This is a genomic window from Clostridium sp., assembly GCF_036642255.1.
Taxonomy (GTDB): domain Bacteria; phylum Bacillota; class Clostridia; order Clostridiales; family Clostridiaceae; genus Clostridium_J.
Genome location: NZ_JAVWDJ010000013.1, coordinates 57672 through 103665, shown reverse-complemented (window position 1 = coordinate 103665; position 45994 = coordinate 57672). Strand labels below are relative to the sequence as shown.

Below are 45994 nucleotides of genomic sequence, written 5' to 3'. Positions count from 1 at the left end.
TCAGCTATTTCCTTTGCGTGATTTTCAAAAACATACTTATCAATTTCATTTTGCTTTTCTAATAATACCTGATCATTAGTTGTAATTTCATTTTGTGTTGTTAATACTTTTGTTGTGTCATCGCTAGCAAAAGCCGTATTTGATGATACAAAAATTAAACAAAAACTTAATGCAAGGGCCTTGAAGAATTTAGATTTTTTTGCAAAAAAAGATTTTCTCATTAATGTTACCTCCTCATATTTTAAACTTCAAATTTTGAGATGTTTTAAGATTGCCTAGGTGTGATACAGTAATCTTAAAGTTATCTGCTTATTCTATTAGACGAGGGAGCTCATATTTACACTCCAAAAATTTTATTTAAATCAAATAAGAAATAATTTAAAAACAAAATCATACTGATTATGAAATTAAGTAAAGATTCCTATTTAAAAAGCTTATAAGGAAGGCTGATTTCGTTTACTTTATGTAGCTTTTAGGTTCATAGCTAATGGCATTTTTTTTATTCTATAGGGTATTATATATTTAAAAGTGAGGTGAATAGAATGGATAGAAATATTTTGATTTTCTTAAAAGAACCCATTAAGTTTTTTGTTGCATTTTTTATAATTTGGTTCTTGTATAAAGATAGTAATCGAATTTTCGAGGCTTTTTTTCTTCACTTAGAAAGAAAATTATTGATAGTCCATTCAGTGAAATTGGGAGTTTTTTTAGTGTTAATATATAAGTTTAATAGGTTTATCCCTTTTCATGAAACTATATTTGTATTTACATTTATATTGTTATTATTGTTTTTAGCCTTACTTACGCTGAAGCATGTAGAATTTAAAGTAAAGGGGACCTTAAATTCAAAATATAAAACCTTTAAATATGGAAGCAAGTTAGCACAATATCTATTATATCTATTTGCAGTTATAATGAATTTTTGGGAATTTAGAAAGTATAAACATGAGATTAAGGAAAAATCTAAAGAAGCCATGTATGTAGCAATATTCCCAGTTCAAAAATATGTAATGGTAAGCATCACTGGTATGGAATTTACCAAACGAAAGGGTAAGTTCATAACAGAAGTGGAGCTAAAAGAAATAAAAAGCAAATTAGAACCTGGAGATATCTTGTTAAAGAGAAATGATTGGCAGGCGACAAACTTAGGAATATCAGGATTTTGGACTCATACAGGACTTTATATTGGAAGCTTGGAGGAATTAGATAGTTATTTCAGAGATGTTAAAATGTTAAAGGGTAAAAGGTTTTCTGATAAATTAAAAGAAATGGATGAAAAGGTATATGAAGCTATGGAAAATAACAGCGATTTATCAGTTATAGAAGCAATAGAAGAAGGTGTAGTTGTAAAGCCCTTAAGTAACATTGCAAAAGTTGATTATTTCTCAGCAGTAAGGCCTAGAATATCAAAAGAAGAAAAGATGAAGGCAATATTAAAGGCATTTAGCTTTGTTGGTCGGCCATACGATTTCTATATTAATATGGAATCAAATGATGCGTTTATATGTACTGAAGTAATTTATAAATCCTTTGAAAAGAGTATTACCTTTGAGATAGAAAAAAAGCTGAATAGAAAAATAGTTTATCCCAATAGCGTTGTAAAAAAATTTGCTCATGAAAGAAATAAGGTCAACAGAGAATTGGACTTTGTGTTGTTTTATGACTTGAATCTTAAAACAAGAAAGGCCTATGAAAGTACTGAAGTTGAATTTGCAAAAAGCTACAAGAGAAGTATTGCAAATTATAGGAAGTGGGATATGCTAAGATATCTTTCAACTATAATTGATTTTAAATAAGAACTTCTAAAAACATCATTATTCATGCTTCTTATGTATTTTATAAGATGAAGGTAGCTGCCATCTTATTTAGAGGTATAATATTTACTGATAGAAATTATATTTAGTACCATGCATAGAAGTATTAAATAGTTTGATATTACAAGTTATATTCCAAAAATCTAAATTGGTAGCAAAACTTATAAATTTTTAATGTTGACTTGAACAGGTTTAGATAATAAATTATAGGTATGTAATTAATGTAAGAAGTTACAGATTTAACTGCACGAGAAGAGGAGAAAACATGAACAATGAGCAATTAAAAGTAAAATGCTATGGAATGGACGAAGAAGGAAAAGGAATAATAAAAATTGATGGGCAAGAAATCCATGTTCCTAATTTAATTCAAGGAGAAACAGCCCGTGTTGAGATAATGAAAAAGAGAAATTATATAACTGCCAAAGTGCTTCGGATTGAAGAAAAGTCGGAAAATAGGGTTACGCCTAAATGTTCATATTTTAATCAATGTGGTGGCTGTCAATTACAACATTTGTCCAATAAGGGACAGAAAGAATTAAAACAAAAAACTATAGAAAAATTGATGAAGCCTTATGGGAAAGTCAATGAAATACTAACCATGGAAGAACCATATTTCTATCGCAATAAAGTGCATTCTACTGTAGCACATGATGAAAAGCATAAAATTATTTCTGGAATATATAGAGAGAATACTCACAAGGTGATTCCTATTGAAAAGTGCATTATACAAGATAGCAAAGCCGATGAGATTATTGGGTCTATTCGTGAAATTATGAAGACATATAAAATGAAGCCCTATAATGAAGATACTGGAGAGGGATTTCTGCGCCACATTTTAGTGAAAACAGGATTTCAAAGTAAGCAAGTAATGGTGGTACTTGTAGTATCATCACAAGTATTTCCAGGAAAAAATAATTTTGTTAGTACACTAGTTAAGAAACATCCCGAAATCACAACTATTGTTATGAATGTAAATAATCGCAAAACCAGTGTAGTACTTGGCAATGAAGAAAAAGTACTCTTTGGAAAAGGATATATTGAAGATACTTTATGTGGTTGTATATTTCAAATTTCACCTAAGTCTTTTTATCAAATCAATCCTTTGCAAACTGAAATTCTATACGGCAAAGCAATGGAAATGGCAAAGTTAGATAGAAATCAAGTTGTTCTTGATGCTTATTGTGGAATTGGTACTATTTCATTAATTGTAAGCAATAAGGTGAAAAGTGTCATTGGAGTGGAATTAAATAAAGATGCAGTGAAAGATGCAATTAAGAATGCTAAAAGAAATAAAGTTACAAACACCTTCTTTTATAATGATGATGCAGGTAACTTCATGGTTGATCTTGCAGAGAAAAAACAAAGTGTTGATACAGTGTTTATGGACCCACCTCGTAGTGGTAGTGATGAAAAGTTCTTATCCTCATTGGTGAGCCTAGCACCAAAACAGGTAATATATATATCTTGTAACCCAACTACACAGGAGCGTGATCTTAGATACCTTACAAAACATGGGTACAAGGTTAAAGAAATACAACCAGTTGATATGTTTCCACAGACACACCACGTGGAGTGCGTAGTATTGATAACAAGGAAATAGAAATAAAGGGCTGAAAAGGCTCGAAGTAAGGGTTTTCGAGAGTTGAATTTAGTCAGGTGATGGTTCCAACTCTCGTTTTTTTTTATGTTTTATTGGTGACAGGAAACATATCAATGGAGTATAGTTGAGTGGATAGGATTATTATTGGGTAGGTTGAGAAGATAGAAATGTTAAAAATTTTTCAGCAAAAGCATTACAAGCGGCTGCTCCAATGGGGTGTTGTCGCTTGTAATGCTGCCCTTTTCTATATATCCCATGGCTGTAAACCTAACTGTTGAAAATTAATCGTCCACTTTCTATAATGATTAATTACAAATTATATCATAACTGAAAATGAGACTTCTTAGGTTAGCGGTCATGTTCTACCCTTGGATAAGCTTATATACTTTAGTTTTTATCTAATACTAAATCTACGCCAAGACTAAAGGCTTTTTCACAATCAATTGGAAAAACTTCATCTCTATATTTAATCATCATTTCCTTTAAATCAGAAGCCTCATATTTAGAATAATCGTCAACAAATGGATACGCACTATTTGAATATAATGTTTTAACTGGTAATCTAAAAATTTGTGATATATAATTCTCCATAGGTTTAAGTCTTTCTGTTAACATACCCTCTGGTGCGCCCATTGTGTATATAAAGGCTGTCTTTAATTTTTTAGGGAAATAGGTACCTTCAATTACATCTAGATCATATGGTAGAGATGGAAAAAGAAGTCTTTCTAAGAAAGAACGCATTTCTCCTGTAATATCATAAAAATAAACAGGTGAACCAAAAATAACAGCATCAGCATTTTTTATTTTTTCAAAAACTGATGTTAAATCATCTTTGATAGCACAATTATATAAGCTTTTACTACCCTTCCTCTTACATGAAAAACAACCAATACATCCCTTGTAATTAAGTTTATAAAGATTTATAATTTCAACTTCAGCACCTTTTGAAGTTGCACCTTCAACTGCCTTTTTTAATAATGTTGAAGTATTCCAATTAGCTCTTGGACTACCATTTATTACAATAATTTTCATATTTTATTTCCTTCCTTCTATTTAAAATTTGTATTTAATGCTACAATAGCATGACTCCGAGGACATCAAATTGTCGGTTTACTGTTTTTCTCATCTGTTATGGTGTGACCGACCGCTCTCAAACCGGACATCAATTGTGGCTACGGATATAAAGTTACAGAAGTCTCATGTTTATAATCCGCCATTCATCATGATTTTCTGATCCAGCAAACGATTCACAATCTTTCTTTCTGCTAATGTGTTTAGAACTTTCTCCTTGTCTTTCGGGAACGTTCCACGTATCATCCCCTCACCAGGCATAAAGCCGCCCGTCCATACTACAACCGGACGATCAAATTCCAATCCTTGCAGAATCGCCTTTTCTTCTCTTAAGATATCGCGGTATGTCGGAAGTTCAAACGTTCCGTTCATTGAGATTATTGGTGTTTGGTCAGCTTATAGCTTGCAAAGCTGACTAAAGATTTTTCAGCAAAAGCATTTCAAGCGGCTGCTCCAATGGAGTGTTTTCGAAGGAAAGGCTGCCCTTTTCTATATATCCCATGGCTGTAAACCTAACTGTTGAAAATTAATCGTCCACTTTCTATAATGATTAATTACAAATTATATCATAATTGAAAATAAGACTTCTTAGGTTAGCGGTCATGTTCTACCCCTGGATAAGATTATATACTTTAGCTTTTGTCTAATGCTAAATCTACTCCAAGACTAAAAGCTTTTTCACAATCAATTGGAAAAACTTCATCTCTCTGTTTAATCTTATCTTCTAAATCAAAAACAGATGCCTCATATTTAGAATAATCGTCAAATTGATACGCATTATTTGAATATAATGTTTTAACTGGTAATCTAAAAATTTGTGATATAAAATCCTCCATAGGTTTAATTTTTCCTAAGACCTCGTCTTTATATGTATCATCTGGTGCACCCATTGTATATATAAAGGCTGTCTTTAATTTTTTAGGGAAATAGGTACCTTCACTTATTGCATCTTTAGCATATGGTAGAGATGGAAAAAGAAGTCTTTCTAAGAAAGAACGCATTTCTCCTGTAATATCATAAAAATAAACAGGTGAACCAAAAATAACAGCATCAGCATTTTTTATTTTTTCAAAAACTGATGTTAAATCATCTTTGATAGCACAATTATATAAGCTTTTACTACCCTTCCTCTTACATGAAAAACAACCAATACATCCCTTGTAATTAAGTTTATAAAGATTTATAATTTCAACTTCAGCACCTTTTGAAGTTGCACCTTCAACTGCCTTTTTTAATAATGTTGAAGTATTCCAATTAGCTCTTGGACTACCATTTATTACAATAATTTTCATATTTTATTTCCTTCCTTCTATTTAAAATTTGTATTTAATGCTACAATAGCATGACTCCGAGGACATCAAATTGTCGGTTTACTGTTTTTCTCATCAGCCTTGTTGCATTGACACTGTCAGTGTTTAATGCTATAATATCACCGAAGCTTGACATAGTCAACGTTTTGGAATTAAGTTAGACATTGGGGAGGGTTTGTCAATGTATCAGGGAAATAATCCGGCTGCTCTTACTTCGCAGAAGATGTTGCTGGATTCACTAAATGAACTGTTAAAGGAAAAAGAGTTTAAAGATATATCTGTGAGCGAGATATGCTGCCATTCCGGCATCTCACGCCAGACATTTTATTCCCTCTTTGGGACAAAGGAAAACATACTCCTCTATCAGCTGGAGCACTCTCCCTACACGAAGCAGCCTCAAGATGAAGAGACATCCGGGATGACACTCATGGAGATGTGCGAGAGATACAGCAAATATGTTGCATCCAACTATAAGCAGCTGAAAATGCTTATGGATAACGAATTGATGGAGATAGTATATACGCAGTTCTATCGGGCAATGTCAACCTGCCGCCAGAGCTATGTGGACTTGGATAATGAAGAACGTGAATACGCATCACTGTATATGTCAGCGGGTTTGTGCTATCTGACACAGAAATATATAAAGAATCATAAAAAGCCTGATCAGGCAGAGCTGACCCGGATTTCATATAAAATCATGTCCGGCAGCATCTACCGGATATGATTTGTAAACTCTGATTGTCGATATGTTTCCGCGAACCGTGAAATCATTGACATGTTTCCAAATACCGCGAAAGGGCTAAAAAACGGTTGACATGTTCCCGAGAACCCTGACATCAATTCTGTCCTCTCGCCCCATGTGGAGACGATTGTCAGGATAGAGAGAAAGTAGCCTGATATCAAAGGCCTTAAAGGTTTTTAAGTAAAAATTGAAATGTATTATATGGTCTCTCTAACTGATGTTTGAGGGGCCTTTTTAGTATTTATTTCACTTTAAACTCTTCTTTTAAGGTATATTTCTAATTACTCTAATTCAAATAATAAATTTACATTCTACTTTTATTTAATTAAATATTATATAATATTCTTAAACTTTAAGCCGGATATTAATGAGTGATATTATAGGTCATCTAAGGGAGCAAGGACTTATAAGGAAAGGAAAATTACTTATGTTTAAAATATTGATAGTAGAAGACGATGAAAAAATGAGAGAAATAATATTAGAAAATATAGTGAGATGGGGATTTGATGGCACTTATGTGCAAGATTATAATAATGTATTCGATGATTTTGTTAAGTATGATCCTCATCTTGTGCTAATGGATATAAATCTAACTTCCTATGATGGCTTTTATTGGTGCGGCAAAATAAGAGAGGTATCAAAAGTTCCAATAATCTTTATATCCTCCAGAAATACTAATATGGATATAATTATGGCTGTTAATATGGGGGGAGATGATTTTATTCAGAAGCCTTTTTCTCTAGAAGTGCTTATGGCAAAGGTAAATGCACTTTTAAGGAGGACTTATGATTATACAAATACTTTTTCAAATATAATTGAACATAACGGGGTAATGATTAATCTTAAAGATAGTTCAATTGCATTTAATGATAGAAAATTGGAACTTACTAAGAATGAAATTAAAATTCTATATACTCTTATGAAGGATAAGGGGAATATAGTAAATCGGGATAAAATAATGAGAGCACTTTGGGAAGATGAGAGTTTTGTAGACGATAATACATTAACTGTAAATATTAATAGACTTAGAAAAAAGCTAGAGGAGTTAGGACTTATTGATTTTATACAAACGAAGAAAGGCCAGGGGTATATAATTCTATGAAGTTTAACAAATTTTTAGCTGATAGAAAGTTTTCAATACTTTGTTACATATTGTTTATGATATTTATATCACTGGTAATCTATCTAGACGGTTCTGTGAAAGTAAGTATAGCAAATATATTATATATTAATTTAGTTTCCACTTCCTTTTTCATAATTTATTTAATATCAAGATATATTTATTATAGGAGTTATTATAAAAGTCTATATGATATTGTTGAACATAAAAGGGATGAAATAATAAATAGACTTCCCAAAGTTAAAAGCTATGAACATGTTCTTTTTCATGAGGTACTCTCTTCTTTATATAATGAAGGAAGTTCAAAAGTACAAAAGTTTTACGAGCAAAAAAAGGACTATGAAGAGTTTATAACCTCTTGGGTTCATCAAGTGAAGACACCTATAGCTGTGAGCAGATTATTAATTGAAAATGATTCAAATTCTCTAAATAAGGATACATTGAGAAGCCTTGAAGAAGAAATAGATAAAATTGAAAACTACATAGAACAAGCTCTTTATTATTCTAAAATAGACAATTTTTCAAAAGACTATCTAATAAATCAGGTTGATTTAGATAGATTGATTAAAGAGTCAGTAAAAAAGCAGGCAAAAACTTTTATCAATAAGAAAATAAATATAGAGATTGATAACATTGATTTAGAGGTTACAACGGATAAGAAGTGGATTTCTTTTATTGTAGATCAAGTGCTGTCTAATGCTTTAAAATACACTTCTCCTGGAGGGAAAATTAGAATTTATAGATTGGTCGAAGATAAATCCAAGAAGCTTATCATAGAGGATAATGGAATCGGAGTTAAAGAAGAAGATCTGCATAGGGTGTTTGATAAAGGTTTTACAGGGGCTAACGGAAGAGAAAATTATAGATCCACAGGTTTTGGGCTTTACCTTTCTAAAAGGCTCGCAAGAAAGCTTGGACATGACATAACCATGGAATCAAAATATGGAGAATACACAAAAGTTATAATTGCCTTTCCAAAGCTGTTAGATTATCTGCAAGTTTCAAAAGAATAATAGTCATAGGGTTCCTTAGTAAAAGTCAAACTTATGAAAGGAACAGTCAGGAAAAAGTATGATGTTAATTTTTGAGATAATAGCATTAGTGAATTTGATAAGTTTATAAAAAGGTTATTTTAGAATTTGAAATCCTTAATGAAAATACTAAATCAAAAGTGGCATTGCCACTTTTTTTGTTATATAGGAATTAAAGGTTTTTGTATGGAGAGGCAGGTGGAAGCATTGGTATTACTAAACTTCAAGATACATGTAAAAAAACTATGCGTAGCTTAGGGGGAAGAGTGTATACTTTTTTTTATGAAGGTGACAAAAATGTAAGAAATAAAGATATTTTTGTAAGTTAGAGAAATGGATTCTGAAATCTTAATTTTATACAATAGTACTGTAATTAAAAATAAGAACAGGAAACAAAGCAATTTATAGTTGTTTTATACTCTAGAGCAATACAGGAGGGAATCTAATGAGAATATTTGAAATAATACTAATTTTAATGAATTTGTTTAGTATATTTCTGAGCTTTAAAAGGCATTCAAAGATAATTAGGGTAAGGCTAGTAACGGCAAATATATTTGTGTTGTTAATCCATGGTGTATTGGAGGGTTTTCGTTACCAAATGACCTTTTCATATTTGTTTAGCATTTTGTTTGCTATATATACTTTACTAAAAATAAGGAATAAGTGCTTTGATGTTAACATACCAAGGTCATTAAAGATTATATCAGTAAGTTTATGTTGTATACTTCTTGGGGTTACATGCCTTCTAGCCTATGCCCTTCCTGTATTCAAGCTTCCAAAGCCAACAGGAAACTATGATGTAGGTATTGATTATCTTTATTTAGTTGATGAAAATCGAAATGATCCTTTCTTAGATAAATCAACTAAAAAGAGAGAGCTGATGATTAAGGTTTATTATCCTGCAAAGAATGATGACTCAAAACAATTTGATAGATATTTTCATAATTCCCGTGAACTTTTAAAAGCTTTTACTGCAGGTTATCAAATGCCAGAATTTATGTTTAGCCATCTACAATTAGTAAAGACTAATTCAAAAGAAGGCTTGCAGGTGTCAGAAAAGGAGCAAAATTATCCAGTTGTTTTGTTTTCCCATGGTGCAGGAACAACAATGGAAGTTCAAACTTCGCAGTGTGAAGATTTGGCAAGCCAAGGGTATATTGTAGCAGCTATAGACCATACTTATATATCTTGGGCAACTCTTTTTCCGGATAGAGTTGTTACAGCACAAGAGGCCACAACAGACTTTAATACAATAGATCCTGCTGAGACAATTAATCAAATTATGGTTGATGATTCTAAGTTTGTTATTGATAGTCTAAGTCGAATGAACCAAGGGAAAATTAATTCTAATTTTAAAGGAAAACTAAATCTTGATAAAATAGGTGCTATTGGTCACTCTGTTGGTGGTGCAGTGGCATATAATTTGGCAATTAATGATAGTAGAATTAAGGCCGCAATTGATTTAGATGGGATTGTTTTTGTCACTCCTAAGGAGAAACCTAAAGATATGGTACCTTTTTTAATGATAGCAAATGATAAATATCATGTTCAAGGGATTAAGAATCGGGAACCCTTAATGAAAAAGCTTGAAGACATGATGGAAGAGGAACGAAAAATAATGATTTCAATGTATGGCAGTGAGGAAACTTACAAGGAGGCTTATAAAAAAGCGTCTCAAAATATCACAGGACTTGTTGAGGTTCTTAAATTCTCTGGAAATTTATTCACCATTGAAGGCAGTGACCATATGAAGTTTACAGATTTAGGCCTTTTTATAGGTAGTAAACAATTTAGAGAAGTCATGGATATTAGGGGAAACACTGAGCCTGAAAGATGTCTGGAAATCACTAAATCAGTAACAGTGACGTTTTTTAATAAGCATTTGAAAAATCAAGCAAAAGATTTGTTAGAATCTCAGGTTAATAAATATCCTGAATTGAAAAAAGTTGACCTAAAATAAGCCTACATAGCTTACTTCAATAATAAAAGTTATTATGTATAAAATTAAGGAGGGTTAATATGAAGGAAGTTTTAAGCGCAAAAAATTTAAGAAAAGTTTATGGTTCAAGAGGAAATGTGTATACCGCACTTTATGATATAGATTTAAGTATTAGGGAAGGTGAATTTGTAGGTATAATGGGGCCTTCCGGTGCTGGCAAAACAACACTTTTAAATATTATTTCCACCATAGACAAACCAAGCAGTGGCACAGTTACCATTGGTGGTGATGACATTGTAAAAATGAATGAAGAGAAATTGTCTGTGTTCAGAAGAAACAAGCTAGGATTTATTTTTCAAGATTTTAATCTTTTAGATACGTTAACTGTGAAAGAAAATATAGTTCTGCCATTAACACTTTCTAAGGCGTCACTTAAGGACATAGAAAAAAGGCTTAAGGAGGTTTCAGTAGCCTTAGGTATAGATGATATTTTAAATAAATATCCTTATGAAATCTCAGGAGGACAAAAGCAAAGAACTGCAGCAGCTAGAGCAATTATTAATAAGCCCGCTTTGGTTCTGGCAGATGAACCTACAGGTGCATTGGATTCAAAGTCATCTACAGAATTGCTTCAGGCTTTAAGTGATTTAAATGAAAAAAATAAAGCTACAATCATGATGGTGACACATGATGCCTTTGCAGCCAGCTATTGCAAAAGAATAATCTTCATCAAAGATGGTTTATTATTTACAGAACTCGCTCGAGGAAGTTCTAGAAAAGAATTCTTCCAAAGAATACTTGATGTACTTAAGACCTTGGGCGGTGGTTTAACTGATATGTAATAAACTGACATGAAAGGAGAGAAAAACATGGGTTTATTTAATATTGCCTTTAAAAATATAAAAAGAAACTTTTATAATTATTTCTTATACTCTGTATCCATGGTATTTAGCATAATGGTTTATTTTACTTTTACCTCAATACAATATAATACGCAGATTCAACAGGTTGTTGGTGCTTCTATGCAGTTTTCTATTGTATTTAAAGCAGCAGCCATAGTCATTGCAGTATTTGTTGCTATTTTTATTTGGTATTCAAATTCCTTCTTCATAAGGAAAAGAAAAAAAGAGGTTGCTCTTTATTCTCTTCTTGGCATAAGAAAAAGGCAGATAGGAACAATGCTTTTCTATGAAAATATAGTTATGGGGATAGCAGCTCTTATTGCAGGGGTTGTTATGGGGAGTTTACTTTCAAAGCTTTTTATAATGCTATTAATAAGGCTCATGGGATTTTCAGCACATATCACATTTATGGTGCCTTTAAAAGCAATTTCAAACACTGTTGCTGTATTCACCATATTATTCTTTATAACCTCAATACACGGTTATAGTGTTATATATAGATTTAAGCTTATTGAACTTTTTAAAGCGGAAAATCAAGGGGAGGTAGCTCCAAAGGCTTCTGTAATTCTTTCCATATTATCTATATTACTAATTGGTGGAGGTTACTTTATATACACTAAGAGCTTATCAAGCTTTGGAGTTTTCACCATATTAATAACTTTAATAACTACTGTAATAGGAACCTTTATGCTATTTTCTTCTTTAACACTTTTAATTATTAAATTGTCAAAGAAGAATGAAAAGAGATATTACAGAGGAGTTAATATGATAGGAACTTCTCAATTGTTATACAGACTAAAAGCAAGTGCTAGAACCCTGGCAACAATTGCACTATTAAGTGCTGCAACTCTTACTGCAGTGGAAGTATCTGCAAGCTTTTATTATGATCTTTCAGTTAATTTACAAAAAAACTATGGCTTTAGCTATGCCTATGCTAGTAATGATAGTTCTTTAGATAAAAAGGTGGAAGCTATAATTGCAAAGTATCCTAAAAATAAGATTATTAATTCAGTAGATATGGATTTTGTAAAAGTAAATGGACTGTGGCCAGATTTAAATAATAAATCCTTAGAACAAGAAAGTTATGAGGCAGGCTTTTATATAATATCTGAAAGCAAATACAATGAAATTGCAAATGTTAGAGGATTAAAGGATAAGATAAACTTAAAGGATACTAAGGATGCAGTTGTATTTAGTCAAATTATAAATTTTACATCAGCTTATGATTATACAGGAAAAACAATAACAATGGGCAACAATAATGATAAGTTTTCATTAGAGGTTATGGATTTTAAAGGATATGCCCTTGCCAATTCAGGGATGATGAGACATGCTGTTGTTGTAAAAGATGAGATTTATAATAAATTCAAGAAAGAAGAAAATATTTATAGAATTAAGGGATATAACACGGATAATAAAAAGGATAGTGAAGAGTTGACTAATGAACTTATAATCCTATTATCAGAGCAACTTCCTAAAGATGGTGATGACTTTTTTAAATTTTCATCTTATTATTTAGACTATAGATCAGGACTTACCTATTCCGGGCTAATAATTTTTATCGGTGCTTTCTTAGGTCTGTTATTCTTAGTAGCTACAGGAAGTATAATATTCTTTAAGCAGTTATCCGAAGCTAATGACGATAAAAGGAGATATGAAATTCTTAGAAACATAGGGGTAACAAAGAAGGAAATTAAAAGTTCCATAAGTAAACAGATACTTACAGTGTTCGCTCTGCCTTTGGTAGTTGGAATAATGCACAGTTTGGTGGCATCTACGCTTTTATCAAAGCTTATGAAAGTAAACTTAACGCTGCCTATAATCCTGACTGTCACCGCTTATACTGTTATATACATGATTTATTATTTCCTAACAGTAAACTCATATTGTAATATTGTTAATTCAAATAATTAAATTGGTACCTAGGGGATTCTCTAGGTATTTTCATTTTTTAGATACAACATATTAAATTATCCTTACATTCTCATCACTAATATATTACAGCTTATTGCGCAAAATAATACTTGTTGATGTTACAACAAAATGATAGTTTTATTAATGTTTTGTTATATAATTCTTATATGGATTATGTTATTTATTATGTAGAAAACTTAAGGTAGCATAATAAAGGAGTAGAAGATTGAGAACATAGAGGAGAATTTGGTAGACTCATGGAATGTAATTATATAGTAAGAATCACCATTGTGATAAAGATATTAAAGAATGATTCACAGTTTGTTAGCTTAGACAACAGTGAACACAGGTAAAAGTATAAAAAAGGAGGTGAACTTTAGTAAGGGGGTGTTACTTATTGCACGTTCCCTTACTAAAAATAATTATGTTAAATATAGGGTGTCACTTATCGGTATCAAAAGGGTTTGAAGCTATGGGAAAAGAGGCTATTAATATAGGAGCAAATACCTTTCAGTTTTTCACGCGTAACCCAAGAGGTGGTAAAGCAAAGGAAATAGATCCTAAAGATGCAGAAGCTTTATTACAACTGATGAAAGAAAATAAATTTGCTACAATTTTGGCACATGCTCCATACACCCTAAATGCTTGTTCTGGTGATGAAAGTACAAGAGAATTTGCATTGGAAGTTATGGCAGATGATTTAAGAAGAATGGAGTACTTACCAAATAATTTATACAACTTTCATCCTGGAAGTCACGTAAAACAAGGCGTAGAAGTAGGGGTAGAATATATTGTACATATGCTTAATACGGTGCTAAAACCAGATCAAACTACTACAGTGTTACTTGAGACAATGTCTGGTAAAGGCACAGAAGTAGGCCGTAATTTTGAAGAGATAAAGCAAATTCTTGATGGTGTAACACTTTCACATAAAATGGGGGTGTGTCTTGATACTTGTCATGTTTATGATGCTGGTTATGATATAGTTAATAATTTGGATGGCGTGTTAGATGAATTTGATAGAATTATTGGGTTAAACAAACTATGTGCCATTCACTTAAATGATAGTAAAAACCCATTTGAAAGTCACAAGGATCGTCACGAAAAGATTGGAGAAGGTTCTATTGGGTTAGAGGCCATGTTTAGAATTATCAATCATCCAAAATTACGTCACTTGCCATTTTTTTTAGAAACACCAAATGAATTAGATGGTTATGCTGAAGAAATAAAGATATTAAGAGAAGCGTATCAAGATTAATAATATATAGTTTAAGTATGAAAAAGTTATTATTCTTTGAAAAGATTTGTGAAGAGCTAAGGCCCTTGTAAAAGGAAAAATAGCTAGATGGAAGAACAGGACAAATGGTTATCTTTCTTAGCTATTATGTATTTAAAAGGTTTAAGGAGAACAATATGAATACAGTTAAGGTGAAAAACATAACAATTGGGCAGGGTATGCCAAAAATATGCGTACCTATTGTAGAAGTAACTAAGAAAGAAATAATTGAGGAAGCACTAAGCTTATCTAATATCCATGTAGATATTGTTGAATGGCGGTCAGATGAGTTTGAGCATGTTGAAGATATTGAAAAAGTCAAAGAGGTTTTGAATGAGTTAATACCTGCTTTAAATAATATCCCTTTATTATTTACTTTTAGAACATCCAGTGAGGGTGGAGAAAAAGTAATGGATACCAAAGCCTATGTTGAACTTAATAAAGCTGTAATAGAAACTGGGCTGATTGATTTGATTGATGTGGAAGCATTTACAGGTGACGAAATTGTAAAAGATATCATTGAAAGAGCACATGAAGCAGGTGTAAAAGTTATTGCCTCAAATCATGATTTTCATAACACTCCACCTAAGGAGGAGATAATCTATCGATTAAGAAAGATGCAGGATTTGGGAGCAGATATTCTTAAAATTGCAGTAATGCCAAAATCTAAATTAGATGTTTTGGAATTATTAGAAGCAACCGTGATTATGTCAGAAAAATACTGCGATAGACCTATCATCACAATGTCTATGTCAAAAGTGGGTGTTGTTAGCCGTTTGGCAGGAGAAGTATTTGGATCTGCATTGACCTTCGGTGCAGTAAAAAAGACTTCAGCTCCTGGTCAGATAGGTGTAGAGCAATTATATGAGGTATTGCAGTTAATGCATGATAGCATGAGATAACTTACGGTTAAAAAACTGTAGAAAGTATTAGATTGCTGAAAAATGCCCTATAGCATAGGTGTTAAAAACTATGCTATAGGGTGTTTAATTTTTAATAGAAAAACCAAGAATTGCATGATTAGAAGATATTCAAGCTGAGAAGTAATGGTAAAATTGAAGTGACACCGATTAGTAAACTATAATAATTAGAATGTGTTTGTTTAGAATAGTTTACTTTCAATTAAACGAACTATTTTATTCACTACTTCTTGAAAATCTGTATCATTTAAAATTTCTATATCCGAATACTTTTTATATAAAGGGTATCTTTCTTCGTACAACTCATAAAGCTTTGTCATATCTTCGGTTAAAAGAGGCCTTGTAGATATATCGATATCCTGAATTATGTTCTCAATAGGCCTTTTTATAAAGAAAATTATAGAGTTTTGTTTTAAGGTTTCCATATTAGAAGAATCTTTCACTGAGCCACCACCAGTGGATATTACGCAGAGGTTATTTTCACTTATTTCATCAATAGCCTGGCTTTCTAATTTTCTAAAGTAAGGTTCTCCTTTGAAGAAAATCTCTTTAATTTGCTTTCCTTCTTTTTTTTCAATGTACTCATCTACATCATAAAAAGGAAGAGTAAGCTTTTCAGCCACTTTCTTTCCAATACTTGTCTTGCCACAACCAGGCAATCCAATAAATACGATATTTTTATCAAGATTTGATTTATTGTTCATTTCATAGCCTCACTTCAAAGTACTTCATATTATTTTGAGTTTATGTCAGTAAATTATTCATAAACAATATAAATGGTTTGCAATACTTCTACAAGGAGAGTATCTATCTTGTGAAATTCATTTCAGCAATTTTCTTTTGAATATCCTCAACTTTGGATCTATTGAGATTATATTTTACTAGGCTTAAAAGTGCTGCTATAAAGCTTATCCCCGATCCTATACTTAGCAATAAGCCTAGGATAATTACGGTACTTTCAGCCTGAAGAGGAAGGTTAGCATCGAATTTAACTAAATCCAATATAAAACCTATAAGTAACAAGGTTATGGATTGAGAAAGCTTATAAAACAGTGTTAAACACCCATAATAACTTCCTTCAGCTCTTTTACCCGTATTAAGCTCGTCTAAATCAATGACATCTGCAATCATTGAAAGAGGTAGAGTAAATAATCCTCCAGTTCCAAATCCAGCAAGAGCTGCAAAAGGGAAGAAGTAGAATACATTTCCAGCTACATAATCCTTCATAAACACTAGTATAAGAAAAATCAGGCTGCTTATGATACAAAGCAGGATACCTAAAATCATAGAGGGCTTTTTATCTAGCCTTTTAGATGCTATTGACCATATTGGCTGAGATAATATAGAAAATGAAAATTGTATTCCAACGATAAGGGCAATTTGCTGACTACTAAGGGAAAATGTATAGGTAAATACATGTAATCCTGTATTTGCAACAAGTGCAGAGGCTATATTAGTAAACATATATGCAAAAGCTACATATCTAAAACTTTTGTTAAGGAATATTTCCTTAAAGGCTAATAAGAGAGTTTTTAGTTTTGCATCACTACTTCCTTTCTGAACATGCTCATTGAGGATAGGTATATATTTTTTTGTAGAATAAAAACAAAAAAGTGCAAAGATAACAATTAGAATTGAGGAAAAGACCCCCATAGAGCTATAGGAAGCAGGATTTAGTTGTCCAGAAGGAAACTCTGGAGTGGAACGGAAAAAAACAAACATTCCAAAAACTGACACAAAGGCTAGTCCAAGAAGAAAAAAGATAGTTTTAACCCCTTGAATAGTAGTTCTTTCATTATAATCATTAGATAATTCTGCACCAAGAGCAGTATACGGAGTCACATAGATTGTGCTAAAAGTTTTGATCACCAAAATAAGAAAAAATATAATAAAGAACTTTAAGTAATCTGAGATGCCAGAGTTTATATTCCATAAAAGATAATTTGATATTCCAAGGCCTATACCACCTAGAAGAATGTATTGATGTCTTCTACCAAAAGTTTTAGAATTGGACATGTCCGAAATATATCCCATTATAGGATCAGTAATTGCATCCCAAATGATACTTAGGCTTACAGCCAATCCAACGAGGCTACCAGGTATATTGAGAATTGCAGTACAGTAAAAAACCAAATAGGTTCCAATAACCTGATTGGCAATACCAGTACTGAAATTTCCAGACCCATAGCCTATTTTATCTAAAAGAGGAATTTTTCTGTAGCTGTTGTTTAATGATTTGCTCAAGATAACACTCCTTATTTTATAATATTATTTTAGACATCTGAAATAAAATATTTTGTCAAAGTTATGGAGAATATTTTGTGTTGAAAAAGTGTGCATGCTTGTAGGCATAAATGATATGATGGGTCTAGTTACTAAGTAGTACACAAAATATAATAGTATAATGACTAGTAATTTTTGAAAGTGTCTAACTCTATTTATGAATTAATTTTAACATATTTAAATGTGCTAGTAAAACAGATTTGTTTATTTTTGTAAATTACTTAAATGTTGTAATTAAAACTATATATTATGTTGTTAAAGATATTAAAATTATATAAAATAAGTGTTGATATATAGTTTCTAAAGTAACTTTGAGGAGGTGTAGAAATTGGAATATTTACCTGCAAAACAGATATTATCGGCCAGAGCAACTAGTGACAATTGGTTTGGAATAAACTATAACATGAATATTTATAGAGGTTGTTGCCATGGATGTATTTATTGCGATTCAAGAAGTGATTGTTATCAAATTAAAGATTTCGATGTTGTTGGCGTGAAAGAAAATGCAATTGATATATTAAATAATGAACTTAAGTCAAAGAGAAAAAAGGGAGTAGTAGGAACTGGGGCCATGTCTGATCCATATAATCCTTTGGAAAATGAATATAAGCTTACTAGAAGTGCTTTAGAACTTGTAAATAAATACAATTTCGGTGCAGCAATAGCAACAAAAAGTGACCTAGTTATAAGAGATATAGATATATTGAAGGAGATAAAAAGTCATTCTCCAGTAATTGTTAAAATAACAATTACAGCATCTGACGATGAAGTTTGTAAAGCTATTGAACCATATGTTGCTCCATCCTCAAGACGATTTGAAGCAATAAATCAGCTTTCAAAGAATGGGATTTTTGCTGGCATACTGCTGATGCCTATACTACCTTTTATCGAAGATAGTAATGAGAATATATTAAAGATTATAAACCTTGCAGCGCAAAATGGTGCTAAATTTATTTATCCAGCCTTTGGTGTAACACTTAGGCAAAATCAGAGGGAGTATTTCCATGGAAAACTTGATGAAAGTTTTAAAGGTATTAAACAGAAATACATAAAAGAATATGGATTTTCCTATTGGTGTCCATCACTTCGTGCAAAGGAATTATGGCAGTTGTTTAAATCAGAATGTGACAGGCTAGGAATACTATATAAAATGAAAGATATAATAAGAGCCTACACGGCAGAATATGAGAAAGAGCAACTGAGTTTGTTTTAGAATTTCTAGAAATAGGAGCGTGAATTTTATCCCTTAAATAAGATCTAAAATAAATTAAAGTGAAATATAGTGGAGGTATTAATATGAGTAAAGTATATGAATTTGAAGCTGAAATTAAAAAGGTGCCAGATATTGATGGTGCATATATAGAAATTCCATTTGATGTTAAAGCAGAGTTTGGAAAAGGAAGAGTTCCTGTTTCTGCGACTTTTGACGGTGAGCCTTATGATGGGAGTTTAGTTAAAATGAAAACCCCTTGTCATATTATTGGAATAAGAAAAGAGATTAGAGCTAAAATCGGTAAACAACCTGGAGATACTATTAAAGTGACACTAGTAGAAAGATTGGTTAGTAAATAGTTACTTGAATATGATTTTATTTTTAAGAGATTGTTTTTATTAATAATTATATAATTTATGTAAGGCAAAAAAGAATTTTACTTTTGGGGTAAAATTCTTTTTTTGTTCTTAATAAGGAAAAAGATGAAAAGTTTATTTGAATTTTAGCAAGCAACAATGCTAGTTGTGATCATAGGTATTCTTACATACATATAATAAATTTTAATATTTAAGGAAAGCGGTAAAGAATAAAAAGTTTTACTTATAAAACATACAGGATAATGACAAAATAATATTGCATGTTGTTACACAAGCAAATTATTGATCTTAAAATAAGATAAAAATTGCTTATTTAGCTTTACGTGCAAAGACGGTGAGATATAAATTAGAAAATAAACTAAAATACAATATTAAGAAAAGGATGATGATGTAAGATGTTACCAGAAAAAATGAAACAAATATTAACCCACGAAGGTGTTGTTGCAATTGTGACTCAAGGCAAGGATGAACCACATGTAGTCAATACTTGGAATACCTACATTCAAATTACTGGTGATGAAAGATTACTAGTTCCAGTGGGAGGAATGGAGGATACTGAAGCTAATCTAGAAAGAAATAATAAAGTTCAACTTACAATGGGAAGCAGAGAAGTTAAGGGACTACATGGTGAGGGTTCAGGATTCTTAGTTGTTGGAACTATGACTTTTCTAAAAGAAGGAAGAGAATTTGATTTAGTTAAAGATAAACATCCGTGGGCAAGAGCAGCAGGAGAAATAAAGATTAATAATGTAATTGAGACTTTATAGCAGTATTTTGGAACATTAATGACATTTACAATAACTACTATATGCAGTATACTAATTCAGGAGATATACTACATATGGTAGTTATTTTATTTTGCAATAAAGTATACATAGTTCTATACGAAGATAAAAGGGGAAACAGGTTAGAATCCTGTGCGGTGTCGCCGCTGTGAAAGCCTAATCACACTTGCTATTCCACTAGCAATATATTGCTAAAGGAATAAATAAAATGATAAGGTTTGAGCCAGAATACCTATCTATACTTATCACCAATTTTATAACTCTACGGTACATAGAGGGGTGTTAATTTTAAAATATATTTTTAAATATGTACCTCTACGCCTAAAGTGTAGAAGTTTTTTTAATTATAAGTTTAAAGGAGCAAAAATATGGCAGTTAAAAGCATGGAAGTTCATAAAGCCTACAAAATTACAAAAAGGGATGGTCGTATTGTAGATTTTCAAATAGAAAAAATCGCTAATGCAATAAAAAAATCCTTTGCAGCCACAAAAGGAAATGTTACATTTGATTACTGTTTATCAATGGCAGAAGAAGTTTTTGAAGTATTTACTTTAAATGGAGAAAAATGGCCAACTGTAGAAGAAATACAGGATGAAGTTGAAGATTTACTCATTAAGAAGGGGTATTCAAAAACAGCAAAAGCTTATATTTTATATAGAGCTGAACGAAATAAAGCGCGTGAAATGAATTCACGTTTGATGAAAACTTATGAAGATATAACATTTACAGCTGCAAAAGATAGTGACTTAAAGAGAGAAAATGCAAATGTCAATGGTGACACTGCAATGGGAGCTATGCTTAAATATGGTTCAGAAGGATCAAAGTACTTTTCTGAAATGTTTATATTAAAGCCTGAGCATTCTAAAGCTCATAAAAGTGGGGATATTCACATCCACGATTTAGATTTTCTAACTTTGACAACTACTTGTTGTCAAATAGATTTAATAAAGTTATTTAAAGATGGATTTAGTACAGGCCATGGTATATTAAGAGAACCAAATGATATTGCCAGCTATTCAGCACTAGCTTGTATAGCAATTCAATCAAATCAAAATGATCAACATGGAGGCCAAAGCATTCCTAACTTTGATTATGCTCTTGCTTTAGGAGTTAGGAAAACCTATGTTAAAAACTATATGAAAAATATGTGTAAGGCTCTAAACATGCTTTTAGATATAGAAAACCCTAAAGAGATAATTGATGAAATTAATGTAGTGTTAAATAACGAAGGACATGAACTTAGAATTGGCTACCATGATGCATATTGTAAAAGAGAAAAAGAAATATTGGCTTCAAAGGGTTATAGTGAAGCTATGCTTGAAAAAGCTCAAAGCTTTGCATTGAAGGAAGCTTGGAATGAAACTGATAAAACCACATATCAAGCAATGGAAGCTTTAATCCACAATCTTAACACTATGAACTCAAGAGCAGGTGCACAGACACCATTTTCATCTATAAATTATGGTATGGATACTTCTGAAGAAGGGCGAATGGTGGTAAAGAATTTATTATTATCTTTAGAAGAAGGTTTAGGAAATGGTGAAACTCCTATTTTCCCAATACATATTTTCAAAGTTAAGGAAGGCATAAATGTAAATTCAAATGAACCTAATTATGATTTGTTTAAATTAGCTTGCAGAGTAAGTTCTAAAAGATTATTTCCAAACTTTGCTTTCCAAGATGCACCTTTTAATGCTCAGTATTATAAACCAGGGAAGCCTGAAACTGAGATAGCTTATATGGGTTGTAGAACTAGAGTTATTGCAAATGTGTATGATCCAGAAAATGAAATTACTTATGGAAGAGGAAATTTAAGTTTTACATCAATTAACTTACCTAGAATTGCCTTATTGTCAAAGGGTGATACTAATATTTTCTTTAAAAAGTTGGACAACTTAATTGATCTTTGTATTGATCAGCTTCTTGAAAGATTTAGAATACAATGCTCTAAAAAGGTGAAAAACTATCCTTTCTTAATGGGACAAGGTATTTGGCTTAATAGTGATAAATTAAACTTTGAAGATGAAGTTTCTGAGGTTCTAAAGCACGGTACTTTAACTGTAGGTTTTATTGGGCTTGCAGAATGCTTAGTAGCTTTAGTAGGCAAGCATCATGGTGAAGATGAAGAAGCTAGAAACCTTGGATTTGAAATCATAAAACATATGAGAAACAGAATGGATGAAGAAGCTGCGAAAAGAAAGTTAAACTTTTCATTAATAGCAACTCCAGCAGAAGGACTATCAGGTAGATTTATAAAAATTGATAGAGAAATGTTTGGTGAGATTAAAGGAGTTACAGATAGAGAATACTACACAAATAGTTTCCACATTCCTGTTTATCACAAAATAAATGCTTATGATAAAATACAAATTGAAGCACCATATCATGCATTAACTAATGCAGGACACATTACATATGTGGAGTTAGATGGAGATGTTTCAAAAAACCTGGATGCCTTTGAAAAAATTATTAAAACTATGCACAAGTCAGGTATTGGTTATGGATCAATTAATCATCCGGTGGATAGGGATCCTGTGTGTGGATATAGTGGTATAATTAACGATAATTGTCCTAAGTGTGGAAGAAATGATGAAGCTATGCCATTTGAAAGAATTAGACGTATTACTGGATATTTAGTGGGTACTCTTGATAGATTCAATAATGCTAAGTTATCAGAAGTAAGAGATAGAGTAAAACACAACTAAAAAAGGGTGAGTGTTATGAAAGTAAAAATTTCAAACATAGTAAATGATTCCGTTGTAGATGGACCAGGGATAAGACTTGCAATTTTCACACAAGGCTGTGTTCATAATTGTAACCAGTGTCACAACCCTCAAACCCATGATATAAATGGTGGATACGACATGGAGATTAAAGAAATAGTGGAAATCATTAATAAGAATCCACTACTAGACGGTGTGACTATTACAGGTGGGGAACCATTTTTACAAAGTGGTGTGCTTTCTAATCTAGCTAAAGAAGTGAAAAAGTTAGGATTAGATGTAATGGTATATACAGGTTATACATGGGAAGAGCTTATAAAGGACAATGATGCTCATAAAAATTTCATAGAGCACATTGATGTTTTAGTTGATGGAAGATTTGTATCGGGATTAAAGTCCTTAGATTTAAAATTTAGAGGTTCATCAAATCAGAGAATTATCAATGTGAAAAAAACCATGGAATTAAAAAAAGTTCAAAGTTTGGAGTTATAAAGCATTTTCTTCCTTAAGAAAGTTACAAAGTTCTTAATAAACTAACCATAGCTTCTTAAGATAAAGACTTTGAAAAAGCTACGAAAAAATACCATGAAGAAGTGAAAAGCTTGGAAAAGAAATATATTCTGTAGAAATAATGTAAAACAAAAGTCACATTTGGAACAGACCTTATGTGATTTTGTTTTTACCTTGAATGAAGAAGTAAAATCATTATAAAACTCTATCAATGTCGCATTTATAAAGTTTACTTATTGTTTATATATTTAATTTACTTGTTAATTTCCTCTAAAAACCCGTGATATTTAAAATATCATAGGTTTTTTTCATTATATAAAAAACTATAGACAACTTTCAATGTATATATAAAACCTCCCAAAGTAAACAAGTTGACTAAGGAAAATCAGAGGAGTATGCTTTTATGTGGACAATATAAAACATAGGAGTGATAGTGATGAAACCAAAATTATTACGAATGAAAGAAAGGAAGGAGATAACTAAGGAAAAAATTTTAAAAGATATAATTGCAGGGATAATAGTTGCAATTATTGCACTACCACTATCCGTAGCTCTAGGGATTTCATCAGGAGTATCCCCAGAAAAAGGCTTAATTACGGCTATTATAGCAGGATTTTTTATTTCTCTTTTAGGTGGGAGTAGGGTTCAAATAGGGGGACCTACAGGAGCCTTTGTTGTAATAGTTTATGGAATAATACAAAACTACGGTATCGATGGTCTTATTATATCTACAATTATGGCAGGAATTATTTTAATAGTCCTGGGATTATTGAAGTTTGGAAGTGTGATTAAATTTGTGCCACATCCGATTACTGTTGGATTTACTTCAGGTATAGCTATAACCTTACTTTCTACTCAGGTTAAGGATTTTCTTGGACTAACTATAGATAATGTACCAGCAGAATTTATTGGGAAGTGGGAAGCATATTTTAGTCACATGAACACCTTTAATATAACAGCTTTTTTAGTAGGAGCAGGGTCATTAGTTGTTATGATTTTATGGCCTAAAATTAATAAAACAATACCAGGTTCCTTGGTAGCTTTAGTTTTAGCTACTTTGGTGGTTAATGTGTTTAACTTACCAGTGGAGACCATTGGCAGTCGTTTTAACAATATTTCTTCTGCTATACCAATGCCAATGATTCCAAAGGTGGATCTTGGAACTATAAAAAGCTTGTTAAGTCCAGCTTTCACTATTGCAATACTTGCTGCCATAGAATCACTACTTTCCGCAGTGGTAGCTGATGGAATGATTGGTGGGAAGCATGACTCTAATATGGAACTTATAGCTCAAGGTGTAGGGAATGTTGCTTCTGGATTATTCGGGGGAATACCAGCTACAGGAGCTATTGCAAGAACAGCAGCAAATGTAAAAAATGGTGGTAGAAGCCCAATTTCAGGAATTGTCCATGCTGTAACCTTGCTTTTGATAATGGTGATTTTTATGCCATTAGCCAAGCTTATACCAATGACAACTTTAGGCGCTATATTAATACTAGTTTCCTATAATATGGGAGAATGGAAGACCTTTTATTCTCTATTAAAGGCACCAAAAAGTGATGTAGTTATACTTTTATTAACCTTCTTTTTAACTGTAGTATTCGATTTAGTAGTTGCTATCGAAATTGGTATGATACTTGCAATGTTCCTCTTTATGAAAAGAATTGCAGATACTACAAAGATAGAAACTATGGTGTTATGCAGTAATGGAGAAGAGGATGATGTAAGAAGCGAAACATCTAAAGATAATATATTAGTATATGAAATAAATGGACCTTTGTTCTTTGGAGTAGTTCATAGTTTTATGAATGTGATGAAGGAGATTAATTCATCTTATGAAGTTTTAATACTGGATATGAAAAATGCAAATGCCATTGACTCAACAGCAATAAATGCATTGGAGACCCTTTATGAAAGATGTGAAAAGCATAATATTAAATTACTCCTTGCAAATATTAAAGAGCAACCACACAAAGTACTAAAAGGAATGGGCTTTTTAGAACTAGTTGGGGAAGAAGCTGTATTTAGCGATAGAGAAGAAGCAGTAAAATCAGTAGCTTAGTGAAATAGAAGTAGTTAATGTATACTTATGAATACTATTAATAACAGGAAATATAAGGTCAAAGATGTGATATTAAAAGCACATTTTTGACCTTTTTTATGAGATAAATTTGGTAGGATTTACACCACATAGGTAATTCACTTGGAATAAAGGAATAAAGATATAATAATTATTATTTAGTAAAGCATCTTAGGAAATGGATTTTTATATGAATGATAAATAATAAGACTTAATATCTTATTTAAACAAATATTCCTTATGTAACACCCAGGTAAAGTTTTCCCATTTATAAATGCCAATATTATTGAACTCACTTTCAAAGTCACAGGGAAGTTTATTTACATATTCCCACAAATCATTAAACATATCAGCAATCCTCTTGGAACTAACAGTTATGTGGAAAACTTTATCCTTATCATCTTTTTTATCAAAAGCTATGTAGGGTACTTTACTCATTGCATCAATAAGCCTGTCATGAACTTCTTTACCCTCTTTTGACATATTCACTTTCATAAAAATCACTCTATCACCAAAATGGTCAAATCCATGAATTCTTAAGGAAGCTTTTTTTTCCTTCATAGAAAATTCCTCTAAAATTTTTTCAAGGTCACGAATATCTTCACTATGCTCAAAAGGTGCCTTAATTGTGAAGTGTGCAGGGAGTTTTGAAGATTTTGCCCCAAACTTCTTAAAAACTTCTTTTCTTAAATTATTGTTAAAATCTCCAGCTTCACCTTTTATTGTTGAAACTATAACGTATCGCATTATATCCTCCTAATTTTCTACAAATATTATAATAAGCTAATATGGAAAAACATTAGTACTATATTATGTATTTTAACTACTTTTAAACCGTAGATTTAGTAAAATGCAAAGACAGTGGCATTTTAATTTATCTATGAATGCAATTATTTATTTTCTAAAAAGTTATTGTGTATAAAGTTTATTAATCAAAATTTTTATGAACATAACTAATACAAAGCTAGAACATTATTTACATGAAAAAGTATAATGGATATATATGGCATTTTCAAACTAAAAGTAGTTATATGCCCAACAATTAAAATAAGGAGAAAATATGGTATCAGGAGAAACGCAATTAGCGCCAAGAAGATTTGTTAATCAATCCTTACAATTAAATCTATTTTTTTTAAGAATCATGAAGGAACACTTAATCTTTTTAAAAGCATCTTTAACTCCAAAGGATGCAAATTATGGACGCCAAGCTGATCTGTTAAGGGGAGAATTGGATAGACTACTTTATGAAACAATACGACTTTCCAATGGTGTTTTGAGACCTGCAGCTCTTAATTCAGGAGAATTCGTAACTAAGTACACATTGGATGCTGAACAGGCTACACAATTTTACACTGGCATTGAAATAGAAACAAACATAACAGAAATGGAATTATCCTTAGGAGGAAACGATATAACTAATACTGACGCCATCCTTCCTGAAAATATTCCTGATGATGCACCTTTTACACCAGGGATTGATGAAAGAGTAACAGCACAAAGTGTTTTCAATTTAAATAGAAGAATTATTCCTGTGATACGAGAGGTGGCAAACTTTAAAGAAAATCTGAAAAATAGGGTAGAGGCTTGTCAGATGGTTACTCATGCTTATCCTCATTTAATCGAGCATGTTCTAGAAGAAGCTTTATTTTACTTAGACATGTTAAGAAGATTACAGAGAATGACAGAGATTGATATTGATAGAGAAACTGTAGAACAGGAATCCTTCTGGAATGAAATTATGGGAGAACATGGTGAATTTATAAGAGGAATGCTAGATCCTACTGAAAAGGCTTTAATAGATATGGCAAATGAATTTGCAGAAAGATATGAAGAACTTACATCTGAAGCTGAAGATTTAAATAACAACATGAACAATATAGCTGGTATCACGGAACAGAGTTTACGAACCACAAGACAATTTAGAAATTTCAAAACCCAAGGTGTGGAAGGAATCTTAGGCTGTAAGGTTAAATCAATTATTTTACCATTACTTGCTGACCATGTTCTAAGAGAAGCAAACCATTATTTAAGAATTCTCAGAAGGCTAAATAGACCTAATAGAATGTAGGTTTAAAAGTGTCCTTAGAAATAAGATTATTTTCTGGAAACACTGATATTACTTGAAAAACTCAATTTTAAAGGTATGCTAAAAAATAAAATTAGCATACCTTTTTATTGTGTTTGCAGTTTAAAAAGGATTATAACCTTGCAACTATGGTATAATGTAATTTATATGTAATTTAGTTTGATTAAGATATATCAAATGTTATCACAAAGATGTTATGGTTATAATTTAGAGGTAATAGAGATTAATTGAGGTGTGGCTTATGAATTTTAATATTAGTGAGGAAAATATAAAAGCCTCCTTTGGAGATATAGTGTATAATCGTGGTCGTGATATGTATCTAAGAAACAAAATAAGAAAAGTAGATGTAATAGAAAATAGTAAGAGTGTATTTTCTATTGCATCTACTGTGGAATCAGCTGATGATTTAAAGGATTATAAGGTTAAGATCATAGTGAATGGAAACAATGGAGCTACTTACTATTCTTGTACATGTCATGCTTTTTCAGATTTTAAAAAATGTAAGCATATATCTGCTTTATTTATAAAATTAAGTAGAGAAGGGATTAATGGAGTTGGAGGAAATAAATCTATATTAAATTATGGAGACCAATTACTGGACTATTACAAGAATGCTGTAATGCAAAACTATAGTCCAAATCACATTGTAAATATGAGTACCACTTTAGAGTTTGCTAAAAGTTATCATAGAGGATATCCATTAGAACTAAAGGTAGGGTTAGATAGATTATATGTAGTAAAAAATATAAGGGAATTTATAGAAAGTATTTTTATAAATAAGAAAAATATTCAATTTGGGAAGGGATTTACTTTTGAGCCTGAAGCTCATTATTTTTCAAAAGAAGATTATGAAATTCTTAATTTTATTAAGGAAATATATGACATCAATGAAGAAATAAATAATAACATTTACGTTGATAGGTCAATCTTAATAAGTGGGAAAAGAGTTTACCTAACAAATACTCAATTGGTTAAGTTTTTAAACTTACGAAATAAAAAGTACATAAGTGCAAAGATTCATAACGAAGATTATAATGCTGTAGAGGTATCCATTGAAGATATGCCTCTTAACTTTAATATTTCCCTTCAGAAGGAGAAAATTAGGTTAACTCTTGAAGAGGAGGTTCCTAAAGCAATAGATAATAGTAATAGAGTTTATCTATATGAAAATAAAATTTATGTACCTTCTGAAAAGCAAGTTAATGCACTTCTCCCAATGTTGAGATTTTTAACTAAGAAAAGTAATAATTCAGTGGATTTCTCAAAAGAACAAATCCAAGAAGTAGCTACCTATGTACTTCCCAACCTTAAGGCAATTAGTAAGAACTTAAATCAAGACAAAAGTATAAGTAGTCTTGTAAAGGAAGAACCTCTAAAAATTAAATACTATTTAGATAAAGAAACTCATGGAGTTAGCTGTGATGTAGTATTTAATTATGGAGAAGTAGATTTTAACTTAGAACACAGCAAGGGGAGCAAAGAAGACGTAGTAATAATAAGAAATCTAGAAGAAGAAAAAATTAGTTTGAGAGCCCTAGAAGACTTTGGATTCCATCAGGAGAAGGGGAAATTCCAATTGAAGGATGAAGAAGGTGTAATGGAATTTATCACAGAAGGGCTAGAAAATCTAAATAAATTAGGAGAAGTATATTACTCTGATAGCTTTAAAGGTATAAAAGTTATTCATTCCAAGAGTTTTAAATCTTCTATATCACTAAATGATTCTAATTTGTTAGAGTTTGAATTCAACATTGAAGGGGTAGATAAAGAGGAGTTAAAGGGGTTATTTATCTCATTAAAACAGAAAAAAAAGTATCACAAATTAAAGAATGGATCTATCGTGCCATTACAAAGTGAAGAAGTGGAAAGTTTCCAGTCCCTTATAGAGAGCTTAGATATTGATGCAGCTAAGTTTTCAAAGGGTAATATAACTCTTCCTAAGTATGCTTCACTTTATATAAATGATAAAATTAAGAATAATAATCTTGAATTTATAGGAAGAAATAAGGCCTTTAGAGAATTAATTAATACAATAAAAGATGTTAAGGATGCGGATTATGAATTACCAGAACATATTACTGGAACTCTTAGGGACTACCAAAAGATTGGCTTTAGGTGGTTCAAAACATTAGCTTTTTGCGACTTTGGAGGTATCCTAGGAGATGAAATGGGCCTTGGAAAAACCTTTCAAGCTATCACATACATTGTTTCAGAGAAGGAAGAAGGAAAACTAAAAAACCCGGCCCTTATAGTTTGTCCTACCTCTTTAGTATACAATTGGCTCAGTGAGTTTGAAAAGTTTGCGCCTAACATGAAGGTGTTAGTGATATCTGGAAGTAAGAGTGAAAGAGATTTGCAAAGGGAAGAGCTGTTAAATCACGATGTAGTTATAACTTCTTATCCCCTTATAAGAAGAGATATAGATGATTATAAGGATATTAAATTTAGTATGACTATATTAGACGAAGCTCAACATATTAAAAATCCTGCATCTTTAAATGCTCAATCAGTTAAAGAGATAAAATCAGCTAAACGGTTTGCATTAACAGGTACGCCTATGGAAAACTCCCTCACGGAGTTATGGTCAATTTTTGATTTCATAATGCCAGGATATTTAAAAACTCATGGTAGATTCATTAAAACCTTTGAAACTCCAATTGTAAAAGATAAAAATGAAAAGTCATTACAAGAGCTTTTAAAACTTATAAGGCCATTTATTTTAAGAAGGTTCAAAAGGGATGTGGCATTAGAGCTTCCACCAAAGATTGAACATAAAGTGGTGGTAGAAATGACAGAAGAACAGAAAAAACTTTATGCTTCCTACGTAACATCCTTTAAAGAGGAAGTTAAAGAAGAAATTAAAGAAAAAGGTTTTAATAGAAGTAAGCTTAAAATACTTTCGCTTTTAACAAGATTAAGACAAATTTGTTGTGATCCATCTAGTTTTTTAGATAACTATAAAGGAGACAGTGGAAAATATACTGCATTAGATGATATCTTAGAGGAAAGTATTGCTAATAACCATAGAATATTATTATTTTCACAGTTCACCTCAATCTTAAACAATATAAAAGCTAGAATTAGTAAAACTGGAATAAAATCCATGTATTTAGATGGATCTACTCCTTCTAAGGATAGAATGGCTATGGTAAAGGAATTTAACGAAGGAAATGCAGATGTGTTTTTAATTTCTTTGAAAGCAGGGGGAACAGGTCTTAATCTCACAGGAGCAGATTTAGTTATTCATTTTGACCCTTGGTGGAATCCGGCAGTAGAGGATCAAGCAGTAGATAGAGCACACAGAATAGGACAGACAAAAACTGTAGAAGTAATAAAATTAATAACTAAGGGAACTATTGAAGAAAAGATTTATGCTCTTCAAGAAAAGAAAAAGGAAATCATCGAAAGTGTATTAGATGGAGAAAATCATAATGATGTAGTTTTAAGTGCCATGACAGAAGAAGAGGTAGAGGATTTATTTAAAATATAAGGAGCTCTCTAAGAATGAATACATTATAAAAAAATTGAAATACTCCTAATACTATATAAAAATAATAGTTTCATATAATTTTCTAGTGAGGTAAGATTATAGCTTTAAATATGTGATGAAAAGGGGCTGCACAGAATGTTTATCAAATCATTCTGTGCAGCCTCTTTTTGTATATTTTGAATATCATATAAAAATATAATTATTTTAAAATCTTTTACCTAGTTATTCTAGGACTAGTTTCGTTTTGTAAGTTTTTAATTATAAAAATTATTAGTTATGAATCTCTTTGTAAAAGTTAGTAATTTTAGTTGCAGTGAGCATTAAATAACCAATGACGCTTCCACCTAGGGTACTTACAAGGAAAGGAATAACAAAAAAGAAAGCAGCTACATCCTTACCTAAAATTAATTTTGCTATGGGAAAGGCTAAAAGTGCACCAAGAATACCAGTACCTATAACTTCACCTACTAAAGCACTAATATTGTTCTTAAATTTTTTATAAAGAAATCCAGCTAAAAAAGCACCAATCATGCTTCCAGGAAAGGCAAGTAGGGAGCCTGTACCTAAAATATTTCTAAAAAGAGATATGGTGAAGGCATTTCCTACAGCATACCAAGGTCCTAATAATACTGCTGAAAGTACGTTAATTGTATGCTGAACAGGGAAACATTTTGATACTCCAATAGGAATAAAAATTACATGTCCAGATATAACTCCCAGGGCAATAAACAGTGCAGATAAAGTTATTTTTTTTGTTTTCATAAAAATAAACCTCCTAGTAAATTATTGTACTAGGAGGTTTTTAAAGCCAGCATAAAAATATCAAGCATAAAAACAGGTAACTTCCCTACGCTGGCATTATCCAGATCAGGTAAAGGGTCAAAGATATTATAGGATCTTAATCTCAGCTGGCCTATCCAGCACCCCTAGCACAACTTATTTTTTCTTTCATATTAACATTTTTTCCATTGTTTATCAAGAAATAAAGCTTTTGAAATGAAATGTTAATTAAGAGTTCTTAAAATATGATAGTCTTTTTACAACCTTTTCTTTGCCAAGAATTCTCATAACATCATACAGGTTTGGTGTATTAGTTTTTTTCGTTAGTATAACTCTAAGCACCATAGTCACATCTCCAACATGACCTTTAAATAATTCAGGGTTTTTCTTGAAGGATTTCATATCCTTAGCAAAACCTAAAGTGTCGCACATGATTTTAATTTTATTAAACCATGTATCCATATCATCTAAAGGATCAAATACATTAATATATTCATTTGAAATTATATTAATATCATCTATAGATATATTTTTCGGATATAAGGTTAAATCAGAGTTTATATTATTAAAAACATCATCGTAGAAGTATCCTATAAGTTCTTTTACATCACTCCACTTAGCAATGTCTTTTCTAGGCTTTGGAACATCTCTATCAATATTAAAAATGCTAACTAAGTAATTAGTATCTAATGAAATTAGTTTCCAAAATTCTTTATCATAATTTTTTGCCCAAGCTAAATACAATTCACAGATTTCGTTAGCTTTTATTGAAGCTATTACATTTTTACTAATATCATCTAATTTGTTTTTATCAAATAGTGGACTGCTTGCACTCATTTTATCAATAGAAATTTTAAATTCATTTATATCCGTAGTTGGGTTATCTAACCGCCACTGCTCAAAATTAGAATTAACTAAAGTTAGAAGATATTCAAGGATTGAAGCTTTAGGATACCCTAATTCTTGATAGTAATTAAAGGATATTTCAGGATCCTTTCTTTTACTTAATTTACGCTTTGAATTTCCATCCATCTTCATTATGGTTGAAATATGAGCATATTGTGGAAGTGCAAAGCCCAAAACTTTAAAAAGCTGCAAATGTATTGGAGTGGAAGATAGCCATTCTTCACCTCTAATAACATGAGTGGTTTTCATAAGATGATCATCTATGGCATGAGCAAAATGGTAAGTTGGAAGTCCATCTGATTTTAATATTACTATATCTTGATCATTCTCAGGTATTTCAATATTACCCTTTATTAAATCTTTAAAAGATATTTTATTCTCAGAAGAACCAGGGCTTTTTAGTCTGATAACATAACTTTTACCTAGGTCTAAATTTTCTTTAATGTCTTTTAAAGAAATATCTCTACATTTAGCCCAATGTCCATAGTATCCTGTATTAATTTTTAGATTTTCTTGATTTTTTCTTATAAGATTTAACTCATCATGGCTACAAAAGCAAGGGTAAGCAAGTCCTCTCTCAATTAAGGCTTTCACGTAAGTTTTGTATATATTAGCCCTCTCGCTTTGTTTATAAGGCCCATAACTACCCTTTGAATCCACATTGTTTATCATCCCTTCATCAAAGGAAATATTATATATTTTTAATGCATTAATAGTATCTACAATGGCATTTTCAACTTCTCGTTTTGTGTCTGTATCTTCAACTCTAAGATAAAATATACCATTACTTTGGTGAGCAAGTTTTTCAGGTATCATTGCGGCATATAAGCTTCCAAGATGTAAAAAACCTGTAGGACTTGGTGCAAATCTTGTTATTATAGCATCCTTCGGTAAGTTCCTTTCAACATAGATATTCTCAATGTTATTTGCTTCTGAATTTACATCAGGCAAAAGTAAATCTGCAATAATTTTGTTATTATTCATGTTAATCATCCTTCCAAAAATATTTTTAGTATAAATTATTTGCTAATTATTAAATATGCACAAAAAAATAAAACCCTTCGTCCTATAATAGGACGAAAGGTAAACTTCCGCGGTACCACCTAATTTGATATGCTCCACTCAATCATGACTCAAGAATTTAATCTTTTTATCACTACCTTAAATAACGTTAAGGATTCCGTAGAACCTACTCAAGTATTTCAGTTCTCAGCTCCAGAGTTTCTTTCAAAAGATTCAAATACTGAATTTCCACCATCATCAGCTCTCTTTAATTGTATACTCTTTTTACTATTCTCTTTCAATGCTTTTAAATTATAATATTAAGAATATTATAAACCAAATATTTTTTTAGTCAATAGTAAATTTTAGAAAAGTATTTGTTACGCTAATAGGGGAGATACTGCTGAAACCCGCATAGACACTATATATTGTTATGTTTTTTTAAATATAACAATATATATTCTAGTATTTATAACAATATGTATTCTTGTATTTATAACAAGTTTTGTTGTGGAAAAAACATAATTGAATAATAAATAAGTTCATTTTGGTAAAGGTCTTTAGAAAGAGTTTCGAAAGGGGATAAGACTCTCAACCCAAAGAGGGTGGGAGCCTTATACCTCTAAAATATTATTAAACTTTCAGGAAAAAGTTATTTTAACACTCTTCTTACTAAATTAACCTTATCTTTATAAGGAGGAAATACCAAATTAATATTAAGTTTTGTGCTTTTCTTTAAAATGCTTTTTCTATGAGAAAAGGTTTTAAAGCTTTCTTCACCATGGTAACCACCAATTCCAGAGTTACCCACTCCACCAAAAGGCATAAAGGGAGTGGCTACGTGAGAAATTGTGTCATTTACACATCCGCCACCGAAGGAAACAGAGGTTAACACTTTAGTTTCTACAATTTTATTTTCAGTAAAAATATATAAGGCTAGGGGCTTAGGTCTTTCATTAATGGCATTTATAGCTTCTTCAATATAATTAAACTCCAATATAGGCAAAATTGGTCCAAAGATTTCTTCTTCCATGGAGGCATCTTCCCATGTAACATTGTTAATTAAAGTTGGCTCAATATATAAATCATCGTTTTTTATGTTGCCACCATATATTATTTTACTCCTATCCTTTTCGATTATGGAAGAAAGTCTTTTATGTTGTGTTGTGCTTACTATGCGACCATAATCTGGACCTTTTGAAGCATCAGTTCCATAAAAATTGATAATGGTTTCTTTAAGCTTCATAATAAGTTTTTCCTTAACATTTTTATGAACAAGTAAGTAATCTGGAGCTATACAGGTTTGCCCAACGTTTATGAGTTTTCCCCAAATAATTCTTTTCGCTGCCAACTCTAGATTTGCACTTTCATCTACAATTACAGGGCTTTTTCCACCCAGTTCTAGAGTAACAGGTACAAGATTCTTTGCTGCAGCTTCCATTACAATCCTTCCCACAGGAACACTACCAGTGAAGAAAATATAATCAAAGGGTGAGTTGATAAGTGCTGAAGTAGTTTCTTTTTCCCCTTCAATAACTCTTATATAATTTATTTCAAAGGTTTCCTCACAAATTTTTTTAATTAATGAAGATATATTAGGGGTACTCTCTGAAGGCTTTAATATTGCACAATTACCTGCTGCTATGGCACCAACTAATGGCTCAATAAGAAGCTGGAAAGGATAATTAAAGGGTCCAATAATAAGTACTGTTCCATAAGGTTCATACATTACATAGCTTTTGGAAGGAATTTGATGAATTGGAGTCTTAACTTTTTTAGGTCTTGACCACTTTTTAAGATTCTTTGTGATATAACCAATGCTATCAAGTACAAATCCTATTTCTGTACTATAGGCCTCAAACTCACTTTTTCTTAAATCTTTATATAGGGATTCTAAGATTTCTTTTTCGTATTTTCTTATTGATGATTTTAATTTGTTAAGCTGATTTATTCTAAAGTTAGTATCCTTTGTTTTTCCAGTATGAAAAAATTCTTTGTGATATTTTAGAATTTCTAATGCTTCTGATTTATCTACTAAACTCATTTTAATTCTCCTTATTTACTTAAAATTGATATACTTATCTACAGAGTTTATAAATTAACATTGAATAATAAATTCTGCAGAAAAAAACTTATAAAAATAGTATTATAAAGGTTGTAGAATTCTAACTAAACTCACGGTTATGGTGTTTATATAATGGAATTTCTTTTAAAGAAATTAAGTTTTATTGATTTATAGTCATATTAATTTATGCACATTAAGTTTATAAATTAATCATATCATAGTAAAGATAAAGTGGTAAGTATTGCCTATTTACACTTTAACAATAAATTGCAATATGATAAACTTAGTTAAATAAGAATTTTTGAATATACTTTATATTTTCCATATTAGTATAGAAAGTATGATATATGATGATTGTTGAAATTTGAAAAGAAGTTTCTAATTAGATATTAATATGGTGTTTGTGATATTATTAAAAAATATTTTAGTTAATAAAAGTGACAAAATTGAGGGGGATACTTTAAATGCACATGGCGGATGCTTTGATTTCACCTATTGTTGGGGGAACTATGTGGGTAGCTACAGCAGGGATAACTACTTATTCTATAAAGAAGCTTCAGACAGATTTTCAAGAGGAAAAGATTCCTCTAATGGGAGTCATGGGAGCTTTCGTTTTTGCAAGCCAAATGATTAATTTCACTATACCAGGTACTGGATCTAGCGGACACTTAGGTGGTGGGATGCTCCTTGCAGCAATGCTTGGACCTTATGCAGGATTTATAGTTATGGCCTCTATCTTAGCCATTCAAGCATTATTTTTTGCAGATGGAGGGCTTATAGCTTTAGGATGTAACATTTTTAATCTTGGTTTTTACACTTGCTTTATAGCATATCCACTGGTATATAAAAATATTTTGAAAAAAGGTTGTTCTAAAAAGAGAATTATAACAGCGTCTATGTTAGCAGCCATTATTGGGCTTCAACTTGGAGCCTTTAGTGTAGTATTACAAACGTTTTTCTCGGGAAAAACAGAACTACCTTTTTCAAGCTTTGTGACTTTAATGCAACCAATTCATCTTGCAATCGGCATAGTTGAAGGTGTAGTTACTGCAGCAGTAATCTCCTTTGTTTGGAAAGCAAGACCTAATACCGTAGATAGTTTTTCAAAAGAAGCGGGGAGTAAGGTTCCAGTAAAAAAAATTATATTACCACTTGCAATTGCCACAATAATTGTTGGTGCAGTATTATCTTGGTTTGCATCATCAAATCCTGATGGATTGGAATGGGCGATGTTTAAATCTTCAGGAAAGGAAGAAATTGAAACTAATTATGATGCTCATAAAAAAGCAGCAACTATACAAGAAAATACAGCAATTCTTCCAGACTATGGATTCAAAACATCTTTAGATGAAGTTGTGAACAGTGGTGAAAGTAAAACCTCATGGCCAGCTGTAGATCCAGGCACAAGTGTTTCTGGACTAGTTGGTGGAGCAATGACTTTAACAATAGGAATTGCTACTGGCATAATAATTAATATTTTTAAGAAGAGAAGAAAGGCACAGAGAAAAGAGAGTTTAAATTAGGTCTCTGAAATAAAATAACAAGTGAAAGATGCGATGGATATTTTCCGTGCACAAACAAGTTTGTGCACAAGGAAATACGTTGTATTGATAGTTGTGCTATCAATAGGTTCTGTTGACGCAGTATGACGCAAAATAGACTAACATACTGACTAGTTATTTTTTGAAGATGCCTTAAAAGAAAAGGATAAATATATGTCAAATAAGTTGAATTCTTTTTACAATATAAGAACCTTAGAAGAACTTTCAGAACAAAAAACAAGTATTCACAATATAAATGCTACAGTAAAGGTGTTACTCACCTTAGTTTTCTTAATTATCACTATATCTTTTGATAAATATAATCTTAGTGCTATAGTACCATTAATATTTTATCCAATAATAATTATGACCCTTGGAGACATACCGTTATTGGAACTAGCAAAGAAGACTATTATTGCTATGCCACTTATTATTGGAGTTGGTATTTTTAATCCTATTATTGATACGGCACCTTTAATAAGCTTATCGTGGATTAATATTTCAGGTGGTTGGATATCTTTTATTTCAATTATAATGAAAGGAATTCTCACTATCGTAGGTGCTCAATTACTTATTGCCACTACAGGAATTGCAAAAATAGCACTTTCACTTAGAGCTTTAAAAGTTCCTAAAATATTTGTAGTGCAATTACTTTTTACCTATAGATATATCTTTATTTTCCTTGAAGAGATAGGACGAAGTATACGAGCTTATTCACTTCGTTCCTACAAGAGTAAAGGAATAAGAATTAATGAATTGGGATCTTTACTGGGAGGATTGCTCATGAGGACTCTAGACAGAGCAGAGCGGATATATGGAGCTATGAGTGCTAGGGGGTTTACAGGAGAGTATTATATCGGTAAGGAAAATAAATTGAACACCCAAGATGTTATTTATTTTCTAGGGTGGACTGCATATTTTTTATTTGTTAGATACTATAATGTAGCAGAATTTATGGGAGGTCTCATAAATAAATAAATAAATAAATAAATAAATAAATAAATAAATATATACAAGTTTTAGTGGGGAGTTTAGATAAAATTATAGATAATCCGTAATAGAGGTAATTATGAATAAAGTAATAAACATTAAAAATTTGAAATATAAGTATAGTGATGAAAGACAAGCACTGAAAGGCCTTGATTTAGCTATAAGTAAAGGCGAGTCAGTAGGGATAATAGGGGCCAATGGAGCAGGGAAATCCACTTTGCTTTTAAATATTATGGGGATTCTATTTCCTAGTGAGGGGGAGATTTTAGTAAAAGATATTCCCCTCACTAAAAAGAATTTACCTAAAATAAGAGAAGCTATTGGAATGGTATTTCAAAATCCAGATGACCAACTATTTATGACCACTGTATATGAGGATGTGGCCTTTGGACCTAGAAACTATAAGGTGCCTGAGGAAGAAGTAGATAAAAGGGTTAAGAAAGCTCTAGAAACTGTAGGAATAAGCCATCTGATGGATAGACCACCCTATAAGCTTTCAGGGGGAGAAAAAGGAAGAGCAGCTATTGCTACTGTACTAGCTATGGAACCAGAAATTTTAATAATGGATGAGCCTACTGCAGCACTGGACCCTAAATCTAGAAGACGGTTAATTAATTTATTGAGAGATCTAGGCTATACAAAAATAATCACTACCCATGATCTAGATATGGTGTTGGACCTTTGTGAAAGAACCATAGTTTTAAGTGATGGCAAAGTGGTTGCTGACGGCAAAACAGAAGAAATCCTTAGAGATTCTAAATTACTGGATAGCTGTGATTTAGAATTACCACTGGTACTGCAGAGTTGTCCTATATGTAATAAGAAATAGAAGTTGGGTAGATAACATAGTTAGAAAGTAAAAGGTTAATAAAAAAATACGGGTGACATGTGAGAGTAAAGACAAAAAGGTAGATGCACTTAAGAAAGCTGGAAGAAAGATATATGTAAACTGAATTTCTAAGTGAGATAGTATTGTCTCTGAAATATCCATAGAACAAAATTAAAGTAATGATAAAAATTTTAAAGGTACTGTCTAAAAAGCTTATTTTTAGACAGTACCTTTTACATTAAGTGAGTAAAGTTCCATGATATTTAAGAAGCTTAGATATCACCACTATATTGTTTTTTCCTTTTCAGATAGAACTTCATTCATACTTCCAGTTCTATAACCTATTATGTCTAAGGTTACGTATTTAAAACCTATAGTTTTAAATTCTTCCCCAACCTTGTCCATGATTTCTATATCAAAGAATTTTGATCTATCTTCTGGAGCAACCTCTATTCTTGCAATTTCATCATGATGTCTAACTCTTAATTGCTTAAATCCCATATCCATCAAAAATTGCTCGGCTTTATCCACCATGCTTAGTTTTTCTACTGTTATTTCTTTTCCGTATGGAAATCTAGAAGATAAACAAGCAAAGGAAGGTTTGTTCCAAGTTGGTATATTGAGCATTTTGGAAAGTTCACGAATATCAGCTTTGGTAAGTTCAGCAAGCTTCAAAGGGCTTATTACTCCTTGCTCTTTAGCAGCTTTCATCCCAGGTCTAAAGTCTCCAATATCATCGAAATTGGAACCATCAAAAACATGTTCAAAGCCAAATTTATTTGCTTCTACTCTAACTTTTGAAAAAAGCTCTGTTTTACAAAAATAACATCTATTTACTGGATTCTTAGAAAAGCCTTCAATTTCTAATTCTTCAGAAATGATAGTTATATGCTTTGCACCAAATTCCGCTACATATTTTTTGGCTTCATTATATTCTCTTTCAGGATAAGTTGATGATCTTGCGGTAACGGCTACAACCTTGTCACCAAGAACATCATGTGCAACTTTTAATAAAAATGTACTATCAACCCCACCAGAAAAGGCTACTGCTCCACTTCCTGCATCTTTTAGTATTTCTTTTAATCTCTCAAATTTTTGTTGTAGTTCCATAAGTTCCCCCTGTTTTTGTTAGTAATATATAAATTTATTGTTATTATTATACAAAATACTTATGAAAAATATATGAACACTGAAAATAATCATGGAGCTAAATATGTAGGGTATATGTTTTAAGTTTAACTTTATAACTTATTTAATAATTCTGAGGAAATAAGTTAAAAATAGAAATGAAATACTATAGAAACAATAAATTTATATTTAATATTAGTTATAACAACCTTAGAACATATTAAATATACTTTGATTACAAGCTGAATAAAAGGGAGTGAATTTTGTGGGATTTAAAATAACTGATACTGTAACTTGGGTAGGGAAAATCCATTGGGAGTTAAAGACTTTTCATGGAGAAGAGTACTCAACTCATAAAGGAAGTTCGTACAATTCTTATTTAATTCGTGATGAAAAGACGGTACTTATAGATACAGTATGGCAGCCTTTCGGAAGGGAATTTATAGAAAACTTAAAAAAAGAAATTGATCTAAAAGAAATTGATTATATAATTTTAAATCATGCAGAGCCAGATCATAGTGGAGCATTACCAGAACTAATGAGAGAAATACCGAACACCCCAATTTACTGCACAAAAAATGGGGTTAAGACTATAAAAGGACATTATCATGAGAATTGGAATTTTGTTGAAGTTAAAACTGGAGATACCCTAGATATAGGTAAAAATAAATTAATATTTGTAGAAGCAAGAATGCTTCATTGGCCTGATACAATGTTTACATATCTAACTAATGAAAATATATTATTTAGTAATGATGCATTTGGGCAACATTATGCTTCAGAGCTTATGTACAATGATTTAGTAGATCAATGTGAATTATTTGCAGAGGCAACAAAATATTATGCCAATATTTTAACTCCATTCAGTCAACTTGTACTCAAAAAGATTGAAGAAGTGTTAAGTTTTAATTTACCAGTGAATATGATTTGCCCAAGTCATGGAATAGTTTGGAGAGAAAACCCAACACAAATCATTCATAAGTATTTGGAATGGGCAAAAGCATATCAAGAAAACCAAATTACTATTATTTATGATTCCATGTGGGGTGGAACAAGAAGAATGGCAGAGGGAATTGCAGAAGGGATAAATGCTCGGGACAGCGGAATTACAGTAAAGATATTTAATTCAGCTAAAAGTGATAAGAATGACATTATTACAGAAGTATTTAAATCAAAAGCTATATTAGTAGGTTCATCTACCATAAACAAAGGAATTCTTCACTCTGTAGCAGGAATATTAGAAATGATAAAAGGGCTTGAGTTTAAAAATAAGAAAGCCGTAGCATTTGGAAGCTATGGCTGGAGTGGTGAATCACCTAAAATTATAAAAATGGAATTAGAAAAATCAGGTTTTCAAGTAGTGGGTGATGGATTAAGAGAACTATGGAATCCTGATGAGGATGCTTATAATAGATGTGTCGAATTTGGAAAAGAGCTAATAAAAAATATTTAAATTTTCCAGTAAAATTTATTTGGAGTTTCAAAATGTCATTGTTTTTACTAAGTGAAACTTATCCATAACATATTGCACCATATATTTAGTTTTTCTTAAAGAAATCATAAGGATTAAAAAGGTTAAAATCACTAAACTCATTAAAATAATTAAATTTATTAATTAAAGCTAAAAAGTAAGTCAGAGTATTTCTGACTTACTTTTTAATTTAACTATTCCATACTGTTTTGACTTTCAGAGTTTTTCTTTTCGCCCATTCCAAACATACTATACATTTCTTGATAAGTTGGATCATTTTTACGAGATTCAGCATTTTTTCTTCTAACTTCTTGCAAGTAACCCTGGTCAGAAGAGCTTGTAAAGTTACTTGATACATTGTAGCTGTCCATTGAGTTACTAGAATACTTAGGCATATTACTAGAGCTATTTAGTGAGTTATTTGAATAACTACTAGAGCTGCTGTTAGATTTAGAATGAGCGTTTTGGCTTCGTGTTTCATTTAAATAAAATTGATTACTTAAATTGCCGAAGTTGTTTAATTCTGTACTGCTAGACATAGGACTGTTTGAGTAGCTGCTTCCATTACTATTAGATTTAGATTCAGCGTTTTGACTTCGTACTTCATTCAAATAGGATTGATTACTTGAATTACTAAAGTTATTTAATTCGCTGCTACTAGACATGGAACTATTTGAATAATTACCTGAACTACTATTAGATCTTGATTTTTCATTTTGTTTTTTTACTTCATTTAAATAATTGTTGTTCATTCGAATCTCTCCCTTCGATTTTAAGTTTTATAAGTTGCAATAGAATTTATCAACTTATTTGAAGTGATGATTATCACTACAGTTAATATTTTGTCCTAGAGAGGATTTAATATTAGAGAACATAATGTAACTGTTGGATTCAATTGGAGTAATATCATTGAATTACAATACTATTAATGAGAAAAATCTACATAAAAATATATCTGTAAGTTTATTGGCAAAATACATTTGATATTTAAAGGGTTTACTATAGCTTAAATAAGCAAAATAATGAAGTTTAAGAAGTGAATTCATAATACATAAATTTATGGAAAATTACGTGGGCCTCGGAAAGCTGTAAGTGATATAATAGTTATATCTTATTGATTTGAGTGGTGATAATATGAAGATAGGTAAATTCGCAGAGGTTAATAAAGTTACAGTAGATTCAGTTAGACATTACATGGATTTAGGCTTAATTTTACCTAATAAACAAGGTGGACAATATTTTTTTGATGAGAAATGTGTAAAGGATTTAAAAGATATTTTAAATCTAAAAGCAATGGGATTTTCATTAAATGAAATAAAGGCTATGTTTATGTTTAAAAGTTTCGGAAAACTAACGCCTTACCAAGAGAATGAATACTACAAAGCTTTTTTTATAGATAAGCAAAAATATGTAGAAGAAAAAATTCATGAATTAGTATCTGTCGAAAAAACATTAAAGGAAAAGATTAGAGAGTTATCTGAAAAATCTTCTATAGTAACTAAAAAAATAGGTATTAATTTTAAAAATTTAGATTTATTAAAATGTCTAAAATGCAAGAATGAATTGGTACTTTCAAATGGTATAGTTACTAATAATCAAGTTATTGAAGGAATACTTAAATGTAGTTGTGGTGAAGAATATATTATAGAAGATGGAATTTTAGTAGTTAATAAAATTAATAATGAAGAATTACATGGTAAATATAATCTTAATTATATTAAAGAATATGTAAGTGATACGGATATTTCTTATTTAGATAGTTTTTATAAAGGATTAGAATGGATAAATAAGAAGATTAATTTTGGAGATTTTAAAGGTAAAACATTATTAGAGCTAGGATCAGGAATTGGATTTTTTTTAAGATATGTATGTGATGAATTGCCAAAAGACTGTGTTTATATAGCAGTAGATCATGATATTGAAAGACATAAATTTTTAAAAAATGTTTTTCAGCAGGTTCAAGGTGACAGGAATATACTTTTCATTTGCTCAGATTTTTTGCAGATACCCATTGAGGATAAGTCTATAGATATAATGTTAGATTTCTCTGGTACAAGTAATTATAGTTTTAAGCATGAAGAGTTTTTATTAGAGCTTATAGATAAATATGCAAAATCTGATGCAAGGCTAATAGGAACATATTTATTGTTTAAAAACTTTTCTTTAGAAAGTTTAATTGAGCAAAAGTATAGAAAAAACTTTAATTTGAAAACTGTAAAAGATAAGATTAAGGAACTTAAATATAATGCCATAGATGAAAAAACTTCTGGTTACATTGATAAAGGTGGAAAATATGAAAGTTACTTTGTAGAGGGCGAAAAGATATTTACATATACATTTATAGGAAAAAGGTAGGGTTAACCCTACCTTTTAATAATTTTAGCTGCAATATTTTAAAAATAAGGTATTGCAATAGGCTAATCACCATTATTTATAATTTAGTTATGGAGGTGGTGATATGATAACCACAAAAATTACTTTTAATAAATCTTATAATAAAAGAGAGACTAGCAATTTTATATTGTTTTCCTTGGGGAAACTTGTATCTATATTTGGTAATGCTATATATACCTTTGCTATGGGATTGTTTGTTCTTCAAAGTACAGGATCAGGATTAAGCTTTGCAACCACATTAATAGTTGGGACAATACCAATTCTGCTAGTTAATCCTATTGCAGGAGTTATGGCGGATAGATTTGATAAAAAGAAACTAGTAATATGGACGGACATTTTCAGTGGACTAGTACTTTTAGCAGTATATTTGTTAAGTTTGATTTATGGATTATCACTAATGATGATTTATATCAGTACTTTTATAATTACATCCTTCACCTGTATTTTTGGTATTAGCATAGAAGCAGCAAAGCCCAATATGGTGTCTGATAAAATGCTTTTAAATATCAACTCAGTAAGCAAGATAATTGATTCCATATCTTCTATTTTGGGGCCAATGATTGGAGGCATGGTATTTGCTTTTATGGATATAAAGGTGTTTATTCTTATTAATGGGTTATCTTATATAATGTCTGGAATTTCAGAAATGTTTATAGATTTTAAATTTAATGTTCAACTAGACAATAAGAATAATGAAGAAAGCTATGTAGATAAAAAACTAAATTACATGATTAATATATTTATTAAAGATATAAAAGATGGATTTAAATATATTATCATGAGAAAAGGCTTAACTCGTATAATAAGTATTTTTGTAAGCTTAAACTTTTTTCTTGGATTGTCCATCACAGTTCCGCTACCTTATATTATAAATAATGTATTGAGATTAAGTTCAAGGGAATTTGGTTTTATAGAAGGTGCCTTCCCAGTGGGACTCATAGTAGGGGCTTTATTAATAAAGAAAATTATTGAAAATGTCTCTTATAATAGGCTTTTAGTTAATTCGAGTAAGGGTATAGCAGTTTCTATGATTTTAATGGGTTTACCTGTATTATTTATTAATACAGCCTTTAACAGTACTGTATATTTAATTTATTACTGCGTTACAATGATTTTATTAGGAATTTTTATTGCTTTTGTGGATATACCTTTGATGTATATATTACAAAAGTTTATACCTAATGAATATAGGGGACGAGTTATTAGCTTAGGAATAACCATAGCTAAAACTATATTACCCTTAGCATTGATTATTTCTGGGGTATTAGTTAATTTAATATCTTCATATATTCTTCCTGTGACGGGTGGTGTATTGCTTTTAATCTTTAGTTTAGTTGTATTGAGAGGTTCAAAGGAAATAACCAAAGAATTAAACTAGAAAGAATTTAAATTTTATAAGTTATTGAAATAGTAAAGGTATAACACATTCAGTGTTATACCTTTTTGCATTTTATATATTAAAATTCTTTTGAGTAAATTTGAGAAGGATTTGGTGTTAGAACTACAAAGCAACTCATATTTTCTTTACCTGTATTTGTCATGCTGAACATTTCTTTACCTTCGCAGTGGAACACGTCTCCTTGAGTTACAATAGTAGTAGTTCCGTCAGTCACTACTTCACCTTGATCTCCAGATACCACGTGAATTATCATATCACTGTTTTCATGGTTATGTGGCGGAACTCCTTGACCTGGTTTTAAGT

37 protein-coding genes, 2 riboswitches and 1 other annotated feature (1 of these 40 running past the window's edge) are annotated in these 45994 nt (G+C 31.0%); of the genes, 25 read left to right on the top strand and 12 right to left on the bottom strand.

The window, feature by feature from the left end; translation table 11 throughout:
• Positions 1–221, bottom strand: a 221-nt coding sequence (locus RR409_RS09485; RefSeq protein WP_332557503.1) for a hypothetical protein, incomplete at its 3' end; no start/stop codon positions are given.
• Positions 222–710: 489 nt separating this feature from the next.
• Here RR409_RS09485 and RR409_RS09480 point away from each other — a divergent pair.
• Positions 711–1796 carry a YiiX/YebB-like N1pC/P60 family cysteine hydrolase gene (locus RR409_RS09480; RefSeq protein WP_332557502.1) on the top strand — a complete coding sequence of 362 codons (1086 nt, stop codon included), beginning with the start codon at positions 711–713 and terminating at the stop codon, positions 1794–1796.
• A gap of 283 nt (positions 1797–2079) precedes the next feature.
• On the top strand, positions 2080–3414 hold the full coding sequence (gene rlmD / locus RR409_RS09475; RefSeq protein ID WP_332557501.1) for a 23S rRNA (uracil(1939)-C(5))-methyltransferase RlmD: 1335 nt from the start codon (positions 2080–2082) through the stop codon (positions 3412–3414).
• Between the two features lie 387 nt (positions 3415–3801).
• On the opposite strand, the gene RR409_RS09470 is transcribed toward rlmD, so the two are convergent.
• Positions 3802–4446: a flavodoxin family protein gene (locus tag RR409_RS09470; RefSeq protein ID WP_332557500.1), complete on the bottom strand. Its 645-nt coding sequence runs from the start codon at positions 4444–4446 to the stop codon at positions 3802–3804.
• Positions 4447–5117: 671 nt separating this feature from the next.
• Positions 5118–5777, bottom strand: a complete 660-nt coding sequence (locus RR409_RS09465; RefSeq protein WP_332557499.1) for a flavodoxin family protein — start codon at positions 5775–5777, stop codon at positions 5118–5120.
• Between the two features lie 199 nt (positions 5778–5976).
• Between RR409_RS09465 and RR409_RS09460 the strand changes: the two genes are divergently transcribed.
• From RR409_RS09460 to aroD, 9 genes are all read left to right on the top strand, one after another.
• Entirely contained in the window at positions 5977–6519 is a 543-nt protein-coding gene (locus RR409_RS09460; RefSeq protein WP_332557498.1) for a TetR/AcrR family transcriptional regulator, read from the top strand.
• A 445-nt stretch (positions 6520–6964) separates the two neighbouring features.
• Entirely contained in the window at positions 6965–7639 is a 675-nt protein-coding gene (locus tag RR409_RS09455) for a response regulator transcription factor (RefSeq protein WP_332557497.1), read from the top strand.
• Positions 7636–8670, top strand: coding sequence for a sensor histidine kinase (locus RR409_RS09450; protein WP_332557496.1), 1035 nt, complete (start codon positions 7636–7638; stop codon positions 8668–8670). Before RR409_RS09455 ends, RR409_RS09450 begins: the two co-directional genes overlap by 4 nt.
• Before the next feature lie 200 nt (positions 8671–8870).
• Positions 8871–9017 carry a hypothetical protein gene (locus RR409_RS09445; protein ID WP_332557495.1) on the top strand — a complete coding sequence of 49 codons (147 nt, stop codon included), beginning with the start codon at positions 8871–8873 and terminating at the stop codon, positions 9015–9017.
• A 116-nt stretch (positions 9018–9133) separates the two neighbouring features.
• A complete protein-coding gene (locus RR409_RS09440) occupies positions 9134–10648 on the top strand; it encodes a dienelactone hydrolase family protein (protein ID WP_332557494.1) in 1515 nt (504 codons plus the stop codon).
• 59 nt (positions 10649–10707) lie between these two features.
• Positions 10708–11469 carry an ABC transporter ATP-binding protein gene (locus RR409_RS09435; RefSeq protein WP_332557493.1) on the top strand — a complete coding sequence of 254 codons (762 nt, stop codon included), beginning with the start codon at positions 10708–10710 and terminating at the stop codon, positions 11467–11469.
• A 27-nt stretch (positions 11470–11496) separates the two neighbouring features.
• Entirely contained in the window at positions 11497–13443 is a 1947-nt protein-coding gene (locus RR409_RS09430) for an ABC transporter permease (protein ID WP_332557492.1), read from the top strand.
• Positions 13444–13867: 424 nt separating this feature from the next.
• Positions 13868–14701 carry a deoxyribonuclease IV gene (locus tag RR409_RS09425; protein ID WP_332557506.1) on the top strand — a complete coding sequence of 278 codons (834 nt, stop codon included), beginning with the start codon at positions 13868–13870 and terminating at the stop codon, positions 14699–14701.
• A gap of 155 nt (positions 14702–14856) precedes the next feature.
• On the top strand, positions 14857–15621 hold the full coding sequence (aroD, locus tag RR409_RS09420) for a type I 3-dehydroquinate dehydratase (RefSeq protein WP_332557491.1): 765 nt from the start codon (positions 14857–14859) through the stop codon (positions 15619–15621).
• Positions 15622–15821: 200 nt separating this feature from the next.
• Here the strand turns inward: aroD and RR409_RS09415 are convergent, their stop codons facing one another.
• Positions 15822–16343, bottom strand: coding sequence for a shikimate kinase (locus RR409_RS09415; protein WP_332557490.1), 522 nt, complete (start codon positions 16341–16343; stop codon positions 15822–15824).
• Between the two features lie 103 nt (positions 16344–16446).
• Positions 16447–17883, bottom strand: a complete 1437-nt coding sequence (locus tag RR409_RS09410) for an MFS transporter (protein WP_332557489.1) — start codon at positions 17881–17883, stop codon at positions 16447–16449.
• A gap of 367 nt (positions 17884–18250) precedes the next feature.
• On the opposite strand from RR409_RS09410, the gene RR409_RS09405 reads away from it, so the two are divergent.
• From RR409_RS09405 to sulP, 6 genes are all read left to right on the top strand, one after another.
• Positions 18251–19135: a radical SAM protein gene (locus RR409_RS09405; protein ID WP_332557488.1), complete on the top strand. Its 885-nt coding sequence runs from the start codon at positions 18251–18253 to the stop codon at positions 19133–19135.
• An 83-nt stretch (positions 19136–19218) separates the two neighbouring features.
• A complete protein-coding gene (locus RR409_RS09400) occupies positions 19219–19494 on the top strand; it encodes a DUF1905 domain-containing protein (RefSeq protein WP_332557487.1) in 276 nt (91 codons plus the stop codon).
• Between the two features lie 413 nt (positions 19495–19907).
• Positions 19908–20279, top strand: coding sequence for a pyridoxamine 5'-phosphate oxidase family protein (locus tag RR409_RS09395; protein ID WP_332557486.1), 372 nt, complete (start codon positions 19908–19910; stop codon positions 20277–20279).
• Positions 20280–20371: 92 nt separating this feature from the next.
• A riboswitch (cobalamin riboswitch) is annotated at positions 20372–20552 on the top strand.
• Positions 20553–20665: 113 nt separating this feature from the next.
• Positions 20666–23002, top strand: coding sequence for an anaerobic ribonucleoside triphosphate reductase (locus tag RR409_RS09390; protein ID WP_332557485.1), 2337 nt, complete (start codon positions 20666–20668; stop codon positions 23000–23002).
• 15 nt (positions 23003–23017) lie between these two features.
• The gene (gene nrdG, locus RR409_RS09385; RefSeq protein WP_332557484.1) at positions 23018–23512 is read left to right on the top strand and encodes an anaerobic ribonucleoside-triphosphate reductase activating protein; all 495 of its coding nucleotides are present in this window, start codon (positions 23018–23020) and stop codon (positions 23510–23512) included.
• A 454-nt stretch (positions 23513–23966) separates the two neighbouring features.
• Positions 23967–25592 carry a sulfate permease gene (gene sulP / locus RR409_RS09380; protein ID WP_332557483.1) on the top strand — a complete coding sequence of 542 codons (1626 nt, stop codon included), beginning with the start codon at positions 23967–23969 and terminating at the stop codon, positions 25590–25592.
• A 237-nt stretch (positions 25593–25829) separates the two neighbouring features.
• On the opposite strand, the gene RR409_RS09375 is transcribed toward sulP, so the two are convergent.
• Positions 25830–26357 carry a 2'-5' RNA ligase family protein gene (locus RR409_RS09375; RefSeq protein WP_332557482.1) on the bottom strand — a complete coding sequence of 176 codons (528 nt, stop codon included), beginning with the start codon at positions 26355–26357 and terminating at the stop codon, positions 25830–25832.
• Positions 26358–26670: 313 nt separating this feature from the next.
• Here RR409_RS09375 and RR409_RS09370 point away from each other — a divergent pair, with 313 nt between their 5' ends.
• Together RR409_RS09370 and RR409_RS09365 are read left to right on the top strand one after the other, a co-directional pair.
• Positions 26671–27678 carry a DUF2935 domain-containing protein gene (locus RR409_RS09370; protein ID WP_332557481.1) on the top strand — a complete coding sequence of 336 codons (1008 nt, stop codon included), beginning with the start codon at positions 26671–26673 and terminating at the stop codon, positions 27676–27678.
• A gap of 259 nt (positions 27679–27937) precedes the next feature.
• Positions 27938–31186 (top strand): DEAD/DEAH box helicase, encoded by a 3249-nt coding sequence (locus RR409_RS09365; RefSeq protein WP_332557480.1) that lies wholly within the window; start codon positions 27938–27940, stop codon positions 31184–31186.
• 270 nt (positions 31187–31456) lie between these two features.
• Here RR409_RS09365 and thiW read toward each other — a convergent pair whose 3' ends face one another.
• The 3 genes from thiW to RR409_RS09350 all read right to left on the bottom strand — a co-directional run bounded on the left by thiW (position 31457) and on the right by RR409_RS09350 (position 35918).
• Positions 31457–31948: an energy coupling factor transporter S component ThiW gene (gene thiW, locus RR409_RS09360; RefSeq protein WP_332557479.1), complete on the bottom strand. Its 492-nt coding sequence runs from the start codon at positions 31946–31948 to the stop codon at positions 31457–31459.
• A gap of 65 nt (positions 31949–32013) precedes the next feature.
• Positions 32014–32124, bottom strand: a riboswitch (TPP riboswitch).
• A 70-nt stretch (positions 32125–32194) separates the two neighbouring features.
• The gene (gene gltX / locus RR409_RS09355) at positions 32195–33856 is read right to left on the bottom strand and encodes a glutamate--tRNA ligase (RefSeq protein ID WP_332557478.1); all 1662 of its coding nucleotides are present in this window, start codon (positions 33854–33856) and stop codon (positions 32195–32197) included.
• Positions 33857–33941: 85 nt separating this feature from the next.
• Positions 33942–34185, bottom strand: a binding site (T-box leader).
• A gap of 341 nt (positions 34186–34526) precedes the next feature.
• Complete coding sequence (locus tag RR409_RS09350) at positions 34527–35918, bottom strand: aldehyde dehydrogenase (protein ID WP_332557477.1); 1392 nt, start codon at positions 35916–35918, stop codon at positions 34527–34529.
• A gap of 485 nt (positions 35919–36403) precedes the next feature.
• Between RR409_RS09350 and RR409_RS09345 the strand changes: the two genes are divergently transcribed.
• From RR409_RS09345 to RR409_RS09335, 3 genes are all read left to right on the top strand, one after another.
• Positions 36404–37462: an energy-coupling factor ABC transporter permease gene (locus tag RR409_RS09345; RefSeq protein WP_332557476.1), complete on the top strand. Its 1059-nt coding sequence runs from the start codon at positions 36404–36406 to the stop codon at positions 37460–37462.
• A gap of 192 nt (positions 37463–37654) precedes the next feature.
• Positions 37655–38458, top strand: a complete 804-nt coding sequence (cbiQ, locus tag RR409_RS09340) for a cobalt ECF transporter T component CbiQ (protein WP_332557475.1) — start codon at positions 37655–37657, stop codon at positions 38456–38458.
• 88 nt (positions 38459–38546) lie between these two features.
• Complete coding sequence (locus RR409_RS09335) at positions 38547–39299, top strand: ABC transporter ATP-binding protein (protein ID WP_332557505.1); 753 nt, start codon at positions 38547–38549, stop codon at positions 39297–39299.
• Between the two features lie 285 nt (positions 39300–39584).
• Here RR409_RS09335 and larE read toward each other — a convergent pair whose 3' ends face one another.
• On the bottom strand, positions 39585–40409 hold the full coding sequence (gene larE / locus RR409_RS09330) for an ATP-dependent sacrificial sulfur transferase LarE (protein WP_332557474.1): 825 nt from the start codon (positions 40407–40409) through the stop codon (positions 39585–39587).
• A gap of 283 nt (positions 40410–40692) precedes the next feature.
• On the opposite strand from larE, the gene RR409_RS09325 reads away from it, so the two are divergent.
• Entirely contained in the window at positions 40693–41880 is a 1188-nt protein-coding gene (locus RR409_RS09325) for an anaerobic nitric oxide reductase flavorubredoxin (RefSeq protein ID WP_332557473.1), read from the top strand.
• 212 nt (positions 41881–42092) lie between these two features.
• Here RR409_RS09325 and RR409_RS09320 read toward each other — a convergent pair whose 3' ends face one another.
• Positions 42093–42650, bottom strand: coding sequence for a hypothetical protein (locus tag RR409_RS09320; protein WP_332557472.1), 558 nt, complete (start codon positions 42648–42650; stop codon positions 42093–42095).
• Between the two features lie 382 nt (positions 42651–43032).
• Between RR409_RS09320 and RR409_RS09315 the strand changes: the two genes are divergently transcribed.
• Together RR409_RS09315 and RR409_RS09310 are read left to right on the top strand one after the other, a co-directional pair.
• Complete coding sequence (locus tag RR409_RS09315; RefSeq protein ID WP_332557471.1) at positions 43033–44253, top strand: MerR family transcriptional regulator; 1221 nt, start codon at positions 43033–43035, stop codon at positions 44251–44253.
• Positions 44254–44356: 103 nt separating this feature from the next.
• Positions 44357–45670: an MFS transporter gene (locus tag RR409_RS09310; protein WP_332557470.1), complete on the top strand. Its 1314-nt coding sequence runs from the start codon at positions 44357–44359 to the stop codon at positions 45668–45670.
• Positions 45671–45749: 79 nt separating this feature from the next.
• Here RR409_RS09310 and RR409_RS09305 read toward each other — a convergent pair whose 3' ends face one another.
• Positions 45750–45994 carry the 3' portion of a cupin domain-containing protein gene (locus tag RR409_RS09305; RefSeq protein WP_332557469.1) on the bottom strand. The gene runs 100 nt beyond the window's last position, so the window shows 245 of its 345 coding nt (coding positions 101–345); its start codon lies beyond the right edge, outside the window — the gene reads right to left on this strand; its stop codon occupies positions 45750–45752.

Bases quoted from the DNA above. Each gene is read 5' to 3' on its own strand.
- rlmD (WP_332557501.1), top strand. From the start codon at position 2,080: ATGAACAATGAGCAATTAAAAGTAAAATGCTATGGAATGGACGAAGAA.
- RR409_RS09470 (WP_332557500.1), bottom strand. From the start codon at position 4,446: ATGAAAATTATTGTAATAAATGGTAGTCCAAGAGCTAATTGGAATACT.
- RR409_RS09465 (WP_332557499.1), bottom strand. From the start codon at position 5,777: ATGAAAATTATTGTAATAAATGGTAGTCCAAGAGCTAATTGGAATACT.
- RR409_RS09460 (WP_332557498.1), top strand. From the start codon at position 5,977: ATGTATCAGGGAAATAATCCGGCTGCTCTTACTTCGCAGAAGATGTTG.
- RR409_RS09455 (WP_332557497.1), top strand. From the start codon at position 6,965: ATGTTTAAAATATTGATAGTAGAAGACGATGAAAAAATGAGAGAAATA.
- RR409_RS09450 (WP_332557496.1), top strand. From the start codon at position 7,636: ATGAAGTTTAACAAATTTTTAGCTGATAGAAAGTTTTCAATACTTTGT.
- RR409_RS09440 (WP_332557494.1), top strand. From the start codon at position 9,134: ATGAGAATATTTGAAATAATACTAATTTTAATGAATTTGTTTAGTATA.
- RR409_RS09435 (WP_332557493.1), top strand. From the start codon at position 10,708: ATGAAGGAAGTTTTAAGCGCAAAAAATTTAAGAAAAGTTTATGGTTCA.
- RR409_RS09430 (WP_332557492.1), top strand. From the start codon at position 11,497: ATGGGTTTATTTAATATTGCCTTTAAAAATATAAAAAGAAACTTTTAT.
- RR409_RS09425 (WP_332557506.1), top strand. From the start codon at position 13,868: ATGTTAAATATAGGGTGTCACTTATCGGTATCAAAAGGGTTTGAAGCT.
- aroD (WP_332557491.1), top strand. From the start codon at position 14,857: ATGAATACAGTTAAGGTGAAAAACATAACAATTGGGCAGGGTATGCCA.
- RR409_RS09415 (WP_332557490.1), bottom strand. From the start codon at position 16,343: ATGAACAATAAATCAAATCTTGATAAAAATATCGTATTTATTGGATTG.
- RR409_RS09400 (WP_332557487.1), top strand. From the start codon at position 19,219: ATGAGTAAAGTATATGAATTTGAAGCTGAAATTAAAAAGGTGCCAGAT.
- RR409_RS09395 (WP_332557486.1), top strand. From the start codon at position 19,908: ATGTTACCAGAAAAAATGAAACAAATATTAACCCACGAAGGTGTTGTT.
- RR409_RS09390 (WP_332557485.1), top strand. From the start codon at position 20,666: ATGGCAGTTAAAAGCATGGAAGTTCATAAAGCCTACAAAATTACAAAA.
- nrdG (WP_332557484.1), top strand. From the start codon at position 23,018: ATGAAAGTAAAAATTTCAAACATAGTAAATGATTCCGTTGTAGATGGA.
- sulP (WP_332557483.1), top strand. From the start codon at position 23,967: ATGAAACCAAAATTATTACGAATGAAAGAAAGGAAGGAGATAACTAAG.
- RR409_RS09375 (WP_332557482.1), bottom strand. From the start codon at position 26,357: ATGCGATACGTTATAGTTTCAACAATAAAAGGTGAAGCTGGAGATTTT.
- RR409_RS09370 (WP_332557481.1), top strand. From the start codon at position 26,671: ATGGTATCAGGAGAAACGCAATTAGCGCCAAGAAGATTTGTTAATCAA.
- RR409_RS09365 (WP_332557480.1), top strand. From the start codon at position 27,938: ATGAATTTTAATATTAGTGAGGAAAATATAAAAGCCTCCTTTGGAGAT.
- thiW (WP_332557479.1), bottom strand. From the start codon at position 31,948: ATGAAAACAAAAAAAATAACTTTATCTGCACTGTTTATTGCCCTGGGA.
- gltX (WP_332557478.1), bottom strand. From the start codon at position 33,856: ATGAATAATAACAAAATTATTGCAGATTTACTTTTGCCTGATGTAAAT.
- RR409_RS09350 (WP_332557477.1), bottom strand. From the start codon at position 35,918: ATGAGTTTAGTAGATAAATCAGAAGCATTAGAAATTCTAAAATATCAC.
- RR409_RS09345 (WP_332557476.1), top strand. From the start codon at position 36,404: ATGCACATGGCGGATGCTTTGATTTCACCTATTGTTGGGGGAACTATG.
- cbiQ (WP_332557475.1), top strand. From the start codon at position 37,655: ATGTCAAATAAGTTGAATTCTTTTTACAATATAAGAACCTTAGAAGAA.
- larE (WP_332557474.1), bottom strand. From the start codon at position 40,409: ATGGAACTACAACAAAAATTTGAGAGATTAAAAGAAATACTAAAAGAT.
- RR409_RS09320 (WP_332557472.1), bottom strand. From the start codon at position 42,650: ATGAACAACAATTATTTAAATGAAGTAAAAAAACAAAATGAAAAATCA.
- RR409_RS09315 (WP_332557471.1), top strand. From the start codon at position 43,033: ATGAAGATAGGTAAATTCGCAGAGGTTAATAAAGTTACAGTAGATTCA.
- RR409_RS09310 (WP_332557470.1), top strand. From the start codon at position 44,357: ATGATAACCACAAAAATTACTTTTAATAAATCTTATAATAAAAGAGAG.